The following is a 49,390-nucleotide window of genomic DNA, read 5'->3' as shown; positions in this document are numbered from 1 at the left end:
TGCGCGTCCCTGACCCGCGCGAAGGCCGCGCCGAACAGCTCGGCCAGGGACTCGTCCCACTGGTCGGGGACCACCCCGCGTACGTCGTACGCCTTCACGATCTGCGACAGATCAGCCACCTGATATCCCTTCCCACATCTGCCCCCTGCCTTCAAGTTCCGTGCCTTACAGTTCGTTGGCCACGTACTTGCGCAGCCAGTCCTGGAAGTCGGGCCCCAGATCGTCCCGTTCGCAAGCGAGCCGCACGATCGCCTGTAGGTAAGATCCGCGGTCACCGGTGTCGTAGCGACGGCCGCGGAATACAACACCGTGCACGGGCCCGCCGGCTGCTTCTCCGGAAGCCAACGCTCGTAGAGCATCGGTGAGTTGGATTTCTCCGCCCCGTCCGGCCGGGGTGGTTCGCAGGACGTCGAAGATTTCCGGTGCCAGGACGTAGCGGCCGATTACGGCGAGGTTCGATGGGGCGTTACCCGGATCGGGCTTCTCCACCAGACCCGTAATCCTGCGGACGTCGCCTGCGCCCCCCGAGGCCACAGACGCACAGCCGTAGAGGCCGATGTCCTCGTCGGGAACTTCCATCAGCGCCACTACGCTGCCGCCGTGCCGCTCCTGCACATCGAGCATGGCGGTAAGGAGCGGGTCGCGCGGGTCGATGAGGTCGTCGCCGAGCAGCACCGCGAAGGGTTCGGAACCGATGTGGTCGGCAGCGCACAAAACGGCGTGGCCGAGTCCCAGCGGGTCGCCCTGACGGACGTAGTGCATCCTCGCCAGCGTGTCGGACTCTGTCACCGAGGCCAGGCGTCGGTCGTCGCCCTTGCGTCGGAGCGTGGCTACCAGTTCGTGATTGCGGTCGAAGTGGTCCTCAAGGGCTCGCTTGCTGCGGCCGGTAACCATGAGGATGTCGCCCAGGCCAGCCGCTGCTGCTTCCTCGACGACGTACTGGATGGCGGGCTTGTCGACGACCGGCAGCATCTCCTTGGGCGTCGCCTTGGTGGCAGGAAGGAACCTGGTGCCCAGGCCCGCGGCAGGGATCACGGCCTTGCGTACGCGAGAAGTCATCGGTCTTCCCCGAACTGGTTGCGGTGCAAGACGATCTTGGCGTCCTTGGCCACGTAGTAGTTGTCGACGGCATACGAGATCGTCGCGAAGTCGATGCGACCCCTGCCGTCGAAGTCCCCGAGAGCGATCCGGGCTACGGACTCATCGGCGACTCGCCACTTGCTCCAGACGGCGGCCCGCGCGTCGATGGCCTTGTAGTAGAAGACGCCCTGCCAGGGCCAGGGTCCGCGCAGCGCCACAAGAAACTCGTCGTCACCGTCACCGTCGAAGTCCGCGCACACGATCTGGTGGCCGGGGCCCTCGCCGTTCTCGTTGGGGTCGCCGAACACGTCGAGGACGCTGCGGCTCCAGGACGTGCTTCCGTCCGGTCCCGGCTGCTTGGTGTAGACGGCGACGGTGTTGCCGTGGAACGGCTCGACAGCGGCGACGTAGGCCATCGGGTCGTCTCCGAGGCGACCGGCGTTCAGGTCTCCGCTCCCCCGGAACCCGGTCTGCTCGAACTGGCCGCGCTCGCCCGTGCCGACCAACTCCCGCTGCCACTGGGATCGTTCCTGGTCCCAGTGCAACCAGGTGACCCCTTCGTCAGAGGCAAGCAGCAGGCTGTCGAGGTCGCTGCCGGGGACGAGCCCTTCCTTCTTCTCCGCACCGTGGATCATGCGGAAGTTGCGGTCGTCGATGACCGTCATCGGCCACTCGTCGGCGGCGTGTACGTCGTCGGGCTGGGTGAACATGACGACAGGCAGGACGGCATGGACGTCTTCGACAGCGACGATGGGCAGACCGATGATCTCCAGGCGCTCGCGCTGCGTGAAGTATCCGGCCCGCAGCCGGTGCATGCCGATCGCCCGGCCCACGTAGTGGCGCTTCCAGCGCGAGGGGTCCTTGTCGGGCTGCCCGGGGTTTTCCAGCCAGCTGATCTTTCCGCCCTGGGGGTCGGGGTCGACGATGGTGCCGATGGGCCCGTAAAGCTCGTGGCACACGATGATGTCGGCCACGCCGTTGCCGCTGATGTCCGCGAAGTCGGCACCGACGGGCATGTGGATGCCGTCGGCGGCCAGCCGGCGCTCCCACGTGCCGTCGTTGCGGTACCAGTAGATCTCGCCCAGGCGCAGTCCGTAGCCGAACAGGTCGGTGCGGCCGTCACCGTCGAGATCGGTGGCCTCCAACCAGTAGCCGTCCCTGAGCTGGTCGGTGACGACTTCGGAACCAAAGCGGGGGATGCGCACGGAGGAGCTGTCTGTGGTGCTGGTCATGGCATCAAACTCCAGGTCTCGGTGGAAGGTTGGAACCGTCGACGCTCAGCAGGGGTGGTATTCGAGGGCGAGCCAGACGCAGTCGGTGTCCGCCCAGTACCGATGCCACGGATAGCTCCACGTGGCGGTCGCGTCGTAGCCGCAGAACGGGGCGTGGGTGCTGCCCGGCTCGAGGACCACGTCCTGGTAGCGGGTCTCCGCGTCCTGCGCGTGGAACTTCTGCATCCGGCCGCGACCCGCGACCTGGGTGTGGACTTCCAGGAAGTCGTGCCGGCGGTGGATGTGGCAGTCGGTGCCCGCGGGCGCGTACCAGAGGTTGGCCTGCAGCTTCAGGGGCACGGGTGTACTGGCCTCGCTGGGCGCGCCGAGCAGCTGCGCCGGCAGGGTGACGGTGCCCAACTGGGCGATGGGGGATCGCCATAGTGGGGTTCCTGCGGGGAAGGGTGCACCCTCGCCCGCACCGGCTGCCACTGCCGGGTCGTTCCCTATGCGCAGCCAGTTCTCCCGGGCTCCCAGGTCGGCGATGCGCTCGGTGTTCATCCCGGTGAGGAGAAGCAGCGGAGCAGGGTGGCGCAGGGTCACCCGGTCGAGGAGCGCAGACTGGAGGGGCGCCACCTGGGAGGGGCGCTCGGTATGCAGATCGAGCGGCTCGGCGGATAGGTTGACGACGAGAGTCTCCTCTTGCAGGGGTATCTTGGCGCCGGGGGTGGTGAGTTCGGCGCGCAACCCGCGGGTGGAGAATGCGAGCGGTGTGCCGGTGTCGGTGGAAGTGCCAGCGGCCGGGGTCGCGGAGGGCACGGATGTCGTACGGGTCATGGGTGTCCTTGGTGGCCGTGTGCGGAAGCACCTACAGGCGGTGAGGTGTCGGGGAGAGGAGAGCTCGGCGGTCAGCTGGCGAGTTGGGCCATGTCGTCCCGGAAGGCCGTTGTGACCAGCGCTGAGTCGGGAGCGAAGAGGGATGGGGCCGGGCCGAGTTTGAAGTGGTGTGCCAGGGCGCCCACCGTGCGCTCGGCGGCAAGGCCATCGCCGTACGGGTTGACCGCCCGCGCCATCGCCGAGTACGCGGCGCTGTCGTCCAGGAGTGTGGTGGCGGCGTCGACGATGCCTTCGGTGGTCTTGCCAACGAGGCGGGCCGCGCCGGTCTCGATCGTCTCCACGCGCTCGGTGACGTCTGCGAGCACCAGGGTCGGGGTGCCGAGCGCCGGTCCTTCTTCCTGGGCGCCACTGCTGTCCGAGATGATCATGTCGGCGCGGTCCAGGAGCTTGCAGAAGGACAGATAGGGCAGCGGGTCGGTCACGGTGATGTGCGGGTGACCGTCGATGACAGGCAGGATCGCCTCGCGGACAGCCGGGTTGCGGTGCAGCGGGACGACAATGCGTACGTCGCCGCGGTCGGCGAGCCGCCGCCAGGCGTCGGCTATGTCGCGCAGTTGAGGCCAGGCATCCCTGCGGTGCGCGGAGGCGAGGATGACCTTGCGGCTCTCCTGGCCCAGGTCCGCCAGCTCGGACCGGTCCCAGTCGGCCGCGTACTGGGCGCCCCACCGCAGGGCGTCGATGACCGTGTTTCCCGTCACCACGATGTCGCCCGCAGGGACGCCTTCGCGCAGCAGATTGTCGCGGTTTCCCCAGGTCGGCGCCAGGTGCATATCGGCGACGCGGGCGACGAGCCGGCGATTGCCCTCCTCGGGGAACGGAGAGGAGAGCGTGCCGCTGCGCAGTCCGGCCTCGACGTGCACCAGGGGGATCCGGTGGTGGAACGCCGAGAGGGCGCCGGCGAGCGTCGTCGCGGTGTCACCGTGGACCAGCATGACGTCCGGCCGGTGCTGCGGCACGTAGGAGTCGAGGCCGTCGAGGATGCGCGCGGTGGTGCCGGAAAGAGTCTGGCGTTCCCGCATCACTGCCATGTCGACATCCACGGCCAGGCCGAACGCAGCGAGCGTCTCCTGCAGCATCTCGCGGTGCTGGCCCGTGGAAACCACGATCGGCTCGAACCGCGGGTCCTGTTGCAGAAGCCTGATCACCGGTGCGAATTTGATCGCCTCCGGGCGGGTGCCCATGACAAGGGTGACTCTCTTCAAGACTGAACAGCTCCTTGGGACTTCGCGCATGAGAGGCCGCGCTCCCGCTCCCCCCACCTGAACAGCGTGCGGCGACGCTGTCGCACGCATATGGAACACCGGTACGACACTTCGTCACGCCGTGCGATGACGCGGTCGCCCACCGGATGATCGTGACGGTAGCACTCGATCCCGCATCACGGAAAAGATTGCACATGATCTATGCTCTGGTTGCACTGTGCGGAATCTAGGGCGGGGTTCATCTCGCCCAGAACCGCCATACGGTCACTGCCGATTCGGCGCAGCCGCCGTCATACGGTCGGTGTGACGCCGCCGTCGACAACGATCTCGGCACCGGACACAAAACCTGACAGGTCGGAAGCCAGGTACACCGCGGCCGCCGCAACCTCCTCGGGTCGCCCGAGCCGCCCCGCCGGAATGCCGTTGAGATCCACGTACCGCTTCAGCGCCGCCTCGCGGTCGGTGCCGAACTCCTCGGCCAGCGCATCAGCCAGACCGCCCGGCCGGTCATAGATCGCGGTACGGATGAAGCCGGGTGAGATCACGTTGGAGCGCACTCCGCGCGGGGTGAACTCCCTTGCCAGCGCCTTGGAAAGGCTCAGAATCCCCGCCTTGGTGACGCTGTAGTCGGGCAGCCTCGGGTTGGGCATCCGCGCGGCCTCGGACGCGGTGTGCAGCAGGACCCCGCGTCCCCGCTCCAGCATGTGCGGCAGTACCGCGCGTGCCATCCGGACGTATCCGAGCAGATTGAGGTCCAGGCTGGCCCGCCACGCATCGTCGTCGACGCCGAGGAATCCCTCCGGCCTGACCGCAGCAACCCCAGCGTTGTTGTGCAGAACGTCGATGCGTCCGAAGCGATCCAGTGCCGCCTGCACGAGGAGGCCGGCACCGTCCGGGTCACGCAGGTCCGACTGGACCGGCAGCACTTGGGCACTCCCCAGAGATTCCAGCGCCCCGGGATCCAGATCGCCGCCCACCACCGCTGCGCCCTTGGCTACAAAAGCGTGGGCCGTGGCAAGACCTATGCCGCCGCCGGCACCGGTGATGAGGACGACTTTTCCTTCGAGATTGGATTCCACGATTTTACTCCCTGGTCAGCGTTGCGGTGTGCGAGCCGAGTCTTTCTCGAACACCCCTGTTCTTGTCCAGCGCGGGTTAGAGTCGCACAGCAAATTGCACCGAGCCCATGAGAAGGAGCTTTCCTCCATGCAAATCGATCTGTCGGGTCGCATCGCGCTGGTAACCGGGTCAACCGCCGGGATTGGCCTGGCCATCGCCAAGGGGCTCCACGCGTCTGGGGCAGAGGTGGTACTCAATGGCCGGACCGAGGAGCGCCTCGAAAAGGCGGTGACAGAATTCGACGACACGGCTCGGGTTCGCACGATCGCGGCGAATGTCGGGAGCGCGGAAGGATGCAGCGTCCTGACCGAGGAGATTCCCGAGGTAGACATCCTCGTGAACAACGCGGGCATTTTCGCACCGCAGCCACTCTTCGAGATCGAGGACGGAGAATGGCAGCGGTTCTTCGACGTGAATGTGATGAGCGGAATCCGTCTGTCCCGCCACTACGTGCCCGCGATGGTGCGGCGCGGGTGGGGCCGGACGGTCTTCATCTCCAGTGAGTCTGCCGTGCAGGTGCCGCCGGAGATGGTGCACTACGGCATGACCAAGACAGCACAGCTGACCGTCGCCCGAGGGCTGGCTGAGGCGGTCGGCGGAAGCGGCGTGACGGTGAACAGCATCCTGCCGGGACCGACGCTGAGCGAAGGCGTCGAGAAATTCGTGCAGGAGGTGGTCGGGGACGAAGCTTCCTCGATGGAGGAGGCCAGCCGCCTGTTCATCGAAAAGGAGCGACCCACCTCCCTGCTCGGCCGTCTGGCAAGCTCGGAGGAGGTGGCAAACCTCGCCGTCTACCTCTGTTCTGACCAGGCGTCGGCGACCACGGGCGCGGCGCTGCGAGCGGACGGCGGGGTGCTGCGCGGCGTGCTGTGACGGCACTGGGACCGTGGGCAGTGACGTGCCTGCGGTGTCCAGCGTGAACCGAAAGAAGGAGGGCGGGACTTTCAAGTCCCGCCCTCCTTCTTTCGGCACGAGCTTCCCCGTCGAGAAGGCTAGACCTGTTGCACCACAGGCTTGGCCTCATCCGCCGCGTCCGGAACCGAGGCCGGGGACGGGGCCGAGGTTGTCACACGCTGCTTCTTGCCACCCGACGCCCACCGCCGCATCACCGGACGCTCTACGCATACGAAGAGCAGCCAGCCCACCAGCTGGGAGAAGGCGAAGGCGGCAACGAGTACAGCCAGTGCCACCGGCGTGGCGAACTTCCGCTCGTCCAGCAGGTCATGGACAGCGAGCAGCACGAGATAGTGCACCAAGTAGAACGCGAACGAGACCTCGCCGAGCAGGGATATGAAGCGGCCGCGCAGACCAGTCCGGCGCCCGGAGATGTCGGCCGCCGCGACCGCCGTCACCAGCAGAGCAAGTGGTACGGCGAGGGTCACGTTCAGCCCGAACTGCCAGGGAACCACCAGGGCGAGCGCGTACCCGACGCCGGTCAGAGCCAGTGCGGGCGAGATACCCAGGCCGATCCAGCGGCCCTCCTTGAGGACCCGGGCCATGAGCATGCCCAGGACGAACTCGAAGAGTCGCAACGGCGGGATGTTGTAGGAGAGCCACCACTGCAGCTCGGACAGTGGCCACTCCTCGAGGCGCGGCGTGGCCGGCACCCAAGCCCAGATGATCAGCTGCGTGCCGAGCAGGCCCGCGAAGGTGATGCCGAACCATACCCACAGGCGGTTGCCGTTGATGGCGCGCACCCAGCGCCACAGGAGCGGGAAGAGCAGATAGAAGAGCAGCTCGCTACAGAGCGACCAGCTGGGCTGGTTGACGCTGACGAACGTGTCCAGGTCGGGCACCCAGGAGTGGACCAGGAGGAGGTTCGGCAGCCACACCTCCGGGCCTGCGACGGTCGCCGAGAAGAACAGGAGCGCGATGCCCCAGGTCACCACGTGATTGGGGTAGATCTTCAGCAGGCGGCGTCGGTAGAAGCCGGCCAAGGTGTCGCCCGGCCGCGCCGACCAGGCCAGGACGAATCCGCTGAGGATGAAGAAGAACGACACCCCCGCCCACCCTGCTTTACTGAACAACAGCGCGTACCCATCGGCGAATTCTCTGTCCGCAAACGGGTCCAGCATTTTGGCGAGTGAGGCATGGAAGCAGAAGACGAGCGCTGCAGCAAAGAACCGCAGTCCGGTCAGTGAGGGCAGCTTCTGCCTGTTCCCGCCGAGTTGCCGATCCGGCATGACCATTCCTTTCGAGAATGCCTGCGGGGCGATCGCAACCAACAACTGCCTTCTGCCCCGGAGTTCATCGGCCATGGACGATAGCGGGCGAGCATCGAGGCGGCCATTCAGCACATTCCCGTGTTGCACAATGACGTAAGGAAGGTCACACCTATCTGCATGGCCACGTGCTGTGCAACTGTCTCGATCCGCAGTTGCACAGCACGTGACCGTACTTGCCGACGATTCTTCTTCTACTCTTCTTCCAACGCTCTTAGGAGTTCGGCGAGTTCACCTATGAGCGGAGACTGCTCCAAGGCCTGACAGAGTGTCGCATCGTGGCCCGGCCCCGCCTCTGCCAGAAGCTTGCGCCCGTCCTCGGTCAGCTCGGTGAAAACACCGCGACGATCTGTCGTGCACAGCACTCGGCACAACAGGCCCCGCTCTTCGAGCCGGTTGACCATACGAGTTGCGGCACTGTCGCTGAGAGCGGCCACTCGGGCCAGCTGCTTCATGCGCAGATGCCAGCCGTCCTGCCGGTTCAGCGCCTCAAGGACTGTGTATTCCACAACTGACAGGCCGTGAGGGCGCAGCGCGCCCTCCAGTGCCCTCTCCAGGTCGCAGTGCAGTGCAGCGAGGGTGCGCCAGCCGCGCACCCGGACTTTGGACGAGTCGTCGGAGATGTAGATGGCTGCCTCCTCGGGTCACCTCGGGCAGCAGCACCTCTTGGCGCACCCCCGGATCCCACCCTCTCGAGAGATTCGTACCGCACATATGCATGTGCAAGCTATCGGCTTGTGCACATATAAAGCGGCTGCAACTGTTGTGGGCGCCAGTTACAAGCGTCCACTTGAAGGAGGAGGACTTCCATGCCTCTCGCGTTGCTAGCCCTGGCCATCAGCGCCTTCGGGATCGGCACGACCGAGTTCGTCACGAACGGTCTGCTGCCCGAGGTCGCCGGAGACTTCGACGTCTCCATTCCCACGGCGGGGTTGCTGACGTCGGGTTACGCGCTCGGTGTGGTGGTCGGCGCCCCCGTACTGACCGCTGCCACCACCCGGATTCGCCGCAAGCATCTACTCATCGGCCTGATGGTGCTCTTCATCGCGGGCAACCTCGTGGCCGCGCTCGCGCCGACGTACGGCCTGCTCATGACAGGCCGCGTGCTGTCGGCCCTGTGCCATGGTGCCTTCTTCGGTGTCGGCTCCGTCGTCGCTGCCGGTCTGGTCAGCCCGGACAAGAAGGCGGGCGCCATCTCCCTGATGTTCACCGGTCTGACACTCGCCAACGTCCTCGGTATGCCCATGGGCACAGTGCTCGGCCAGCACTTCGGCTGGCGCTCCGCGTTCTGGGGCGTCGTCGTCCTCGGCCTGGTCGGCCTGGTCGGCATCGCGACCCTGGTGCCCAACGAGCAGGTGGCCGAAGAAAGCAACCTGCGGTCGGAACTCGCAGCCTTCCGTAAGCCGCAGGTCTGGCTGGGGCTGGCCGTCACCGCCATCGGATTCAGCGGCCTCCTGGCTTCCTTCACCTACGTCACGCCGATGATGACGGACGTGGCCGGGTTCTCCTCGTCCAGCATCACGTGGCTGCTCGCGCTGTACGGCCTCGGACTCGTGGCCGGCAACTACTTCGGCGGCAAGGCTGCCGACCGTGCCCTGACTGCCACCATCTTCACCCTGCTGATCGCGCTCGCCGTCGTTCTGCTGCTCTTCACGTTCACGGCACACAACAAGGTGGCCGCCGTCATCACTCTCTTCGTTCTCGGAGGGGTCGGTTTCGGTACCATTCCGCCCCTGCAGACGCGGGTCATGCAGCTAGCCGGCGGCCCTGCGACGCTGGTGTCGGCCGCCAATATCGCGGCCTTCAACCTGGGTGCGGCCGTTGGCGCCTGGCTGGGCGGAGCCGCTATCGACGCGGGCCTCGGCTACACGTCGCCCAACTGGGTGGGCGCCGTGATCACCACGGTCGGCATCTTCCTCGCGGTCGTCTCGGTGGGCATGGAGCGCCGCAACCGACCCAAGAACACGATCATCGCAGCGACCGGCGCCAGTACTGAGTCCGCCCCGGCGCCCGCGTCCCGCACCTGACCCGCAACGCCCTTCTCTGCCTTCCCTCTTCGCGGCCCCGCGCCCGGTCACCATCCGTGGCACGGGGCCGCCGCCGAACCAGCGCAACGACCTTCACTCCTATGACGGCGTCGACGCCCCTACTGAAAAGGAGCACGTGTGCCCCACGTACGTACCGCCCTGTCCACCGGCCCGAGCACCATCGAGTACCTGCGAACCGGTTCGGGCCCGGGAATCGTCCTGGTCCACGGCACCGGCGCCACCCCGGAAGCCAACTACTCCGACTTGATAGCAGAGTTGAAGCCTCAACACACCGTCGTCGCCCCGTTCCTGTCTGGCTCGGGCAGCACCACCGATTCCGGGGCCCCACTGACAGCGGAGGATCTCGCACAACAGGTCCTCGCCGCCGCGGACGACGCCGGGCTCGATGACTTCGCCCTGGTCGGCCACTCCCTCGGCGCTTGCGTGGCCGCCGCCGCGTCCGCCGTTGCCCGCCGCCGCATCCGCTCGCTCGTGCTGCACGCGGGGTGGGCCAAGAGCGATCCGCGGATGGTGCTCCAATTCGGCCTGTGGCAGGAACTCGTAGCAGCCAGCCCTGAGCTCCTTGCCCGTCTCGTCCTGCTGAACGCGTACGACACGGATGGCTCGCCGTTCCAGGATTCCCAGACCCTCGACACCGAGGTAGCGGGCTTCGCCGCTCTGTTCCGGCCCGAAGGCATCGGCCGACAGCTCCACCTGGACCAGCACATTGACATCGAGCACCTGTTGCCCCGAGTCACGGCCCCGACGCTGATCATCTCCGGCGCGAGCGATGTGGTCGTACCCCCTGCCCATCAGGACCGCATGGCGGAACTCATCCCGCATGCCGAACTCATACGAGTGCAGGGAGGGCACGCGTTCCCCTTCGAGTCACCGGACGAGTTCATCGGGCTTGTGGCTGACTTCATCAGCACTCCGTGAGCTGCAGCCGTCCGCGCACATGGAAGATCAGGTCGCATGGACAGTCGGAAGCTGCGACTACCGCCTACCGGACTCCAGTTGGTCAGCGAACTCGTTCAGCGATACCGCGTAGGCACGGGCCGCCGCCGACAGCCGGGGGGCAACATGCCCCGGGACACGGTGCAAGATGCGCTGCCGCTCGGCGGCGAGCAGCAGCTGAGGCTCCAGCGTGCGCAACAGGAATCGGCCCACCTCGGTGAGCCGCAGTGCGGGGTCCTGGCGCAGCGAACGGAGCGTCGCCTCAATGTCGCACGCCTGCGTGGAGCCCTCGTTGCCCGGCCGCTTCACCCGCGCGTCCGCACGCAGCTGAGCGGGGACACCCGTGATGGCAGTCGGCGAGACGTCCATGGTTGCTTGCGAACCCGTTAAGTCTCCGGTTGTCGGCAGCGAAGCACCGGGAGGCGCCGTCGAGGGGCGGCTCGCGGTCGCCGCCGCGACGCCCGACTCCGGCTGTGCGCGTCGCTGCCGCATCGGTACGGGGTCCTCGCCCCGGATCAGCCGTGCACGCACGTCACGGACTGTCCCCGGGGACACGCCCGCCTGTGCCGCGATGGTCCGCAGCGAGGCGTCAGGCTGCTCGCCCAACAGTCGCGCGGCGAGCAGCCTGCCACGCTTGGGGTCGATGGGACGCGCTCGGTCGTCGCGCCCCACACGCACCGCGGCACCGTCGGCGGCAGACAGTCCGTTCTCAAGGTCACGGAGCTCGGCCACGGCGCGGGCAGACAGGCCGGCGACGGCAGCGATGCGGCGGTCCGACCACTGCGGGTGTGTCACGAGGATGTGCTGGGCCGCCGCGCGCCGCTCGGCGAGCGACAGCGGAAGGCCGTGCGCAATATTGGCGTGGACCGCGTAGACGTACCCTTCCTCCTGCCCGCCCTGAAACCAGCGCACGGAGATCTCCCGGTCACCGCGGCATGCAGCGGCCTCCAGGCGGTGCAGGCCGTCGACGACCTCCATCGTGTCGATGCGCACAACGATCGGCGGGAAAGGCTCGTCAATAGCGGCCAGGGTCTCGATGTGCTCTCGGTCCAGGTACTGCCTGGGCGAGTCCGCCCTCCGCAGTGCGCTCACCGCAACCCTGTCGACACGCCTGGTCAGTCCCTGCCCCACCTCGGCAGCGACCGACGATGCGGACCCGCCCCACGGTTCAGTCGCGACCCTCAAACCGGCAGCGCGCACGCTTCCCCCTTGGTCGTCCTTCACTCTCCCGGCCATCCGGTGAAATACCCGAAGTCATGGCGTCACAGAGAGGACGAGAACAACATGTTTCCGGTATGTTGAACTTCACGCCATGTAAAGCTCATCAGATTCCGCATTGCGCCACAACGCTAGCACGTTGATCTTCATGCGGGAATGAGACCCAGTCAAGAAGAGGACTATTCGGCATGATGGAATCCGGCTCGGTGCGACCCCACCGCGTGCAGTCCGTCGCCCGCGCCTTCTCCCTGCTCGAAGCGGTCAGCGCCGCCCCTGACGGCGCCCGGCTCAGTGACGCGGCCGAGTCCGTCGGCCTGTCCCGCAGCACAGCGCACAATCTGCTCGCCACCCTGGAGTCGCTCGGTTATGTCACCCAGCGCTCGTACGCGGGACGGTACGTTCTCACCGAGCGGCTGACTGAACTCGTCCGCGGCTCGGTCGGCAGCGACGACGCCCTGCGCGAGCTCGTCCACCCGCTCCTCGGCAAACTCGCCACCATCAGCGCAGAAACCTGCTACCTGGCCGTCCCGGCACTGCGCGACTACGTCTACATCGACACCGTCGAGTCCCCGCAGCTGCTCAAGCTCGCCGTGCCGATTGGCGGCCATGACCCCTTCTTCGGCACCGCCATCGGTCATGTCCTGCTCGCCTTCCGCCCCGCAACCGCCCAGCGTCTCGCTCACGAGCAGCCGGACGAATGGACCCGCTGGAAGGACACCGTCGCCGAGGTGCACAAACTTGGTTACGCCCTCGACCTGGAGGACTACCAGCCTGGACTGTGCTGCGCGGCCGTCCCGGTGCACCAGAACGGCCGTGTGGTGGCCGCCCTTGGTGTCTCCGGACCCGCGTCCCGACTGCCGGAGGAGCGACTGCGCGAACTCTCCGCCACAGCCTCGCGACTCCTGACCGAAGCGGGCATGGCCTGAGTGGCCGGTCAGAGCGATGCCGAGACCGAAGGCGGCTATGTGAGCGGCTGGAACGACCAGCCAGAGAACCACGTACTCCGCAGCAACGGGGCTCTGCCCCATATGACCGATCGTGAGTGACACGCGGCACGCCTTTGCCTATGGGCCGCTACAGGCCAGCTAGTCACGCCCGCCGCCGTACGAACGCGGTCCCATCCGTCGGGTGCCAGGCCCGTTCCTGCGGGCGATGTCAGTTCGTGAACCCTTCGGCGTGGACACGGACTTGACCGAGATGGGCGGCCCCAGCAGTTCGTAGGCGAGGAGTACGGATGCGTCGATCCGGCCGGGCGACCATGAGGAGTCCGGCTGGAATGTCACCCACTCCTTCACCAAGTCCGGCAGATGGCCGGCCAGGCGGATGCGGTCCTCTCGCAACTGCCCCGCGACCGGTTCGGCGCGCACGATCTTGTTCTGCCGCGCCGAGCGCATCTCGATCAGCGGCGGGATCTTCACGTACGGGTTTCGTGGCGCGTCGTCCACGTACTCGTGCTGCTCGTCGTGTTCGCGACGCAGCTTGTCCCACGCACCCTTGACGGCCAGCTCTGCCTGGTCGCCACCGAAGTTCTTCTCGATGACGATGACCGACGCGTCCGTCTCGGCCGCCAGCGTGCACGCCGCCCGCGACCATGCGTCCGAGGACATCCGCGCCGTACGGTCGTGCGTCCAGTACAAGCGTCGGTCGGTGCCGATGAGTCCGCCGATGATCCCCGCTGTGTCCCGCCCACCCCCAGAGGGGTCGACGGCGACGCCGATGCGCCGCGCGGCCGGCACGTCGGTCAGGTGGGTCTGGGTTCGCATCAACTCCGCGGTGACCAGGGCTCCTTCAACGGGTTGGGGGTTGCCTTGGTAGAGGGCGCCCCAGTCGAACGGGGAGGAGCCCCGCTTCTTCGCGAGCCAGTGGTCGAGCAGTGACTGTTTGTCGCGGGTGGGGATCTTCGGGTGGGAGAGCGGGTCGCCGTCCTGGCGGCCGAGGGGGCCACCGTCGGGGGTCAGGGTGAGGTCGGCGATGGCGGGCATGTGGATGACGTCCCACTCCCCCGGCTCGTCGCGCAGGAGGCGTCCGGCGAGGTCGTCCTCGTGCCAGCGGGTGAGCACGAGCAGGAGCGGGCCGACGGGTGCGAGGCGCGAGTAGAGGTCGGCGCTGTAGGAGTCCGCGACGCGTTTGCGCATCGTTGGGGAGTCGGTCTCCTGCCGGTTCTTGTGCGGGTCGTCGATGATGATCACCGAGGCGGGGTGGCCGGTCAGGGAGCCGCCGATGCCCGCGCAGCGCACGCCGCCGCCGGTAGTAAGGCGCCAGTCGGCGACCGAGGCCCGCTCGGCGTCCAGGGCGAGGCCGAACTCGGCGCCGTGGGCGCGGATGAGCTTGCGGATCGCGCGCCCGCGTTCTTCGGCAAGCTCCGCACCGTAGGAGACGATGATGACGTGGTCTCGAGGATGTCGGGCGAGCCACCAGAACACACCCCACACCGCTGCCGTGGTGCTCTTGCCGACCTGCGGCGGGGTGGTGATCAGGAGCTTGCGGGTCTTGCCGTTGATGAGGCGGCGCATCCCACGGGCGATGACCCGGTTGTGGGGCCGGGGCTCGAACGAGGGCTGAAGCGAGTGTGCGAGCGTGACCGGGTCGGTCAGGCGCGCGAGGAACTGGGCACGCTCGAGGGCTTGGGCGCGGTCACTGCGCATCGTCGTCCTCGTCGTAGCCGATCGTCACCGGCGTCTCCCCTTCGTCGGCCAACATGCCGGCCAGGCGCGCGACTTCGCTGCGGAACTCCTCCTCTGTCGCCGGGACTTGGGTGACCTTCACTGCGGGAGCGTCGTCGGCTCCGGCGATGGTCAGGCGGGTGCCGTCCACGGCAGGGCGCAGGACGCTGTAGAGCCTGATGAGTTCGTTCGTCGTGTACGTGCGTTCCCGCTTGAGGCCTTCGATCAGCTGACGCAGAGCCAGGCCGGTCGCGGCGACATCTACTTGGCGTGCGAGCGGCGTGCGGCCTCCAGGGTCTCGGCTTCCTGGCGGCGCTGGTCGACGTCGTACGCCTTGGCGCGGTCGTGCCAGTGCAGACGGTAGGCGAGCTGCTGCAGGTAGGCGGTGGAGCCGCCCAGCTCGGCGGCGAGGGTGCGGACCTTGCGGTCGCGCATCTTCAGGTAGGACTCGAAGCGCCGGTAGTTCGCGTCGCTCTCGCGCGGCTGCTGCTCCCACAGCTCGTGTGTGGGGTCGAGGGTGAGCGGGGTCTTGTCGGTGGGCATGCGTGTTTTCCCAGGTCAGACGGTGGGTTACGTTAGAGCGCGCGGATGAGTTCGGCGATCCCGGAGACCTTCCCGACCCTGACGATCAGTCAGCCGTACGCCGGGCTGATCATGGCCTCGGTGAAGGACGTGGAGAGCCGGTCGTGGGCGACGAAGTACCGAGGTCCTCTCGCCGTTCACGCGGGCATGCAGCGTCACCGCGACGACCCAGGGGTGCCCGTCACCGCGTCGATGCGTGTGCAGGGCCGTGATGAGGCGCTCGCGCTCGACGAGGTGTACGGGGCGCTGCTCGGGTGGGTCACGCTTGTCGACGTTGTCACCGACCATCCCTCCCAGTGGGCGCAGGAGTCGATGTTCCACTGGGTGCTGGCCGAGCCGCGCCTGTTGGACGAGGCACTGCCGATGCAGGGCAAGCAAGGGCTGTGGCGATATCAGCCGGCCCCCTCACCGGCGTTCTGAGCGGGCGGGGTGTACTCGAAGCTGCGGGTGTTCAGCGCGCGCACGTTGAGCCCCTTGGCGCGCCGGGGATGCCCTGCGTGCCTCTCAGGGCTCGTCGGCGCTCCATGTTGCAGGCCAGGCAGGGGCCTTCACCTTGGGCTGGGGCGGGATCGACGGACCCACGGGGGTGGCGCTTGCAGCTGGTGACGGTCGGCTTCTCATAGAGGGCGCGCACCGCCCCCAGGGCGTTGGTGAGAGTGCGGGTGAGGGCATGGAGCGCAGTCCGGTCCAGGCGTGTTGTACGCGGTTCATGGCGGCGTCTGCGGCTGCCCATTGGCTCGGGGTGGGGCCTTTGTTCTTGGTCATCTGGCTCTCTCTGGCAGGTCGAACAAGGCGGGCTGCTCGGGCACGGGGTGTATTCGGCGCCGTGGCTGCGGTGGGGGCACCGGGATGGGTTCGCCGGGGTGCAGCACGCCGAAGTGGCGTTCCAGTCCGGCGTGGCCGCCTTGGAGGTAGACGGTGCATCCCTTGCGCGGGCAGACCCGGATGGCGCTGACGACAGGGCTGGACACCGGGGCGAGGCTCACGAGGCTCTCCTGCCTTCGAGGCCGCGCGGGCCGTGGCGGCGTGCAGGGGCGGGGAGTTGGCGGTTGAGGGCGAGGCGTCTGCGGTAGACAGCACCGTCCTCGGCGCAGCCGGGGCTGCCGGCGTGCTCGGCTTCCCACACGTCGAGGCGGACCAGTTCGGCGCGGATCGCGTCGGGGTCGTTGGGGAGGTCGTCCGCTGCCGCCCAGTCACCCGTATCTACCTGAGGCTGTGAACGCTCGTCAGCCCCTGTCTGTGGATGGGTATCTGTGCAGGGCATCTGTAGGGACCCGGCGCGCACGCTGTCCGGGAAGTTCGGAAGACCCGGCACGCACGTCATCCGGAACGCGTGCGTGCACGCTGTCCGACCCCTCTGTGTCCGATTCGCCGGTTCCCGGACCGCGTGCGTGCACGTCGTCCGGATGGTGTGCGCGCACTCGCCCCGCTCAGCACAAGGACTTTGAGGCAAGCGGTCACACGCTCGGCGCTCATGCCGGTGAGCAGCGCGATGGTCTCGCGTTCGGGGAAGGCGTTGCTGCCGTCCGGGTCGGCGTACGTGGAGACGACGAGGCCGACCGTGACGCCCGCGCGGCAGCGAGGAGCGAGGAGCGAGGCCCGTTGACCTGCTTGCTGCGGGCGTTGACGAGGTACGGGCCGACCCTGGGATGCGTCGGCCTCCTCCAAGTAGTGGACGCCGTAGTCGAGTTCATCGATGGCGCAGGTGTGTCGGAGCGAGCCCTCAGCCCAGTTCCCGGCAGGTCCTGAAGTGCAGGCCGCCGAAATCGGAGCATAGGGTGACAAAGCATGTAGTACGCGAGCTCTGCGAAGGGTGCCCCATGGACGCGAGGCCGCAGCCCCCCGGCGTCGCCTTCGAACCCACCCGGCCCCTGACCCGCGGACGCAAGGCGGGCATGTTCGTGTTCGGCGCGCTGGTCTGGGTCGCGGCGGGCGCCCTGGCGATCGCCCTGCTCGGGCACAGCTACATCCTGCGCCACCTCCTGGCCGCCGTGGTGATCTCCTGGCTCGGCTTCGGACTCGCCCTGCTCTGGGGGATCGCGATCAGGCGCGGGGAGGAACGCCGTGAGCTTCCTTGACGTACTGCTCGCCTTCCTCGCGTTCTACCCGGTGGTGACCGGTGCCGCGTGGATGGTGGGCGGGGTGCTCTTCCGGATCCTGGAGGAGCGCTCCGCGCTCGCCACCCCGCCCGGCGGCTGGCCGGGGGTCACCGTCCTCGTGCCCGCGTACAACGAGGAACAGGTCATCGCCCGCTGCGTCCAGGCGCTGCGCGGCGTGGACCACCCCGATCTGGAGATCCTGATCCTCAACGACGGCTCCGCCGACCGCACCGTCGACGTGGCTACGACGCGCGGATGGCCACCGAGGACATCGAACTCACCTGGCGGCTCCTGGAGGCCGGACATCTGACCGGCTTCGAACCCCATGCACTGGTCGGCATGCAGGTCCCGCAGACGCTGCGCGGCATCTGGGCCCAGCGCACCCGCTGGGCCCGCGGACAGGGCGAGGTCCTGCGCACCCATGCCCGTACCGTCGCCCACCCGCGCCGTTGGAAGCTGTGGCCGATCGCGGTCGAGGCGCTGCTCTCGTACCTCTGGGTGCTGGCCATGCTGACGGCGACCGTCTGGGGCGTCGTGCACTGGATCACGCAGCCCGGTGACACCAAGCTCCGGTGGTTGATCGCGTGGGGTGTGGGCATCGCGATCGTCGCTGTGCTGCAGATCGCCCTCGCGGTCGTCATCGAACGCCGCCTGGACCCGAGTCTCCCGTACGCCTGTCTGCTGTTGCCGATCTATCCACTGGCGTACTGGACGGTCAACGCGCTGGCCGCGATCACCACGCAGAGCAGCGGCCTGCTGCGCGGCCCGCGGAAGAAGCGCGTCGTCTGGGACCTGCCGCGCAGCGAGGCGTGAAGGGACCCGTGCGTCAGGGTCTCCGACCTCGTACTCGTCGACCACGACGGCAATGTCGTCGAGGGCGACCGTCCGGTGAACCGCGCCGCGTCCTGCATCCACTCCGAGGTGCACAAGGCCCGCCCGGACGCGGTCGCCGCCGCGCACGCACACTCACTGCACCGCAAGGCCTTCGCCGCGCTGCGCCGCCCGCTCGACCCGCTCACCCAGGACGCGTGCGCGTTCTTCGAGGACCAGGGGCTGTACGACGACTTCCGCGGCGTGGTCAACGACACCGAGGAGGGTCGGCGGATCGGTGCCGCGCTCGGCCCGCACAAGGCGGTGGTCCTCGGGTGATCCTCGCCAACCACGGGCTTCTGACGGTAGGTCAGAGCGTGGCCGAGGCGGCCTGGTGGTTCATCACGATGGAGCGCTCCAGCCCGCCGAGCAGCCTGACCTCTTCGACTGACCTCCGGGCGTACGGTAACGGCGCCCTCGGAACCACCGAGGGCGCCGCACGCGTCGCGCCGGGTCCGCCGCCGCGATGTCAGATGCTGACGCCGTGCGAGCGGAGGTAGGCCAGCGGGTCGATGTCCGAGCCGTAGCTCGGGCCGGTGCGGACCTCGAAGTGCAGGTGCGGGCCGGTGGAGTTGCCGGTCGAGCCGGACAGGCCGATCTGCTGGCCGCCGCTGACGGTCTGGCCGGTGGCCACGTCCAGGGAGGTCATGTGGGCGTACTGGGAGTAGTGCCCGTCGGCGTGCTGGATGACGACCTCGTTGCCGTACGAGCCGCTCCAGCCGGCGGAGACGACGGTGCCGTCGCCGATGGCCTTGATGGGCGTACCGGAGGGGACGACGAAGTCGGTGCCGGTGTGGTAACCGCTGGACCACATGCTGCCGGCGGTGCGGTACGCGGTGGAGATGCTGGCCTCGACCGGGGCGGTGAAGCCACCGGCGGCGGGCTCGGCCTCGACCTTGTCCGACTCGGCCTTGGCGGGGGCCTTCTTCTCGGCCTTCTCGGCCTTGGGCGCGGCCTTCGCCTTGGGCGCGGCCTTGGGCGCGGCCTCGGCCTTCGCGCCGCCGACCGTCAGCTTCATGCCAGGCAGGATCAGCGCCGGGTCGCCGCCGACGACCTTGCGGTTGTCCTTGTAGAGCTGCTTCCAGCCGCCGTCCACGTCGAGCTGCTCGGCGATCGCGGAGAGCGAGTCACCGGAGACGACGGAGTACGACTTCGCGGCCTTGGCGGCCGCCTTGGTGGCCTTCTTCTCGGCCTGCGGGGCGGCGGACTTGACGCCCTGGGGGGCCAGGTTGTGGGCGGCGGGGGCGGCCTCGGGGGTGGCGGCGTTCGCTCCGGTCGCGCCGAGCAGCGGCAGCGCGAGCGCGGCCGAGCCGGTTCCGGCGACGGCGAAACCGCGGGTGAGACGCAGGGACTTGGGACGGCGGTGCTTACCCTTCACGGGCATGGCGAATTCCTCTCCGGCGCCTGCGAGGTGAGCTGTCGGGTTCGGGCTGGAGATGCCCGGCCGCGTTTCCGCGACTTCACCCCAAGCCGCTCCGGTGGACCGGATCCGGCGATTTACCGTGGGTCCCCCGCTCCTGCCGTGCACGGGTTGGTGTGCGGGAATCCGAGCGGCGGCAGGATTGGGCGTCCGCCCGGACGTCGGCGACCGTAATGGAGTTGAGAGCCGAGCGACAAGGAATCAATTCCCGGACCATCGCGGAGCGGTGATCCTTTCTCGAAATACCGGTCACACTCCGTGGATAGTCACCCTTCAAAAGTGCCCGCCCATAAGGGAATTGCTCGGCGAAGATCGCCACACACCGTCACGAATATGATCCCGCTCACCACGGAATCGGCCACCGCCCTTTACTCCAGGGCTAGTTACCGCGAACGCACCGAAACCACCTAAACGGACATCAAGGGTGAATGGCCCATCTGCGTCATTGAGGAACGGTGGAGGAGTCCGCCCGAACGAATGATTGCCCGAGGAACCCGTGTCGTATCGTCGAAGACGCGCCCCGCCGACGAACAGCGTCGGCGGCCGAATGGGAGGAGCCCCCGTGACGCAGCAGGTCCCGTCGACAGAGCCCGAGCTCGCCGGAGTACGCAACTTCCGTGACCTGGGCGGGCTGCCGACCGTGGACGGGCGCCGGGTGCGGGCGGGACGCCTCTTCCGCAGCGGTCACCTGGCTCACGCCACCGCGGCCGACGCGGACTTCCTCACCGCCCTCGGCCTGCACACGATCTTCGACTTCCGCAACGCGGCCGACCAGAAGCTGGAGGGCCAGGACGTCGCCCTCCCCGGCGTACGGAACGTGAACCTGCCGCTCAGCGATCCGGCCGACGGCGCCGAGTTCTGGGAGATGGTCCGCGAGGGCGACATCGAGCAGCTGCGCGGCCTGCTCTCCGAGGGCAGGGCCGCGGGCCGGATGATCTCCTCGTACCGCATGATCATCAAGGAGCGCACCGCCGAGCACAGCCGTGTGCTGCACGCCATGGCCGACGACAGTGTCCCGGCCCTGATGCACTGCGCCGCGGGCAAGGACCGCGCGGGCCTCTCCATCGCCGTCACGCTGCTCGCCGTCGGCGTGGAGCGCCCGGCGATCGAGGAGGACTACCTCCAGTCCAACGCCGCCCACCGCCGCTACAAGGTGCACCGCAGCAGCACCTCCGCGGACGCCATGTCCCCCGAGGTGATGGAGCTGCTCAGCCCGCTCTTCGACGCCCGAGCCGAGTACCTGGCGGAGGCGTTCACCACCATCGAGGAGACCTGGGGCACGGTGGACCGCTACCTCGAAGAGGGCCTGAAGGTCACTCCGGAGATACGCGAGCGCCTGCGCGCCAACCTGCTCGACTAGGACGCGACCAGGACAGGGTGGGCGCCGTGTCCCCGAGGTGCAGCCGCGGCCTCCCTTCGAGTACGTACAGCCACTCCTGACCGGGGTGCACGCGCACGATGCGCGCCGGCCAGGAGTGGCTGTACGTCCAGCGGCCCACCTTGGTCTCCGGCGGGCCGCTCACCTGCCCGCGACGGCCTGCTTCACCAGCGTCTTCCCGAAGTCCCACATCAGCCCGCCCCCGCTGTGCGCCTCGTCCATCACGGCCGTGAAGGCGCCGACGAACCGCTCGACCTCCCGCTCCCCCACGACCAGCGGCGGAATCAGTTTGATCACCTCCAAGTGGTCCCCGGAGACCTGCGTGAGAATGCGGTGCTTCTGCAGCAGCGGTACGACCACCATCTGCGCGAAGAGCCCCTTCCGGGCGACCTGCAACGCCGCCCACCGGCCGCGCAGCTTCAGCGAGGACGGCCGCCCGAACTCGATGCCGATCATCAGGCCCCGGCCCCGTACGTCATGCAGCAGCTCGTAGCGGTCCACGAGCGCGGCAAGGCGGGACCTCAGCTGCTCACCGGTGACCCGCGCGTTGGCGACCAGCTGCTCGTCCTCCAGTACGGAGAGCACGGCGAGCCCGGCGGCCATGGCCTGGGCGTTGGAGCCGAAGCTCGCGGAGTGCACGAGGACGCGGTCCATGGACGAGTAGACCTTCTTGAAGATCCAGTCCTTGCCGAGCGTCGCGCCGACGGGCACGTACCCGCCGGAGAGCGCCTTCGCCACGCACACCAGATCCGGCTCGACCCCGTCCTCGTGCTGGTACGCGTAGAAGTCCCCGGTCCGCCCGAGCCCGGTCTGCACCTCGTCCGCGATGAGCAGTGCCTTGTGCCGGTGCAGCAGCTCCTGGGCGGCGCGCAGGAATCCGGGCGGGGACTCGTGCACGCCCTTGCCCTGGATCGGCTCGACGACGAGCCCCGCCACGTCGCCGTGGGCCAGTTCGCGTGCCAGCGCGTCCAGATCGCCGAGCGGGATCGCCGTATCGGGAAGCAGGGGCGCGAACCCGTCCCGGAACCCGGACTCGCCGTTCACCGAGAGCGCGCCCGTGGTCAGGCCGTGGAAGGCGTGTGTGCAGTACAGGATCCTGGGCCTTCCGGTGGCGTACCGGGCGAATTTCAGCGCCGTCTCCACCGCCTCCGTACCGCTGTTGCCGAAGAACACCCGGTCCAGGTGCGGGCTGTGCGCGAGCAGCTTCTCGGCGAGCAGTCCGGGCAGCGGCTGGCAGTCGAAGCGGGTGAGGTCGGCGAGCGAGGCGTCGAGCACGTCGTGCAGCGCCTTGCGTACGACGGGGTGGTGGCGGCCCACGCCCATCACGCCGAACCCGGCGAGCATGTCGAGGTAGTCGTCCCCGTCCGCGTCCCAGAAGTACGCGCCCTCGGCCCGCTCGTAGACCTTGTCGAAGCCGATGGTGTGCAGCATGCGCGGCAGCTGGTGGTTGAGGTGGCGGGCGTGCAGGTCGTAGCGTTCGGCGCCGCGCTCGGCGAGCAGCGCGGCCAGCTCGAAGCCATTCACCGGCCCGTCCGCCAGGGGCTTGTCGGCCATCGAGGGGTCCGTCCTCGGCTGGTCCGTCCTCGGCTGGTCCGTCATCACTGGTTCTCCTTACGGGCGAGGCTCGCGCCGATGCGTCCGGCGATGTCGACCGGGGTGAGCCCGAGGTCGGCCAGGAGCTCGCCGCGCTTGGCATGGGCGAGGAACTGCTCGGGGATGCCGAAGGTACGCGGCGGCAGGTCCACCTCGGCGTCCTGCAGCGCCTGCCCGACGGCCGAACCCACCCCGGACGTACGGGAGTTGTCCTCGACGACGGCCACGAGCCGGTGCCGCGCGGCGAGCCCAGGCAGGGCAGGATCGACGGGCTTGACCCAGCGCGGGTCGACCACCGTGCAGCCGCCGGTGCGAGCGACCGCGTGTACGAGGAACTTCCGGATCTCCTCGGTGAGTTGGTCAAGCTCCGCCGGGTCGAGCTCCGCCACGTCGAGCTCCTCCGGATCGGACTCCTTCAGGTCCTGCGGCCCCCGGATGTTCTCCAGGATCGTCATGCGGTCCCCCTCTCGGACGGCACGTCCAATCCCGGCGACGCGGCCGGCCCTGGGGCCGACCGCGCTGCCGGTGTCAGCCGCGACCGCTGGAGACGGTCTCCCGCATCGCCCGCAGGGACTCCTTGAGGGAGCCCATCGTGGCGAGCACGGCCGTCGGCTCGTATCCGCAGTGCGCCATGCAGTTCGCGCAGCGCGGGTCCTTTCCGCGGCCGTACGCGTCCCAGTCGGTGTCCTCGATGAGCTGCCGGTACGTCGGCACATAGCCGTCGCTCATCAGATAGCAGGGCTTCTGCCAGCCGAAGAGCGAGTAGTTCGGAATGGCCCAGGCCGTACACGGGAAATCGACCTTGCCCTCCAGGAAGTCCAGGAAGAGCGGCGAGTGATTGAGCCGCCAGCGGCCCCGGTTCCCGCCCGCGAACGTCTTCTTGAAGAGTTCCCTGGTCTGCTCGACCCCGAGGAAATGCTCCTGGTCGGGCGCCTTCTCGTAGGCATAGGCGGGCGAGAGCATCATCTCGTCCACCTTCAGGTCGTCGTTGAGGAAATTCAGGACCTCGATGACGGTCTGCGGGGTGTCGGTGTTGAAGAAGGTCGAGTTGGTGGTGACCCGGAAGCCGCGCCGCTTGGCCTCCTTGATCGCCTCGACCGCCTCGTCGAACACGCCTTCCTTGGCGACGGATTCGTCGTGCCGCTCGCGCATCCCGTCGATGTGCACGGCGAACGCGAAGTACGGCGACGGCGTGAAGTCCTCCATCTTCTTGCGCAGCAGCATCGCGTTGGTGCACAGGAAGACATACTTCTTCCGGGCCACCAACTGCCGTACGATCTCGTCGATCTGAGGGTGCATCAGCGGTTCGCCGCCGGCGATGGACACCATCGGCGCTCCGGACTCCAGAACCGCCCCGACGGCCTGCGCCACTGGCATGCGCTGCTTCAGAACCCCCGCCGGGTGCTGGATCTTGCCGCAGCCCTCGCATTTCAGGTTGCATGCGAAAAGCGGTTCGAGCTCGACGATCAGCGGAAACTTGTCCCGCTTGCGGAGCTTCTGTTCAACGAGATACGTAGCCACCTTGATGGACTGCCTCAGCGGCATGGCCATGACTCGCTCACCTCCTGGGGAGCAGCAAAGAACGGTGCCATTCATAGAAAGCCGGAAGGATTCCGCGTAGAACGCGGAAAGCCGATATTCCACCGCGTACCGTGCCGATCCGGACGAGCTCATGCTCTGGAGCGTCCACGACCACCCGTACGGCCGCAACCGGACGGGCTCCGCCCCGCACCGCCGCCCGCAGTGTCGCCGAGGACTCCATGTCGACCGCGATGGCCCCTCCGGCGAGCAGTTCGGCCCGCTCGTGCCCGCGCACCACATGGTCGGAGCCGGTCAGGCCGCCGGTGTGCACGGTCCGCCCGGGTACGGTCCTGACCAGCTCTTTCACCAGGATCCCGGTGCCTTCGCAGGCCGTCGTGCCGTGCGCGTCACGGGTCTCGTCCGCGACCACCAGATCGCCCGGGTGCATACCGGGGGCGAGCCCGGCGCAGAAGCCGGTGGCGAGGACCGCGGCCCCGTCCACGCCCGGCTCACCGAGCGTGCGCGACACCGCACGCTCGGCTGCCTTCGGCCCCATCCCCGTCCGCACCACGGTGACCGGAAGGTCCGCACCGCCGCGCTCCCCCGTCCGCAGCGCGAGGCTCTCGATGCGCAGCGCACAGGCGATGAGCAGCGGCGGTACGTGCTCCGCCGCACCGTGGGCCATCAGGGCGCCCCGTGTCCCGGCCCGTGTCCCGTACCGCCCCCCGGCCCGGGTCCGCCGACGTGCCCGGTGCCGTGGACGTACCGGCCGAGCGCGGTCAGCGGGAAGACCTGCCGGTACAGGTGGTAGTTGATCGAGAAGTCCCACGGGAACCCGGTGCCGGTGAAGTACGGCTCGTCCCAGGTCCCGTCGTCGTTCTGCGTCCGGGCGAGCCAGGCCACGCCGCGCTCGACGGCCTTGGAGCCCCGCTCCTCCGCGGCGAGCAGCGCGAGCAGCGCCCAGGCGGTCTGCGAGGCGGTGGACTCGCCGCTCGCCACCCACTCCGGGTCGACGTACGACCGCAGGTCCTCGCCCCAGCCGCCGTCCTCGTTCTGCACCGACTCCAGCCAGGTGACCGCCCGCCGGATCGCCGGGTGCGCGGCGGGGATCCCGGCCGCGGTCAGGGCGGGCACGACCGAGCCCGTCCCGTACAGGTAGTTGACGCCCCAGCGCCCGAACCAGGCGCCGTTCGCCTCCTGCTCGGCGAGCAGCCACGTGATCCCGCGCCGGGTCCGCGGGTCACTCGCCTTCCCCTCGTACGCGAGCATCTCGACGACGTGGGCGGTGACGTCGGCGGAGGGCGGGTCGATGACCTCTCCGAAGTCGCAGAAGGGCAGCCGGTTGGGGAAGCCGCTGGTGTTGTCGGCGTCGAACGCGGCCCAGGCCCCGTTCTTCGACTGCATGCCAAGGGTCCAGGCCATGCCCCGGCGGATCGCACCGTCGACGCGGGCCGGGTCGGGGTGCCGCACCCGGCGCAGCGCCAGGGCGACCTCGGCCGTGTCGTCGATGTCCGGGTAGTTGTCGTTGTGGAACTCGAACGCCCAGCCGCCGGGGGCGAGTTCGGGCCTGCGCACCGACCAGTCGCCGGGCCGGGCGATCTCCTCGGCGAGCATCCAGTCGGCGGCCTTGACCAGGCGCGGGTCGTCGGCGGGCACACCCGCGTCGGCGAGGGCGATGGCCGCGAGGCAGGTGTCCCAGACGGGCGACTGGCAGGCCTCGATCATCCGCGCCCCGTCCTCGCGCCACACCGCGAACCGGTCGAGCGAGGCGAGCCCTTCGCGGAGCACCGGGTGGTCGAGGTCGTAGCCGAGCAGGTGCAGGGCGATGATCGAGTACACGGCCGGGGGCTGGATGCCGCCCCAGCAGCCGTCGTTCTCCTGCCGCTCGACGATCCAGCGCCCCGCGGAGCGCATCGCCATCCGCCTCAGACCGGGCACGGCGACCTTCTGGTACGCGTGCAGGGCCTGGTCGAGCCGCTGGAAGAGGCCGTCCCAACTCGCCATCGGGGCAGGGGACTTGGGCGGATTCGGTACGCGCGCGTCGGTGTGCAGCTCGTCGAGCGGGAACGGCGCGGGGCGTACCGGCCGCTTCGCGGAGACGATGGTGAGGGGCACGATGGTCTGCCGGGCCCAGCAGCCGAAGTCGTAGATGTTGAGCGGGAACCACTTCGGGAAGTAGATGAGTTCCGGCGGAAGTTCCGGCAGGTCGTCCCACTTCCACCAGCCGAACAGGGCCAGCCAGATGCGGGTGAAGACCCGGGCGCCCGCGATGCCGCCGCGGGCGCGGATCCAGGCGGAGGCCCGCGCCATGTGCGGGGCATCCGGCTCGTCCCCGGCCAGACGCAGGGCGACGTACGCCTCGACGGTGGTGGAGAGTTCGCCGGGACCGCCGTAGAACGTGGCCCAGGTGCCGTCCTCGCGCTGCTCGCCGCGGATGAACAGGGCGGCGGCCCGGGTGGTCTTCTCGTCCCCGATGCCGAGGAACTGACGCAGCAGCAGGTCCTCCGCGTCCATCGTCACGTTCGTCTCGAGGTCGCCCTTCCACCAGCCCTCGCTGTGCTGTCGCGAGAACAGCAGCTGGGTGGCGCGTTCGGTGGCCCGCCGGGCCGCCTCGAACGTGTCGGGACTCCCGGTCTCCGTGGCCGCGGCCGCGCGGGGCCCGAACGCCCCGTTGCTTCCGTCGGTCGTCGCTGTCATGGCTTCCCCTCCGTGCAGATTCGTGGTTCTCGAAGTGCTGCTGTGCTGGGGTCCGCCGTCGGCCGGTGGCTGCCGTGGTGCTGTGGTGCTGTGGTGCTGTGTGGTCAGCGCACCGGCCGGCGACTGCGATTCATATACGGGTGCTGCGGGTGGCGCAGATGGCGATCATCTCTTTCGTACGACGACGAAGTCGGCCAGGGCGACCAGCTGGCGCCTGACCCGCTCCGGCATGTCCACGCTGTCGAGGGCCTCGACAGCGATCGTGTGCTGGCGGCGCGCCTCCTGGGCGGTCCAGTCGCGGCCGCCCGCCTCCTCGATGAGGGCGGCGCGGGCGGCGAACTCCTCCTCCGAGAAGTTCTCGAAGTCGCTGCTCTTGGCGTCCGCGGCGAGCAGCTCACCGAGCCGCTCGGCGGCCTCGCCCTCGGCGCTCAGGGCGGCGACGACGGGCAGCGACTTCTTGCGCTGACGCAGGTCGCTCCAGGTCTGCTTGCCGGTGGCCTCCGGGTCGCCCCAGATGCCGAGCAGGTCGTCCACCGCCTGGAACGCGAGGCCCAGGTGGTAGCCGTAGCGCTCCAGGGCGTCGGCGGTGCGCTCGTCGGCGCCGCCGAGGACCGCGCCGATGGAGACCGCGCAGGCGAGCAGGGCGCCGGTCTTGTTGCCCTCCATCTCCAGGCACTCCTCGACGGTGACCCGCTCGCGGTGCTCGTAACTGATGTCCTGGGCCTGGCCGTCGATCAGCTTCCGGGAGGCGGTGGTGAGCCGGCGCGTGGCGCGGCCCGCCTCGACGGTGTCGAGTTCGAGGAGGATCTCGTTGGCGAGGGCGAAGAGGGCGTCGCCGACGAGGATGGCCTGCGCCGGGCCGTGCACCTTCCACACCGTGTCGCGGTGGCGGCGCTGCTCGTCGCCGTCCATCAGGTCGTCGTGCAGGAGCGAGAAGTTGTGCACGAGCTCCACGGCGACCGCGCCGGGGATGCCCACCTCGGGCGCGGCTCCGGCGGCCTCGGCGGAGAGCAGGGCTAGCGCCGGGCGTACCGCCTTGCCGCCGTCACCGGCGGAGGGCCGGCCCTCGGCGTCGATCCAGCCGAAGTGGTACGCGGCCACGGTGTCCATGGGCGGCGCGAGGCGGTCCACGGCGGCGCGCAGCACGGGCGTGGCCAGGGTGCGTCCGCGGTCGAGCATCCCGCTGACGTCGACGCCATCGACATCATCCGCGACTCCGGCGGCCGAAGGCACAGTCGGCACAGTCTCTCCTCTTGATCCGGTACTGCTACTGCTCATGCCGCCTCCTGAAAGAGATGGTCGTGGGGGCGGCTCAGGGCGGAGAGCGCTGCCCGTGCGGCGGTGGTCCCGCTGCGCACGGCGCCCTCCATGGTCGCGGGCCAGCCGGTGGCCGTCCACGAGCCGGCCAGGTACAGGCCGGGTGCCTCGGTGCGGGCGCCGGGCCTCAGGCGGCCGACGCCGGGGGTGGGGGCGAAGGTCGCGGTGCGCTCCCGGGTGACGAAGAAGTCCCGCACCTGGGCGCCGCGTGCCGCGGGCAGCAGCCGCTCCAGCTCGGGCAGGTAGCGGGCGCGCAGCCGCGCGACGGGCGCGTCGATCTCGTCCTGCGCGGCGGACTGGGACAGGGCGAGGTACTGGCCACCCTCGTACCCGGACGCGTCGGTACGGTCGAAGACCCACTGCACGGGCGAGCCGATCGCGGCGAAGAACGGCTTCTTCAGCACCTTGCGGTCGTACAGCACATGGACGTTGAGGATCGGCGCGGTGCCGATGGAGAGCAGCGCCTCCGGGTCGTCGAGCGCGCCGTCCGGCAGCAGCTCGTAGGCCTCGCGCTGCGGTACGGCGAGCACGACCGTGTCGGCGTCGATGCGCTCGCCTTCGGTGCCGACCCGCCAACCACCGTTCTCCGTACGGGAGATGGCATCGACCTTGGCCCGGGTCTCGACCCGTACGCCCGCCGCGGCGAGGGCCTTGCGGGCGAGGGTGTCGTGGAGCTCGCCGAGCGGGACGTGGGCCCAGCCGATGTCGGCGGCGCCCGGGTCGGTGAGCAGGCCGGTCTTGAAGACCATGGCGGCGAGGCCGAGCGAGGCGTCCCCGGCGGTGGCGTTCAGGGTGGCCACGCCGACCAGGTCCCACAGCGCCTCGACCGCCCGCGGCGACTGCCCGCGCGCGGCGAGCCAGGAGCCGAAGTCCTGTGCGTCCAGGGCGGGGTCGTCGAGGTCGAGCGCCTTCAGGGCGAGCGCGGCGCGGCCCACCTTGGCGCGCTCGGCCAGGGAGAGATGCGGGTACGTGGAGAGGCCGGCGGCGAGGTGCAGGGGCACGGGCAGCGCGGTGCGGCGCAGCCGGCCGAGCCGCATCCGGTCGGCGTCGAGCACCGGGACGTCGAGCCGGTCCTGGAGCGGGGCGAGCGCGGCGCCGCCGATCCGGTCGAGGAACCAGCGGTACGCGGTGCAGCAACGCAGGTACACGTGCTGGCCGTTGTCGACGGTCAGTTCGCCGCGCTTGAAGGAGAACGCGAGGCCGCCGAGGCGGGGCCGGCCTTCGAGGAGGGTGACGCGCAGGCCGCCGTCGGCGAGCGCGAGCGCGGCGGTGACCCCGGCGAGTCCGCCGCCGACGACGACGGCGGACTTGCTCTCGTACCCGCTCATGCGCGCCTCCTCGTGGACCTGCGGGCGATGTGCCGGGCGTCGAGTCCGGACAGGCCGCGCACGGCCACGTACGCCTTCTCGTGTCCGGGCAGCGAGACGCGGCCGCGCAGGACGGCCTCGGGGTCGCGCTCGATGCGGTCGAGGAGGCGGCGGTAGATGCCCGCCATGGCGGCGACGCAGGCGCCGCTGCGGCGGTCGAGCATGGGAAGGAGCCGGTACCCCTCGACGAACAGGGCGCGGGCGCGGCGCACTTCGAAGTGCACGAGCCCGGCGAAGTCGGCGCCGTGCGGCGGCTCGGACGCGCGGAAGGCGTCCGTGCAGCCGAACTTGGCGAGGTCGTCGGCGGGCAGATAGACGCGGCCACCCTCGGCGTCTTCCCGAACGTCCCTGAGGATATTGGTGAGTTGGAGGGCGAGTCCGAGTGTGTCGGCGTACTCCGGGGCGCGTTCGGCCTGTTGTGCGCCCGGCTCGGTGCCGAAGACGCCGAGCGAGAGCCGCCCGATGGCCCCGGCGACGCAGCGGCAGTACGTCTTCAGCTCGTCCCAGGTCTCGTAGGTCTCGCCGCGTACGTCCATGAGGACGCCGTCGATGAGTTCGTCGAGGCCGGCGAGCGGGATCGGGAAGGTCTGCGCGGCGTGGCTGAGGGCGACGGCGACCGGGTCGGTGTCGTCCTCGTCGACGGCGCCGTGCCTGACCCGGTCGAGCAGCTGCCGGGTCTCCTCCAGGCGGGTGTGCTTGACCTCGGGGGCGAGCGTGCCGTCACCGATGTCGTCGACCCGCCGCGAGAACGCGTACAGCGCGGACATGGCGCGCCGCTTGGGCGTCGGCAGCAGTCTGATGCCGTACGCGAAGTTGCGCGCCTGCCCGCCGGTCACCGCCTCGCAGTAGCTGTACGCAGCGATCACCGGCGCGGTCGGCGGCGCGCTGTTGTCCGTGTCCAGTGCGGAACCCATGGGTTCGCTCACCCCTCACCTCGCAGGGTCGCCCCGACCTCGCGCAGCAGCCCGGCCTTCGTGGGCCTGGGCGGTCCGGGGAGTACGTCGTGCCGGGCTGCCTCGACGGCACGCAGTGCGGCGCGGCCGCCGCCGACGAATCCGGCGAGCAGCAGCCTGAGCCGTCCGCGCACGCTGCGCACCAGCGGCGCGCCCTCGTCGAGCAGGGCGCGGGCGCGCTCCGCCTCGAAGGCGACGAGGGCCCGCACCGGCGCGGAGGCGGCGGGTGCGGCGAGGTCGGACTCCCGCACGTCGAAGCGCTTCATGTCCTCGGCGGGCAGATAGATCCGGTCGCGCGCCAGGTCCTCGGCGACGTCCTGGAGGTGCTCGACGATCTGCAGTGCCGTGCACACCGCGTCGGAGCGGCGGAGGCGCTCGGGGCTCGTGGTGCCGGTGACGGCGAGGACGAGCCGGCCGACGGGGTTGGCGGACAGCTCGCAGTAGGCGAGCAGGTCGGCGTAGGTCGCGTACCGGCTGACCAGCTGGTCCTGGCGGTTGGCCTCGATCAGGCCGAGGAACGGCTCGGGCGTGAGGCGGTGCCGGCGGACGGTGGGCTGGAGGCGGCGGAGCAGCGGGTGGCCGGGGCCGCCGGAGCCGCCGAAGACGCGACGCAGGTCGGCCTCGAAGGCGTCGAGGAGGGTGAGCCGGTCCTCGGCGGCCGTGGAGTCGAGGCCGAGGAGGCGGGCGTCGGCGCCGCCGGGGGCGAGGTCGCCGTCACCGATGTCGTCGACGAGCCGGGCGAAGCCGTAGATCGCGACGAGGTCCGTGCGCCAGGCACGGGGCAGAAAGAAAGGAGCCACCGGGAAGTTCTCGTCGGCAGCCTTGTCGAGAGTCGCGCGCTCCGGGAGTGCGGGGCGCGCCGTCCGGCCTCCCGTCACCGTGCGCTGCCCGGTGCGCGGACGGCGGAAGCATTGGGGAGGAGGGGGCTTTCCGTAGCCATTGCCGTCACATCTCCCGTTCTACACTGCCAACCCGAGACAGCTCATTTCGGACACGCCGCCGACCAGTCCAGCTTACGTTGTACGCTGCCGCGCGGTCTTCCGGGGGTGCGCCGCGCCGCAGGTCGGCGAGGACTTGTGGGTCAACGTTCCGCTTTCGTACGGGAGTTGACGGCCAGGGCCCCGCCGGTACCGACCGGAGGGCCCTGGCCTGAACGCGCTACTTGCCGGTGAACTTCTCGTACTCCTTGAGCACCTCGTCCGTGGGGCCGTCCATGCGGAGCTCGCCGCGCTCCAGCCACAGGACCCGGTCGCAGGTGTCGCGGATCGACTTGTTGTTGTGGCTCACCAGGAAGACCGTGCCGGCCTCCTTGCGCAGCTCGCGGATGCGGGCCTCGGAGCGCTTCTGGAACTTTCGGTCGCCGGTGGCCAGGGCCTCGTCGATCATCAGGACGTCGTGGTCCTTGGCGGCGGCGATGGAGAAGCGGAGGCGGGCCGCCATGCCGGACGAGTAGGTGCGCATCGGCAGGGTGATGAAGTCGCCCTTCTCGTTGATGCCCGAGAAGTCGACGATGTCCTGGTAGCGCGCCCGGATCTGCTCGCGGGACATGCCCATCGCGAGCCCGCCGAGTATGACGTTCCGCTCGCCCGTCAGGTCGTTCATCAGGGCCGCGTTCACGCCGAGGAGCGAGGGCTGGCCGTCGGTGTAGACCTTGCCCTTCTCGGCCGGGAGCAGGCCCGCGATGGCGCGCAGGAGCGTGGACTTGCCGGAGCCGTTGGAGCCGATCAGGCCGACGGCCTCGCCGCGGTACGCGGTGAAGGTGACGCCCTTGACGGCGTGCACCTTGCGCACGCCGCGCTCTTCGCCGCCGCGCTTCACGATGCGGCTGAGGGCCGCGGTGGCGCTGCCCTTGCCCTTGGAGCCCGCGTTGACGCGGTACACGATGTGCAGCTCGTCGGCGATGACCGTCGGGACGCGGGGCTGCTGTGCTTCTTCGGGGGTCTGCTCAGCCACGGCCGTACTTCTCCTCTGACTTCCAGAAGTAGATGAACCCGCCGATACCGAGCAGCAGGGCCCAGCCCAGGCCGAGGGCCCAGACGTGCTTGGGCAGGTCGGGCAGCGTTTCCGCGCCCTTGCCGGTGATCAGCGCGTCGCGCATCAGGTCCATGTAGACCGCCGCGGGGTTGGCGAGCAGCGCCTCGGCGATCCAGCCGGGGGCGGTGACCTTCGTGAGCATGTAGTCCAGCGGGAACATCACGCCGGACGCGTACATCCACGTACGCATCACGAACGGCATCAGCTGGGCCAGGTCGGGGGTCTTGCTGCCGGCCCTGGCCATGATCAGCGCGAGACCGGTGTTGAAGACGAACTGCAGCGCGAGCGCGGGCAGGATCAGGAACCAGGACCAGGACGGGTAGTGCCCGAAGCCGATCAGGATGAGCAGCAGCACGATCATCGAGAACAGCAGCTGCTGGAGCTGCTGCAGCGAGAACGAGACGGGCAGCGAGGCGCGCGGGAAGTGCAGCGCCCGCACCAGGCCCAGGTTCCCGGAGATCGAGCGGACGCCGGACATCACCGAGCTCTGCGTGAAGGTGAAGACGAAGACGCCGGTCACGAGGAACGGGACGTAGACATAGATGTCCATGTTCCCCCGGCCGCCGAGCAGCAGGCCGAAGATCAGGAAGTAGACCAGCGCGTTCAGCAGCGGCGTCGCCACCTGCCAGAGCTGGCCCAGCTTGGCCTGGCTGTACTGCGCGGTCAGCTTGGCCTGCGAGAAGGCGAGGATGAAGTGCCGGCGGTCCCACAGCTGTCCGACGTACTCGAACAGGCCGGGGCGTGCCCCGGACTGCGCGAGCCCGTACTTGGCTGCGAGTTCGGCCGGGGCGAGGCCGTCATCGGGCGACGGTGGTGCGCTCACCGCGACTGGACCGTCATGCGTTGTCTCACTCACAAGGGGAAACTTTCGTCTTCAGGATGCGCTGCCGGGATGGGCGCAGCGGAAACCGCGGGCCGGGGTCTGCCGGGCACCCCCTAGGCCCGAATGCTCTCAGACCAGAGCTTGTCAGATGACGGGAGGTCGGCCCAGTCGGGTCAGCCGCCAGACCGTGCGCCACTTCATCGGGCGGCGCGGGCCGCACGGGCTCGTCCAGCCCTCCTTGAAGCCGCCGAGCCACGCCTTGAGCGCGGGCTTCGAGGGCCGCCGCGCGAGTGTGAGCAGCAGCCACACCCCGAGGTACACGGGGACGAGCGGCGCGGGCAGGTTGCGGCGGGCGAGCCAGACGCGGTTGCGGGCGACCATGCGGTGGTAGACCGCGTGCCGGGACGGGGCCGTCGTCGGGTGGTGCAGGACCATGTCGGCCCGGTAGTCGATCAGCCAGCCCGCGTCCAGGGCACGCCAGGCGAGGTCGGTCTCCTCGTGCGCGTAGAAGAAGTCGTCGGGCAGGCCGCCGACCTGCGCGAAGACCGTCGTACGTACGGCGTTGGCGCCGCCGAGGAACGTGGTGACGCGGGAGCTGCGCATCGGGTCGGCGGCGCGCAGGCGCGGCACGTGGCGGCGCTGGGTCTCGCCGGTGTCCGGGTCGGCGATACGGAAGCTGACGATGCCGAGCTCGGGGTCGGTGGCGAACGCCTCACGGCAGAGCTGTGCCGTGTCGGTGCGCGGGAGGAGGCCGTCGTCGTCCAGGAAGAGGAGTACATCGACGGAATAGCCGTCCTCGCCGCCCGGGCCGAAGGCCTCGATGCCGACGTTGCGGCCTCCCGGGATGCCGAGGTTCTCCGGGAGTTCGATGGTCCGTACGCCTTCGGGGACGTCGGGCACCGGGGAGCCGTTGCCGACCACGACGACCTCGACCCGGTCGCCGTCCTGCTTGGCGACGGAGTCGAGGAGGGCGCGGAGCTCCTCGGGGCGGTTGCCCATCGTGATGATGACCGCGCCGACCTTGAGCTGCTGGCCGGTTCGCTGTGCGGGGGCCGTCATTTGAGCCTGCTCGAGACGAGGATGGACACGAGGTGCAGCAGGGTCTGGAGCAGCGCGATGCCGGCGAGGACCGCGACGCCGAGCCGCGAGAAGAACAGGTCGCCCCGGATGCTGTCGATGACCGCGATGGCCAGGATCAGCAGGGACGCCTCCACGCCGAGGATCAGGCGGTGGAACTTCAGCGCGGCGGCGGCCTTGCGGGCCAGGGCCATGCCGGAGGAGCGCGGCTCGGCGGCCGACTCCTGGACGGGGGGCTTGCCGGTCTGGTGGCGGGCCACGCCGACCAGGTCGGTCTCGGCCTTGATCAGGATCGCGCCGAGCGCGGCGAGCGTGCCGAGGAAGGCCCAGAGCCAGTCGATGCGCCCGGAACCCCACAGGTCGGCGGCGCGCAGGCCGAAGCCGACGAGGACCGCGGCGTCGCAGAGGTACGCGGCGACGCGGTCCAGGTAGACGCCCGCCACGGAGTACTGCTTCTTCCAGCGGGCGATCTCGCCGTCGACGCAGTCGAGCAGCAGGTAGAGCTGGACCGCGAGCACGCCGAGCACCGCGCCCGTGATCCCCGGCACCAGGAGGGCCGGGGCCGCGAGGGCGCCCGCGAGGGTCATCACGTAGGTCAGCTGGTTGGGCGTGACCTTGGTGTTCACCAGGTGGCGGTCGATGCGCAGGGAGACCTCGCGCATGTAGAGCCGGCCGGCCCAGTGCTCGCCGCTCCGCCGGTCCTTCACACCCGGGGGGTGAACGACCGGCCGGAGCTCAGCTACCGATGGCTTTTGCATAGTCGGCGTAGGCGTCCCTGATCTGGTCGGCGTTGAGGTCGAGGTGCTCGAGGATGGTGTAGCGGCCCGGCCGGGTCTGCGGAGCGAACTCCACGACCTGCACGAACTCGTCCACGGTGAAGCCGATCTCCTCGGGCGTCACGGGCAGGCCGTGGCGGCGCAGCACGTCGGCCATGTAGCCGGACTCCTCGCGGGCACCGCGCAGGTGCATCGCGAAGGCCGCGCCCAGGCCGCACTGCTCGCCGTGGCTGGCGGCGCGCTTGGGGAAGAGGAGGTCGAAGCCGTGGTTGATCTCGTGGCAGGCGCCGGAGGCGGGCCGGGAGTCGCCGGACACCGACATGGCGATGCCGGTGAGGACCAGGCCCTCGGCCAGGACCTGCAGGAAGCCGTCGTCGCCGACGCCGCCGGGGTGGCGGAGCACGGCCTCGCCGGCCTGGCGGGCCATGGCGGCCGCGAGTCCGTCGATGTCCTCGCCGCGCTCGCGGGCGGCGAGCTCCCAGTCGGCGACCGCGGAGATGTTGGACAGGGCGTCGCCGATGCCGGAGCGCACGAAGCGGACCGGCGCCTCCCGGATGATGTCGAGGTCGATGACGACCGCGATCGGGTTCGGCACCCCGTACGAGCCGCGGCCCGCGTCGTTGTCGAGGGTCGCGACCGGAGAGCACAGGCCGTCGTGCGACAGGTTCGTCGCGACGGCGACCAGCGGCAGGCCGACACGGGCCGCAGCGAACTTGGCGCAGTCGATGATCTTGCCGCCGCCGAGGCCGACGACCGCGTCGTAGCGGCCCGCCTTCTTTATGTCGTCGGCGAGCTTGATCGCGTCGTCCAGGGTGCCGCCGCCGACCTCGAACCACTCGGCGCGGGGCAGCGAGGGTTCGAGGCGGGCGCGCAGGGATGCGCCCGAGCCACCGCTGATCGCGATGGCCAGGCGCCCGGTGGACGACGAGATGCGCTGGTCGGCCAGGACCCCGGCGAGGTCGTTCAGGGCCCCGGCTCGGATGTCGACGACGACCGGCGAGGGGATGAGCCTCGTCAGTACTGGCACGCGATCTCCCGGGCCTTGGCGAGGTCGTCGTGGTTGTCGATCTCGACCCAGGACACGTCGCCGATCGGGGCGACGTCGATCTTGAAGCCGCGGTTCACGAGCTCCTGGTAGCCGTCCTCGTAGTAGAGCTGCGGGTCGCGCTCGTACGTGGCCTTCAGGGCGTCGGCGAGCTCGTCGGCGGCCTCGCCCTCGATGAGGGTGACGCCGATGTACTCACCGGTGGCCTCGGACGGGTCCATCAGCTTGGTGATGCGCTGCATGCCCTTGTCGGGGTCGACGACGACCTTCATCTCCTCGTCGCCCAGGTCCTTGACGGTATCCAGGGCGAGGATGATCTTCTTGCCGTCGCCGCGGGCGGCGAGCAGGGTCTTCTCGACGGAGACCGGGTGCACGGTGTCGCCGTTGGCGAGGATCACCGAGTGCTTGATGGCGTCACGGCCGCACCACAGGGAGTAGGCGTTGTTCCACTTCTCGGCGATGTCGTTCTCGATGAGCGTCAGCTTCAGGCCGTACTTCGCCTCAAGGGCGGCCTTGCGCTCGTACACGACCTCCTTGCGGTAGCCGACGATGATGCCGACCTCCGTGAGGCCGATCTCGGCGAAGTTCTTCAGGGTGAGGTCGAGGACGGAGAGCTCGTTCTCGGTTCCCTCGCCCACCACGGGCACCAGCGCCTTGGGAAGCGTCTCGGTGTAGGGGCGAAGCCGACTGCCGGCGCCGGCGGCCAGGACGAGGCCGATCATGCGGGTTCTCCTTCATCGTGAACGGCGGGTGCGCCTTCGTTGTGGGCGGTCACCCAGAAGCGGATGCTCTCGGCGAGCACCACGAGCGCCACGGCCACGGCGAGAACCGTGAGCGCGACGGTGAAACCTTGAGCGGGCAGCAGTGCGGCGGCGAGTACGACCGCCAGCGTCCTGCCTTCCTGCCCCCCGATCGCGCGCACCAGCCAGTGCGGGGGCGCGCCGGCGTCACCGCGGATGCGGTACACCGTGTCGTAGTGATGGTAGGCGACCGCGGCCACCAGTCCGAAAGCCGCGGGCAAGGCCCCGTTCACGTCAGCGGCGGCCGCGAGCACCAGGATCGTCAGGTACTCGCCGGCCCGGAAGAACGGCGGGACCAGCCAGTCCAGGGCGCCCTTGAGGGGCCGGGCGAGCGCGAGGCCGGAGGTCGCCACGTACACCGCCGCGACGACGATCACCCAGGTGCTGCCGTACGACGTGAGAGCCGCCACAGCGACGAGCAGGGCGGCGCCGGCGAAGGCGACGACCGGTGCGGGCAGGGGGCGCAGGCCGCGGCCGAGCGCGGCGAAGGAGTCGGCGAGCGTGCCGTTGTCGGCGAGGTCCGCGAGGGCCTTCGCGGCGCGGTCGGTGCGGTGGGCCTTGCGGGTCACGGAGCGCAGGACGCGTCCCGCCGTGGTGTAGCAGGCGGCGAAGGCGCAGCCGACGAGCAGGACCCAGAAGGTGATGCGCGGGGTGGTGACGGCGGTGAGCAGGGCGATCAGCGCCCAGCGCTCACCGATGGGCAGCACGATCATGCGGCGCGCCCAGACCGTCCACCCGACGCTGTCGAGCTTGCCCGAAAGGGCCGCGGTGGGGCTGGTGTTGGCGGTGGCGGCGGTGCTCCCGACGTGTGCCTCGTTGAACGAGAAGTCGACCACGTGCCGACAGGTCTGCAGCACCATCGCGCCGAGCGCGAGCGCCCATACGTCGTCACCGCCGCCGCTCGCGTTGGCCGCGCCGAGGGCGAGGCCCGCGTAGTAGGCGTACTCCTTGGCGCGGTCGAAGGTGGCGTCGAGCCAGGCGCCCATCGTCGAGTACTGCAGCGAATAGCGGGCCAGCTGGCCGTCGGTGCAGTCGAGGACGAAGGACAGGATCAGCAGGATGCCGGCGGCGACGAAGCCGGGGCGCGTGCCGGTGGCGGCGCAGCCCGCCGCGATCAGGGCGGTGGCGAGTGAGGCGGTGGTGACCTGGTTCGGGGTCAGCCCGCGCCGGGCGCACCAGCGGGCGATGTACTTGGAGTACGGGCTGATGCAGTACGTGGTGAAGAAGCCGTCGCGGGACTTCACCGCCGTACGCAGCCGGATCGCCTCGTCGTCCACGGCGGCGACGGCCTGGCGGGCCTCGTTGCGGGCCTGCGGGTCGTGCGGGACGGTCGCGACGAGGGCGCCGAGTTCCGGGTGGTGCACGGGTACGTCGTCCGCGGCGAGCTCCGCGGCCGCGCGGTCGGCCAGGACGTCGGTGCGCAGGGCCGTGTCACCGGCCGGGGCCTGCGCGGCGGTACGGACGGCGCGGGCGAGGGCGGGGCGGGCGGACGGCTGCGCGGTGACGGCGCCGGGGACGGCGCTCGCCGGGAAGCGCGGGTCGGTGAGGCCGAGGCGCAGGGCGTGCACGTGGCCCACGAAGCCGGGGTCGACGAGCGCGACCCGCTCGCCCGCCGGGACCTCGGTGAGCAGGGCCTCGACGTCCGCTGCTCGCGAGGCGACCCGCACGTCGAAGCCGAGGCCTTGGAGGTCGCCCTCAAGCGACGAGCCAGGGACCGGCTGACCGGTGAGGATGGCGGTCGACAGACGAACTCACTCCTTGAGGTCGGCGCGCGCGGGCGCCGGGCAGCGTGCAAGGCGCCTCCGGCCGAGGGGCGGCCGGGCGGCACGTCGGCGAAGGCTATCGGATGATGGGAAGCGGTAATTCACCGCCCGTTTACGGCCCGATAAGCGCGGTCTGCAAGGCACGTCCAAGGGCCTGACCGCGTCGGTCATCATCATCGAACGGGGTGCCGCACGACAAACTCCCGATGGGGCACGCCCTCGGCGACCAGCATCCCAGATGATCTTGTCAGTTCTCTGACCAGGAGTCATTTCCGCAGGTCAGGGCACATGACAACGGTGTTCAGTGCCGTGTTGCCCCATACCCCACCCCCGTAGTTGACTGGCTGTCGCCGCCGGGGAACCGGCACGGAGAGAACGACCACGAGCACGTCCGCCGAGACGAGGGGGACCCCATGGGGGCCGGGCACGACCACGGACATGGACACGGCCACGCCGAGCCGCTGACCGGCACGGCCGCGGCCGCGTACAAGGGACGGCTGCGCATCGCGCTGAGCATCACGCTGTTCGTGATGGTGGTGCAGATCGTCGGCGGCATCGCGGCCAACTCGCTCGCCCTCGTCGCTGACGCCGCGCACATGGCGACGGACGCGCTCGGGCTCGCGATGGCGCTGCTCGCGATCCACTTCGCCAACCGCCCCGCGTCCGGCAACCGCACGTTCGGCTACGCCCGCGCGGAGATACTCGCGGCGCTCGCCAACTGCCTGCTGCTGCTCGGCGTGGGCAGCTTCGTCCTCGTCGAGGCGGTGCAGCGGTTCATCGAGCCCTCGCCGACGCACGGCTCGCTCGCGATCATCTACGGCGTGATCGGCCTGGTCGCCAACATGATCTCGCTCACGCTGCTGCTGCGCGGCCAGCGCGAGAGCCTCAACGTCCGCGGCGCCTTCCTTGAGGTCCTCGCGGACGCGCTCGGCTCCGCCACCGTGATCGTCGCCGCCACCCTGATCGTGCTGACCGGCTGGCAGGCCTGGGACCCGATCGCCTCGATCGTGATCGGCCTGATGATCGTTCCTCGTACGGTGAAGCTGCTGCGCGAGACGGTCAACGTGCTCCTGGAATCCGCGCCCAAGGGCGTCGACATGGCCGAAGTGCGGGCGCACATATTGGAGCTGCCCGATGTGCAGGACGTGCACGATCTGCACGCCTGGACGATCACCTCGGGGATGCCGGTGCTCTCCGCTCACGTGGTGGTCGACCACGACGTCCTCGACTCGGTGGGGCACGAGAAGCTCCTGCACGAGCTGCAGGGCTGCATCGGGGACCACTTCGACGTCGAGCACTGCACCTTCCAGCTGGAGCCGAGCGGGCACGAGGCGCACGAGAAGGTCTGCCACTGACACACATGCACGCACTCCCCTCGCCCGCCTCACTCGCCCTCACTCGCCCTCACTGATGGTGATACGCTGGCCATCGATCTTGGAGGTGGGTTGATGACTGTCGCGTTCCGCGCTGCCGTGCGCAGCGACATGGTCGTCCCCGTTCTCCGGGCTCGCGGCTGACCGGCGAGATTGCCGCCCGCGAACCCACCCCACTCAAAGGGTTCTCACGTTGTCCGACAGCAACTCCGACAGCAACTCCGACAACAGCTGCGTCAACGACGCCTCCATCGAGGCCGCCTCCTACGAGGCCTTCTTCGCCCTGCACCGCGGACTCCCCCGGCAGGGCCCCGGCTCCGACGCCACCACCCGGCACCTCCTCTCCCTCGTCGGCCCGCTGCCCGAGCGGCCGCGCGTCCTCGACCTGGGCTGCGGCCCGGGCCGTGCCGCGCTGCTGCTCGCCGCGGAGGCCGGCGCCGAGGTGACCGCCGTCGATCTGCACCGCCCGTTCCTCGACGAGCTCGACGCGGCCGCGGCCGCACGCGGGCTCGGCGACCGCGTCACCACCGTCCAGGCCGACATGGGCGAGCTGCCGCTGCCCGACGGCGCGTACGACATGGTGTGGGCGGAGAGTTCGGCGTACAGCATCGGTTTCGACACCGCGCTGCGCTCCTGGCGCCGGCTGCTCGCGCCCGGGGGCGCACTGGTGCTCACCGAATGCGAGTGGACCACCGATGCGCCGTCCCGCGAGGCCCGCGCCTTCTGGGACCGGCACTACGCGCTGCGCACGGGCGCGGCGAACCGCTGGGCCGCGGCGGCCGCCGGGTACTCCGTGCTCGGCGTCCACCACCAGCCCGAGTCCGACTGGGACGCGTACTACGGCCCGCTCGGCGAGCGGGCCGACGCCGACCCACGGGAGCCCGGCATGGCCGAGGCGCTCGCCGCCACCCGCGAGGAGATCCGGATGCGGGCGGAGCACGGCGGCGAGTACGGCTACACCGGCTATGTCCTCAAGGACTCGCGCTGGCGCGTGCGCCCCGAGACGGCGGCGGACGTAGCGGCCGTGCACGCGGTCAACGCGGCGGCGTTCCCCACCGAGGACGAGGCCCGACTCGTCGACGCCCTGCGCGCCGACCCGGACGCCTGGATCGACGGGCTCTCGTACGTGGCCGAGGAGCCGGACGGCCGGATCGCCGCGTACGCCCTGCTGACCCGCTGCCGGGTCGGTGGCAGGGCGGCGCTGTGCCTGGCGCCGGTCGCCACCGAGCCGGAGTTCCAAGGGCAGGGCGCGGGTTCGGCCGTGATCGCGGCCGTGCTCGACGCGGCTCGGGCGCGCGGTGAGGAGCGGCTCGTGGTGGTGCTCGGGCACCCCGGGTACTACCCGAGGTTCGGCTTCTCGCGCGCTTCCGATCTCGGGGTCCGGGTGGCCTTCGACGTGCCGGACGAGGCGCTGATGGCGCTCGCCCTCGACGCCTCGGAGCGCGAGCTGCCGAGCGGCACGGTCGCCTATCCGGCGGCGTTCGGGGTCTGAGCCGCTGAATCCGAGGTTCCGTCCCCGGCGCGCAGGTCGCGCGCCGGGGGCGGGACATGACATGCGGTGCCGAGAAGTGTCGGGATGCGCCGTATGCGTACGGCAGACTTGTGGGGTCGAAGACCGAATCGAAGGATGGTTATGCCGATCACACAAGGCGCCGCGGCGAACACCACGAACGGCTCCGCCGCAGAGATCCTGCTCGAACTCGTCGACGAGGACGGCAACACGATCGGCACCGCGGAGAAGCTCGCCGCCCACCAGGCCCCCGGTCAGCTGCACCGGGCGTTCTCGGTGTTCCTCTTCGACGAGCGCGGCCGGCTCCTGATCCAGCGCCGCGCTCTCGGCAAGTACCACTCCCCCGGCGTGTGGTCCAACACGTGCTGCGGGCACCCGTACCCGGGTGAGTCGCCGTTCGCGGCGGCCGCGCGGCGTACGTACGAGGAGCTGGGGGTCTCGCCCTCGCTGCTCGCGGAGGCGGGCACGGTGCGCTACAACCACCCGGACCCGGAATCGGGCCTGGTGGAGCAGGAGTTCAACCATCTGTTCGTCGGCATGGTGCAGGCGCAGCTGCGGCCGGATCCGGAGGAGATCGCGGAGACGGCCTTCGTGACGGCGGACGAGCTGGCCGTGCGCCACGACCAAGTGCCGTTCTCCGCCTGGTTCATGACGGTGCTTCAGGCGGCACGTCCGGCGATCGAGGAGCTGACGGGTCCGGCGGCCAACTGGTAGCACGGCCGGACCCGGCGCGCGGGCCTCGCACCTGTACGGGTGCGGGGCCCGTTTCGCTATGCAGGGGCCCTTTCGCTCGACGGGGGCGGAGTCCGTTTCGCTATACGGGGGCGGAGTCCGTTTCGCTATACGGGGGCGGAGTCCGTTTCGCTATACGGGGGCGGAGTCCGTTTCGCTATACGGGAGCGGGGCCCGGCTTGAGGGGCAGCGCGGCCCAGATGATCTTGCCGCCGGTCGCGGTGTGCTCGGCGTCGCAGGCGCCGCCGGCCTCCTTGGTGATCTCCCGGACGAGCAGCAGGCCGCGCCCGCCGGTCTGGCTCTCCTCGGCGACCAGGGCGGTGGGCCGGTAGGGGTGGTTGTCCTCCACCGCGACGCGGACCCACTCGGCGCCGACGGCGACCTCGACCGCGATCATCGGCGAGAGCAGGGCCGCGTGCCGTACGGAGTTGGTGACCAGCTCCGAGACGATCAGGAGGAGCCCGTGGACGACGTCGTCGGACGCGGGCACCCCCTGGCGGGCGAGAAGGTCGCGCACCGCGCGGCGGGCCTGCGGTACCGAGGCGTCGACCGCGGGTGCGGTGAACCGCCAGACTCCTTCGTACGGCAACGGTCCGGCCGACGATGTCGGGTCGACTGCCGCGCTGCCGTGGTCGCCCATCGTCCGGTCCCTGCCCTCACGCTCGATTGTCGCCACACATCGAGTTTGGTAAGGAACATCCCCTTACCACCGAAGTGATCAGAACTGGTCACCTAACGATGGCTTCTGATCGCAGACGCGCGCCGGGGTCACTTGGGCGACTGGTCTTGCTCATCTTGTTCTGTCTTCAAGCTCCCCTTGCTCAAGGAGTCACCCGAATCCCCGCCGACCTCCGCGTTACCCGGGGTCACCGAGTCCGTCACGTACCGGACGAGCCGACGTCCGCCGAGGCCGAGGGCGATCAGGCCGAGCCCGTCGAAGAGCAGCGCGAGCGAGAAGAACGTACCGATGACGTACAGGCTGCTGCCGGGCCACTCGGCGAGCACCAGGACACCGAGGAGCAGGCCGAACGCGCCCTGCACGAGGGTCAGGCCGAAGTGCGGGCCGCGCACGACGACGCTGCCCACGAGGCGGAACACCCCGCCCGCGAGGAAGAGCAGCGCGGCGAACATGGTCAGGGCCTCGGCGGTGCCCTCCGGGTGGCGCAGGACGACCACACCGGCCGCGATGTAGAGCGCCGCGACCACCACGCCCAGCCAGAACACGCTGGTGCCGCGCAGCTGGACCGACTGGAGCAGTCCGACGAGACCGCCGATGAGCAGCAGCCAGCCGAAGAGGAACATCGAGGTGAGCGTGGCGACACCGACGTAGATCAGTCCGACGAGGCCGCCGATCACCAGGACCGCGCCGAGCAGGGCGAGGACGACGAAGCCGCGCCTGAGCTTCCTGCCGTCCTCGTCGGGGGTCGTGACCTTGGGGGTGGTGGCCTTGGTCTGCTTGGCCATCGAGCGCCTCCTGGAGCCGGGCCCCCGCCACTGTCCGCGCCTCTGTCCGCGCCTGCCGCCCCCTTGCCGATCGTACGTTCGCACCGTGCGGATAGCATCCGGCGCATGGCGCACTCCGAGCTCACCGGGCCGCGGCTGCGGCACGCGGTCGCCGACTCCGTCGCGACCGTCGTCATCGACCACCCCGCCAAGCGCAACGCGATGACCACCGACATGTGGCGTGCGCTGCCGCCGCTGCTCGACCGGCTCGCGGCCGACCCTCGGGTGCGTGTCCTGGTGCTGACCGGCGCGGGCCCCACCTTCTGCGCCGGTGCGGACATCTCGGGTCTGCGGGCCTCGGCGGCCGAGGCGCAGGAGCTCGCCGTGGCCGCCGAGGAGGCGCTCGCGTCCTTCCCGAAACCGACCCTCGCGGCGGTACGGGGCTACTGCGTGGGCGGCGGCTGCCAGCTGGCGGGCGCGTGCGATCTGCGGTTCGCCGAGGAGGGCTCGTCGTTCGGGATCACCCCGGCGAAGCTGGGCATCGTGTACCCGGCCTCGTCGACCCGGCGCCTGGTGGACCTGGTCGGCCCGGCGAGCGCCAAGTACCTGTTGTTCTCAGGGGAGTTGATCGACTCCGCGCGGGCGCTGCGCACCGGGCTCGTGGACGAGGTGCACGCGCCGGGCGAACTGGACAAGCGGGTCGGCGAGTTCGCGCGGGTCCTCGCCTCGCGCTCGCTGCTCACGCAGGCGGCGGCGAAGGAGTTCGCGGCGGGCCGCGCGGACCGGGCCGGGCACTGGACCGAGCAGGCGCGCGGCAGCGGCGACACCGCCGAGGGTGTCGCCGCCTTCCTGGAGCGCCGGGCGCCCCGCTTCACCTGGAGCCCGGCCGCCGATCAGGCCTGAGCGGCCGCCCCGGCACGGAACCTCTCGACCAGCTCGGCCGGGGCCTTCTCCGGTGAGCCCGCGTCGTACGGGGGGCGCGGGTCGTACTCGATCATCAGCTGGATGCCCTGCGCGTACGGATCACCGGCGATCTCCCCGGCCAGGGCCAGGCCCATGTCGATGCCGGAGGAGACTCCGGCGGCCGTGACGTACTTGCCGTCGAACACCACGCGCTCGCCGGTCGGTTCGGCGCCGAGGCCCGCCAGCGCGTCCAGGGCCAGCCAGTGCGAAGTGGCGCGGCGGCCCTTCAGGAACCCGGCCGCGCCGAGCAGCAGCGAGCCCGTACAGACGGACGTCGTCCAGGTGCTGTGCGCGTCGGCCGTCCGCAGCCATTCGACGACCGCCGGGTTCGCCATCTGCGGCTCGACGTTCTCGGACGGTCCGCCCGGTACGACGACGATGTCGGGCCGCTGTACCTCGGCGAGGGTCTTCGCCGGGGTGACGGTCAGGGTGCCGTTGTCGTCGGTGACGGGCCCGGCGTGCTCGGCGACGAACAGGGCGTCGGCGTCCGGGAGCGGATTCAGGGTCTGGTACGGGCCGATGGCGTCGAGTGCGGTGAAGCCTTCGTAGAGCAGGATCGCGATCTGCATGGCGGCTGGGGGTTCCTTTCGGTTCGGGGTCACTGCGGGTGGCGGGTGTGGGCGCGCAGTTCGGCGACCAGGCCGGCCGGGGCCTTCTGCGGCGAGCCCGCGTCGTACGGGGGCTGCGGGTCGTACTCGATCAGCAGTTGGACGCGTCGGGCCGATTCGTCGCCCGCGATCTCCCCGGCCAGGGCCAGGCCCATGTCGATGCCGGAGGAGACACCGGCTGCGGTGACGTACTTGCCGTCGAACACCACGCGCTCGCCGGTCGGTTCGGCGCCGAGGTCGTCGAGTGCCTTCAGGGCGAGCCAGTGCGAGGTGGCGCGGCGGCCGTCGAGGAGTCCGGCCCTGGCGAGGAGGAGGGAGCCCGTGCAGACGGACGTCGTCCAGGTGGTGTGCGCGTCGGCGGCGCGCAGCCAGTCGAGGAGCACCGGGTTGTCCATCTGCGGGGTCTGGCCGGGGCCGCCCGGCACCACGACGACATCCGGGCGCGGGACGTCGGCGAAGGTGCGGTCGGCGGTGAGCGCGAGGCTGCCGGTGTCGGTGCGGTACGGGCCGGTGTGCTCGGCGACGAAGACGGTCTCGGCGTCGGGGACGCGGCTGAGCACCTCGTACGGGCCGACCGCGTCGAGTGCGGTGAGCCGGTCGAAGAGGACTACGGCGATCTGCATCAAGGGCCTTTCCGGGGTGGGGAGTTGGGGGCGGCTCGCGGTGTCAGCGGGTCGTGCGGAAGCGGCGGCGGTACTCGGAAGGGCCCGTGCCCAGGTGCTTGACGAAGGCGCGGCGCATCGCCTCGGGCGTGCCGTAACCGCAGCAGCGGGAGACCTCCTCGACGCCGTCGGCGGTGTCCTCCAGGAGCCGCCGGGCGTGTTCGAGGCGGACCCGCTCCACGTACCGGCCGGGGGTCGTGCCCGTCTCCGCGTGGAAGGCCCGCGCGAAGTGCCGGGGCGAGAGCCGGGCGCGCTCGGCGAGCGCCTCCACGGAAAGGTCGGACGCGGGGTGCTCGGTGATCCACTGCTGCACCTCGCGCAGCGGTGCGCGCTGTGCGGTCTGCGCGGCCAACTGGGCGCTGAACTGGGCCTGGTTGCCGGGTCTGCGCAGAAACACCACGAGGTGCCGGGCGACGGTCAGGGCGATGTCGCGGCCGAGGTCCTCCTCGACGAGGGCGAGCGCCAGGTCGATGCCCGCGGTGACGCCCGCGGAGGTGGCGACATGGCCGTCGCGTACGTAGATCCGGTCCGCGTCGACCCGCACCTCGGGGTGGTCGCGGGCCAGCTTCTCGCAGAACATCCAGTGCGTGGTGGCCCGCCTGCCGTCGAGCAGTCCGGCCTCGGCGAGCAGCAGGGCGCCGGTGCAGACGGACACCAGCCGCTGTGCGCGCGGGGCGATGTCCCGTACGGCGTCGGTCAGGCGGGGGTCCGAGGAGCGCGTGCCGTGCCCGCCCGGCACGAGCAGGGTGTGCGGGGCGGGCCCGTCGGCGAGAGCACCGTCCGGTACGAGGGTGAGCCCGCTGGACGTACGGACCAGGGTGCCGTCGAGGGAGGCGGTGCGGACGCGGTAGCCGGGGGTCCCGGCCGCGTGGGTCGCGCCCGTGAAGACCTCTACGGGGCCCGTCACGTCGAGGCTCTGGACCTCGTCGAAGAGGACGACGAGCACGTCCCTGGCCGCTCGGCCGCGCCCGGTGCGCTGGGGCTTCATGCGGTCGATTCTTCTGCCGGGCCCGGATGGCCGCAATGACGAACACCCCACCTTTCCTGCCATCGGGGCCCTGCCCTTCACGCCGTACCAACCAGTCGGTAGCGTGCGGGTCATGACCACTCTGCCCGCGCGCGCCGGACGCCGCTGTCACAACGTCGTGAACCCGCTGCACTCCACCGTCTACTTCTCCCCCGACTTCACCGCGGAGCTCGGCGCGCTCGGCGTCGAGGACCGCAGTACCGCCTACTTCGCCGGTCGCGCCGCCGCCTTCGGCCGGGTCGGCCCCGGCGCCGTCGCCGCGTCGTTCTACAACTTCAAGTACGACCTGGTCGCCAAGGCACTGCCCGCCGTCTGGGACACCGCGTCGCCCGAGGACGTGCTCGCCGCGCGCCTCCGCTCCGTCGACTCCACGCTGCGGCGGCTGCTCGGCGACGAGGCGCTGGCCTCGGACGCCATGGCGGAGGCGGCCCGGCTCGCGCTGCGCGCCACCGAGGCCTGCACCCGGCACGCACGCCCGCTGTACGCCGCGCACGCCGACCTGCCCGTGCCGCAGGAGCCGCACCTCGCCTACTGGCACGCGGCGACGCTGCTGCGCGAGCACCGCGGCGACGGCCATCTCGCCGCGCTCCTGGACGCCGGGCTCGACCCGGTCGAGGCACTGGTCAGCCACACCGCGACCGGCAAGGGCATGGCACCCAAGTGGATCCTCGCCACCCGCGGCTGGACCCAGGACGACTGGGACGCGGCCGCGCACCGGCTGCGCGAACGCGGACTGCTCGGCGCGGACGGGGAGTTGACGGAGGCGGGCGTCGCCCTGCGCGCCGGGATCGAGGACGCCACCGACCGCCTCGACGCCGCCCCGTACGAGCACCTGGGCGCCGAAGGCGTGGAGCGCCTGACCGAGCTCGCGACCGGGTTCGTCGGGACGGCCCTCGCGGCGGGCGCGTTCCCGGCGGACCTGCTCGGCAAGAGCTGAGGCTCGCCCCCGTGCGGAGCCCCGGCCCTCCTGGTACGACGCGCCGGGCGCACCGGGTCTGACCGGCGGCGGGAGCCCCGCGCGGGGCGTGCACGGGCGCACCCGATCCCGGAGTGTCACTGCCACCTGCCACAATGCCAGTTCAAGCTCAGCGAGAAGGCGGTAGGGGAATCGTGACCACAGGGGCGACACCGACACCCGTCGCAGGGTCCGTCGAAGGCAGGATCGCCGAGGAGCTCGGCGTACGGGAACGGCAGGTGAAGGCCGCCGTCGAGCTGCTCGACGGCGGTTCGACGGTGCCGTTCATCGCCCGGTACCGCAAGGAAGCCACCGAGATGCTCGACGATGCGCAGCTGCGCACGTTGGAGGAGCGGCTGCGCTACCTGCGGGAGCTGGAGGACCGGCGCTCGGCGATCCTCGACTCGGTGCGGGAACAGGGCAAGTTGACCGAGGAGCTTGAAGCGCAGATCCGGGGCGCCGAGACCAAGGCGCGCCTGGAGGACATCTATCTGCCCTTCAAGCCCAAGCGTCGTACGAAGGCGCAGATCGCGCGTGAGGCGGGCCTCGAACCGCTGGCGGACGGGCTGCTCGGCGACCCGTCCGTGGAGCCGCTCGCGGCGGCCGCCGCGTTCGTGGACGCCGAGAAGGGCGTCGCCGAACCGCAGGCCGCCCTGGACGGCGCGCGGGCCATCCTCACCGAGCGCTTCGGCGAGGACGCCGACCTCATCGGCGAGCTGCGCGAGCGGATGTGGACGCGCGGGCGCCTCGCGGCGAAGGTCCGCGAGGGCAAGGAGACCGAGGGCGCCAAGTTCGCCGACTACTTCGACTTCGCGGAGCCGTTCACCGAGCTTCCCTCGCACCGCGTCCTCGCGATGCTGCGCGGCGAGAAGGAAGAGGTCCTCGACCTCGTCCTGGAGCCCGAGGAGCCCGCCGACTCCGCGGCCACCGGGTCCGCCTCCACACCCCCGTCCTCGTACGAGCCGATCGTGGCGCACCGCTTCGGCATCGCCGACCGTGGCCGGCCGGGTGACAAGTGGCTGCTCGACACGGTGCGTTGGGCCTGGCGGACGCGGATCCTCGTGCACCTCGGGATCGACCTGCGGCTGCGGCTGCGCACGGCAGCCGAGGACGAGGCGGTCAAGGTGTTCGCGGCGAATCTGCGGGACCTGCTGCTCGCCGCGCCCGCGGGCACGCGCGCGACGCTCGGCCTTGACCCCGGTTTCCGTACGGGTGTGAAGGTCGCCGTGGTCGACGCCACCGGCAAGGTCGTCGCCACGGACACGGTCTACCCGCACGTCCCGGCCAACAAGTGGGACGCGGCGCTCGGCAAGCTGGCCGAGCTGGCCGCGCGGCACTCCGTCGACCTGATCGCGATCGGCAACGGCACGGCGTCCCGCGAGACGGACAAGCTCGCCGGTGAACTC

Annotated in this window: 49 protein-coding genes, 3 pseudogenes and 1 riboswitch (1 of these 53 only partly in view); of the genes and pseudogenes, 16 read left to right on the top strand and 36 right to left on the bottom strand. The window is 70.1% G+C overall.

The window, feature by feature from the left end; all coding sequences use genetic code 11:
- Positions 1-165 precede the first annotated feature (165 nt).
- The 5 genes from galU to QIT00_RS19595 all read right to left on the bottom strand — a co-directional run bounded on the left by galU (position 166) and on the right by QIT00_RS19595 (position 5,469).
- Complete coding sequence (gene galU, locus QIT00_RS19615) at positions 166-1,059, bottom strand: UTP--glucose-1-phosphate uridylyltransferase GalU (protein ID WP_282536600.1); 894 nt, start codon at positions 1,057-1,059, stop codon at positions 166-168.
- On the bottom strand, positions 1,056-2,312 hold the full coding sequence (locus QIT00_RS19610; protein WP_282536599.1) for an FG-GAP repeat domain-containing protein: 1,257 nt from the start codon (positions 2,310-2,312) through the stop codon (positions 1,056-1,058). The genes galU and QIT00_RS19610 overlap by 4 nt, the downstream gene beginning before the upstream one ends.
- A gap of 45 nt (positions 2,313-2,357) precedes the next feature.
- Entirely contained in the window at positions 2,358-3,128 is a 771-nt protein-coding gene (locus tag QIT00_RS19605) for a hypothetical protein (RefSeq protein ID WP_282536598.1), read from the bottom strand.
- A 71-nt stretch (positions 3,129-3,199) separates the two neighbouring features.
- Positions 3,200-4,390, bottom strand: a complete 1,191-nt coding sequence (wecB, locus tag QIT00_RS19600; RefSeq protein WP_282536597.1) for a non-hydrolyzing UDP-N-acetylglucosamine 2-epimerase — start codon at positions 4,388-4,390, stop codon at positions 3,200-3,202.
- Between the two features lie 290 nt (positions 4,391-4,680).
- Complete coding sequence (locus QIT00_RS19595; RefSeq protein WP_282536596.1) at positions 4,681-5,469, bottom strand: SDR family NAD(P)-dependent oxidoreductase; 789 nt, start codon at positions 5,467-5,469, stop codon at positions 4,681-4,683.
- Positions 5,470-5,596: 127 nt separating this feature from the next.
- Here QIT00_RS19595 and QIT00_RS19590 point away from each other — a divergent pair, with 127 nt between their 5' ends.
- Positions 5,597-6,382: an SDR family NAD(P)-dependent oxidoreductase gene (locus QIT00_RS19590; protein ID WP_282536595.1), complete on the top strand. Its 786-nt coding sequence runs from the start codon at positions 5,597-5,599 to the stop codon at positions 6,380-6,382.
- Positions 6,383-6,501: 119 nt separating this feature from the next.
- Here the strand turns inward: QIT00_RS19590 and QIT00_RS19585 are convergent, their stop codons facing one another.
- Positions 6,502-7,692: an acyltransferase family protein gene (locus QIT00_RS19585; protein ID WP_282536594.1), complete on the bottom strand. Its 1,191-nt coding sequence runs from the start codon at positions 7,690-7,692 to the stop codon at positions 6,502-6,504.
- Positions 7,693-7,925: 233 nt separating this feature from the next.
- Positions 7,926-8,327, bottom strand: a complete 402-nt coding sequence (locus tag QIT00_RS19580; RefSeq protein ID WP_349017191.1) for a MarR family winged helix-turn-helix transcriptional regulator — start codon at positions 8,325-8,327, stop codon at positions 7,926-7,928.
- Between the two features lie 213 nt (positions 8,328-8,540).
- Here QIT00_RS19580 and QIT00_RS19575 point away from each other — a divergent pair, with 213 nt between their 5' ends.
- Together QIT00_RS19575 and QIT00_RS19570 are read left to right on the top strand one after the other, a co-directional pair.
- Complete coding sequence (locus tag QIT00_RS19575; RefSeq protein ID WP_282536593.1) at positions 8,541-9,758, top strand: MFS transporter; 1,218 nt, start codon at positions 8,541-8,543, stop codon at positions 9,756-9,758.
- A gap of 138 nt (positions 9,759-9,896) precedes the next feature.
- On the top strand, positions 9,897-10,697 hold the full coding sequence (locus tag QIT00_RS19570) for an alpha/beta fold hydrolase (protein ID WP_282536592.1): 801 nt from the start codon (positions 9,897-9,899) through the stop codon (positions 10,695-10,697).
- Positions 10,698-10,754: 57 nt separating this feature from the next.
- Here QIT00_RS19570 and QIT00_RS19565 read toward each other — a convergent pair whose 3' ends face one another.
- Positions 10,755-11,807, bottom strand: coding sequence for a ParB/RepB/Spo0J family partition protein (locus QIT00_RS19565; RefSeq protein ID WP_282536591.1), 1,053 nt, complete (start codon positions 11,805-11,807; stop codon positions 10,755-10,757).
- A 314-nt stretch (positions 11,808-12,121) separates the two neighbouring features.
- Here QIT00_RS19565 and QIT00_RS19560 point away from each other — a divergent pair, with 314 nt between their 5' ends.
- Entirely contained in the window at positions 12,122-12,859 is a 738-nt protein-coding gene (locus QIT00_RS19560) for an IclR family transcriptional regulator (RefSeq protein ID WP_282536590.1), read from the top strand.
- Between the two features lie 159 nt (positions 12,860-13,018).
- Here the strand turns inward: QIT00_RS19560 and QIT00_RS19555 are convergent, their stop codons facing one another.
- The 3 genes from QIT00_RS19555 to QIT00_RS19545 form a co-directional block, all read right to left on the bottom strand.
- On the bottom strand, positions 13,019-14,578 hold the full coding sequence (locus tag QIT00_RS19555) for a terminase large subunit domain-containing protein (protein ID WP_282536589.1): 1,560 nt from the start codon (positions 14,576-14,578) through the stop codon (positions 13,019-13,021).
- A complete protein-coding gene (locus QIT00_RS19550; RefSeq protein WP_282536588.1) occupies positions 14,568-14,747 on the bottom strand; it encodes a hypothetical protein in 180 nt (59 codons plus the stop codon). The genes QIT00_RS19555 and QIT00_RS19550 overlap by 11 nt, the downstream gene beginning before the upstream one ends.
- A 110-nt stretch (positions 14,748-14,857) precedes the next feature.
- Positions 14,858-15,139, bottom strand: a complete 282-nt coding sequence (locus tag QIT00_RS19545; protein WP_282536587.1) for a hypothetical protein — start codon at positions 15,137-15,139, stop codon at positions 14,858-14,860.
- Positions 15,140-15,184: 45 nt separating this feature from the next.
- On the opposite strand from QIT00_RS19545, the gene QIT00_RS19540 reads away from it, so the two are divergent.
- The gene (locus QIT00_RS19540) at positions 15,185-15,598 is read left to right on the top strand and encodes an ASCH domain-containing protein (protein WP_282536586.1); all 414 of its coding nucleotides are present in this window, start codon (positions 15,185-15,187) and stop codon (positions 15,596-15,598) included.
- A 341-nt stretch (positions 15,599-15,939) separates the two neighbouring features.
- Here the strand turns inward: QIT00_RS19540 and QIT00_RS19535 are convergent, their stop codons facing one another.
- On the bottom strand, positions 15,940-16,164 hold the full coding sequence (locus QIT00_RS19535; protein WP_282536585.1) for a hypothetical protein: 225 nt from the start codon (positions 16,162-16,164) through the stop codon (positions 15,940-15,942).
- A complete protein-coding gene (locus QIT00_RS19530; protein WP_282536584.1) occupies positions 16,161-16,442 on the bottom strand; it encodes a hypothetical protein in 282 nt (93 codons plus the stop codon). The genes QIT00_RS19535 and QIT00_RS19530 overlap by 4 nt, the downstream gene beginning before the upstream one ends.
- A 556-nt stretch (positions 16,443-16,998) precedes the next feature.
- Here QIT00_RS19530 and QIT00_RS19525 point away from each other — a divergent pair.
- The 4 genes and pseudogenes from QIT00_RS19525 to QIT00_RS19510 form a co-directional block, all read left to right on the top strand.
- Entirely contained in the window at positions 16,999-17,256 is a 258-nt protein-coding gene (locus QIT00_RS19525; RefSeq protein WP_282536583.1) for a hypothetical protein, read from the top strand.
- On the top strand, positions 17,243-17,587 hold the full coding sequence (locus QIT00_RS19520; protein WP_282536582.1) for a glycosyltransferase: 345 nt from the start codon (positions 17,243-17,245) through the stop codon (positions 17,585-17,587). Before QIT00_RS19525 ends, QIT00_RS19520 begins: the two co-directional genes overlap by 14 nt.
- Entirely contained in the window at positions 17,533-18,090 is a 558-nt protein-coding gene (locus QIT00_RS19515; RefSeq protein WP_282536581.1) for a glycosyltransferase, read from the top strand. The genes QIT00_RS19520 and QIT00_RS19515 overlap by 55 nt, the downstream gene beginning before the upstream one ends.
- A 12-nt stretch (positions 18,091-18,102) precedes the next feature.
- Positions 18,103-18,506: pseudogene (locus QIT00_RS19510) on the top strand (class II aldolase/adducin family protein); the annotation flags it as partial.
- Between the two features lie 110 nt (positions 18,507-18,616).
- Here the strand turns inward: QIT00_RS19510 and QIT00_RS19505 are convergent.
- Positions 18,617-19,531 (bottom strand): M23 family metallopeptidase, encoded by a 915-nt coding sequence (locus QIT00_RS19505; protein WP_282536580.1) that lies wholly within the window; start codon positions 19,529-19,531, stop codon positions 18,617-18,619.
- A 4-nt stretch (positions 19,532-19,535) separates the two neighbouring features.
- A riboswitch (cyclic di-AMP (ydaO/yuaA leader) is annotated at positions 19,536-19,694 on the bottom strand.
- A gap of 435 nt (positions 19,695-20,129) precedes the next feature.
- Between QIT00_RS19505 and QIT00_RS19500 the strand changes: the two genes are divergently transcribed.
- The gene (locus QIT00_RS19500; RefSeq protein ID WP_282536579.1) at positions 20,130-20,927 is read left to right on the top strand and encodes a tyrosine-protein phosphatase; all 798 of its coding nucleotides are present in this window, start codon (positions 20,130-20,132) and stop codon (positions 20,925-20,927) included.
- 10 nt (positions 20,928-20,937) lie between these two features.
- On the opposite strand, the pseudogene QIT00_RS19495 reads toward QIT00_RS19500, so the two are convergent.
- The 17 genes and pseudogenes from QIT00_RS19495 to QIT00_RS19415 all read right to left on the bottom strand — a co-directional run.
- Positions 20,938-21,030 (bottom strand): annotated as a pseudogene (locus QIT00_RS19495) (XRE family transcriptional regulator); the annotation flags it as partial.
- Positions 21,031-21,086: 56 nt separating this feature from the next.
- Complete coding sequence (locus QIT00_RS19490; RefSeq protein ID WP_282536610.1) at positions 21,087-22,499, bottom strand: aspartate aminotransferase family protein; 1,413 nt, start codon at positions 22,497-22,499, stop codon at positions 21,087-21,089.
- Between the two features lie 44 nt (positions 22,500-22,543).
- Positions 22,544-22,855, bottom strand: a pseudogene (locus tag QIT00_RS19485) (transketolase C-terminal domain-containing protein); the annotation flags it as partial.
- Between the two features lie 211 nt (positions 22,856-23,066).
- Positions 23,067-24,089 (bottom strand): adenosyl-hopene transferase HpnH, encoded by a 1,023-nt coding sequence (gene hpnH / locus QIT00_RS19480; protein WP_282536578.1) that lies wholly within the window; start codon positions 24,087-24,089, stop codon positions 23,067-23,069.
- Between the two features lie 7 nt (positions 24,090-24,096).
- Positions 24,097-24,744 carry a phosphorylase family protein gene (locus tag QIT00_RS19475; RefSeq protein ID WP_282536577.1) on the bottom strand — a complete coding sequence of 216 codons (648 nt, stop codon included), beginning with the start codon at positions 24,742-24,744 and terminating at the stop codon, positions 24,097-24,099.
- Positions 24,744-26,756 carry a squalene--hopene cyclase gene (gene shc / locus QIT00_RS19470; protein ID WP_282536576.1) on the bottom strand — a complete coding sequence of 671 codons (2,013 nt, stop codon included), beginning with the start codon at positions 26,754-26,756 and terminating at the stop codon, positions 24,744-24,746. The genes QIT00_RS19475 and shc overlap by 1 nt, the downstream gene beginning before the upstream one ends.
- A 165-nt stretch (positions 26,757-26,921) precedes the next feature.
- A complete protein-coding gene (locus tag QIT00_RS19465) occupies positions 26,922-28,034 on the bottom strand; it encodes a polyprenyl synthetase family protein (RefSeq protein ID WP_282536575.1) in 1,113 nt (370 codons plus the stop codon).
- Entirely contained in the window at positions 28,031-29,401 is a 1,371-nt protein-coding gene (gene hpnE, locus QIT00_RS19460; RefSeq protein WP_282536574.1) for a hydroxysqualene dehydroxylase HpnE, read from the bottom strand. The genes QIT00_RS19465 and hpnE overlap by 4 nt, the downstream gene beginning before the upstream one ends.
- Positions 29,398-30,354 carry a presqualene diphosphate synthase HpnD gene (gene hpnD, locus QIT00_RS19455; protein ID WP_282536573.1) on the bottom strand — a complete coding sequence of 319 codons (957 nt, stop codon included), beginning with the start codon at positions 30,352-30,354 and terminating at the stop codon, positions 29,398-29,400. The genes hpnE and hpnD overlap by 4 nt, the downstream gene beginning before the upstream one ends.
- Before the next feature lie 8 nt (positions 30,355-30,362).
- Entirely contained in the window at positions 30,363-31,271 is a 909-nt protein-coding gene (gene hpnC, locus QIT00_RS19450; RefSeq protein WP_282536572.1) for a squalene synthase HpnC, read from the bottom strand.
- Between the two features lie 280 nt (positions 31,272-31,551).
- The gene (locus QIT00_RS19445; RefSeq protein WP_282536571.1) at positions 31,552-32,346 is read right to left on the bottom strand and encodes an ABC transporter ATP-binding protein; all 795 of its coding nucleotides are present in this window, start codon (positions 32,344-32,346) and stop codon (positions 31,552-31,554) included.
- A complete protein-coding gene (locus QIT00_RS19440; protein WP_282536570.1) occupies positions 32,339-33,283 on the bottom strand; it encodes an ABC transporter permease in 945 nt (314 codons plus the stop codon). Before QIT00_RS19440 ends, QIT00_RS19445 begins: the two co-directional genes overlap by 8 nt.
- Before the next feature lie 111 nt (positions 33,284-33,394).
- Positions 33,395-34,309 carry a glycosyltransferase family 2 protein gene (locus tag QIT00_RS19435; protein ID WP_282536569.1) on the bottom strand — a complete coding sequence of 305 codons (915 nt, stop codon included), beginning with the start codon at positions 34,307-34,309 and terminating at the stop codon, positions 33,395-33,397.
- Positions 34,306-35,085, bottom strand: a complete 780-nt coding sequence (locus QIT00_RS19430; RefSeq protein WP_282536568.1) for a CDP-alcohol phosphatidyltransferase family protein — start codon at positions 35,083-35,085, stop codon at positions 34,306-34,308. The genes QIT00_RS19435 and QIT00_RS19430 overlap by 4 nt, the downstream gene beginning before the upstream one ends.
- Positions 35,063-36,130 (bottom strand): iron-containing alcohol dehydrogenase family protein, encoded by a 1,068-nt coding sequence (locus QIT00_RS19425; RefSeq protein ID WP_282536567.1) that lies wholly within the window; start codon positions 36,128-36,130, stop codon positions 35,063-35,065. Before QIT00_RS19425 ends, QIT00_RS19430 begins: the two co-directional genes overlap by 23 nt.
- Positions 36,118-36,870, bottom strand: a complete 753-nt coding sequence (locus QIT00_RS19420; RefSeq protein ID WP_282536566.1) for a phosphocholine cytidylyltransferase family protein — start codon at positions 36,868-36,870, stop codon at positions 36,118-36,120. Before QIT00_RS19420 ends, QIT00_RS19425 begins: the two co-directional genes overlap by 13 nt.
- A complete protein-coding gene (locus QIT00_RS19415) occupies positions 36,867-38,693 on the bottom strand; it encodes a DUF5941 domain-containing protein (RefSeq protein ID WP_282536609.1) in 1,827 nt (608 codons plus the stop codon). Before QIT00_RS19415 ends, QIT00_RS19420 begins: the two co-directional genes overlap by 4 nt.
- Before the next feature lie 431 nt (positions 38,694-39,124).
- On the opposite strand from QIT00_RS19415, the gene QIT00_RS19410 reads away from it, so the two are divergent.
- The 3 genes from QIT00_RS19410 (at position 39,125) to idi (ending at position 42,308) form a co-directional block, all read left to right on the top strand.
- Positions 39,125-40,066, top strand: a complete 942-nt coding sequence (locus QIT00_RS19410; protein ID WP_282536565.1) for a cation diffusion facilitator family transporter — start codon at positions 39,125-39,127, stop codon at positions 40,064-40,066.
- A gap of 268 nt (positions 40,067-40,334) precedes the next feature.
- Entirely contained in the window at positions 40,335-41,576 is a 1,242-nt protein-coding gene (locus QIT00_RS19405) for a bifunctional class I SAM-dependent methyltransferase/N-acetyltransferase (protein WP_282536608.1), read from the top strand.
- A 141-nt stretch (positions 41,577-41,717) separates the two neighbouring features.
- On the top strand, positions 41,718-42,308 hold the full coding sequence (idi, locus tag QIT00_RS19400; RefSeq protein ID WP_282536564.1) for an isopentenyl-diphosphate Delta-isomerase: 591 nt from the start codon (positions 41,718-41,720) through the stop codon (positions 42,306-42,308).
- A gap of 175 nt (positions 42,309-42,483) precedes the next feature.
- Here idi and QIT00_RS19395 read toward each other — a convergent pair whose 3' ends face one another.
- Positions 42,484-43,002 (bottom strand): ATP-binding protein, encoded by a 519-nt coding sequence (locus tag QIT00_RS19395; RefSeq protein ID WP_408909805.1) that lies wholly within the window; start codon positions 43,000-43,002, stop codon positions 42,484-42,486.
- 92 nt (positions 43,003-43,094) lie between these two features.
- On the bottom strand, positions 43,095-43,790 hold the full coding sequence (locus QIT00_RS19390) for an HdeD family acid-resistance protein (protein ID WP_282536563.1): 696 nt from the start codon (positions 43,788-43,790) through the stop codon (positions 43,095-43,097).
- A 105-nt stretch (positions 43,791-43,895) separates the two neighbouring features.
- Here QIT00_RS19390 and QIT00_RS19385 point away from each other — a divergent pair, with 105 nt between their 5' ends.
- Entirely contained in the window at positions 43,896-44,672 is a 777-nt protein-coding gene (locus tag QIT00_RS19385) for an enoyl-CoA hydratase/isomerase family protein (RefSeq protein ID WP_282536562.1), read from the top strand.
- Here QIT00_RS19385 and QIT00_RS19380 read toward each other — a convergent pair.
- From QIT00_RS19380 to QIT00_RS19370, 3 genes are read right to left on the bottom strand one after another with little or no spacing between them, the layout of a single operon-like run.
- Positions 44,663-45,301 carry a DJ-1/PfpI family protein gene (locus QIT00_RS19380; protein WP_282536561.1) on the bottom strand — a complete coding sequence of 213 codons (639 nt, stop codon included), beginning with the start codon at positions 45,299-45,301 and terminating at the stop codon, positions 44,663-44,665. The two genes, QIT00_RS19385 and QIT00_RS19380, sit on opposite strands and share 10 nt — an antisense overlap.
- A 29-nt stretch (positions 45,302-45,330) precedes the next feature.
- Positions 45,331-45,963, bottom strand: coding sequence for a DJ-1/PfpI family protein (locus QIT00_RS19375; protein WP_282536560.1), 633 nt, complete (start codon positions 45,961-45,963; stop codon positions 45,331-45,333).
- 43 nt (positions 45,964-46,006) lie between these two features.
- A complete protein-coding gene (locus QIT00_RS19370; protein ID WP_282536559.1) occupies positions 46,007-46,990 on the bottom strand; it encodes a GlxA family transcriptional regulator in 984 nt (327 codons plus the stop codon).
- A 112-nt stretch (positions 46,991-47,102) separates the two neighbouring features.
- Here QIT00_RS19370 and QIT00_RS19365 point away from each other — a divergent pair, with 112 nt between their 5' ends.
- Complete coding sequence (locus tag QIT00_RS19365) at positions 47,103-47,966, top strand: SCO6745 family protein (RefSeq protein ID WP_282536558.1); 864 nt, start codon at positions 47,103-47,105, stop codon at positions 47,964-47,966.
- A 173-nt stretch (positions 47,967-48,139) separates the two neighbouring features.
- On the top strand, positions 48,140-49,390 hold the 5' portion of the coding sequence (locus QIT00_RS19360; RefSeq protein ID WP_408909804.1) for a Tex family protein. It continues 1,206 nt past the right edge of the window; 1,251 of the gene's 2,457 nt are visible here — the first part of the coding sequence; the start codon lies at positions 48,140-48,142; its stop codon lies beyond the right edge, outside the window.

The organism is Streptomyces luteolus, from assembly GCF_029968015.1.
Lineage (GTDB): Bacteria > Actinomycetota > Actinomycetes > Streptomycetales > Streptomycetaceae > Streptomyces > Streptomyces luteolus.
Note: the sequence above shows the minus strand (reverse complement) of the source record. Positions and strands in the feature narration are given on the sequence as shown.

Coding starts and splice junctions, on each gene's coding strand:
- galU (WP_282536600.1), bottom strand. CDS start 1,059: ATGACTTCTCGCGTACGCAAGGCCGTGATCCCTGCCGCGGGCCTGGGC.
- QIT00_RS19610 (WP_282536599.1), bottom strand. CDS start 2,312: ATGACCAGCACCACAGACAGCTCCTCCGTGCGCATCCCCCGCTTTGGT.
- QIT00_RS19605 (WP_282536598.1), bottom strand. CDS start 3,128: ATGACCCGTACGACATCCGTGCCCTCCGCGACCCCGGCCGCTGGCACT.
- QIT00_RS19590 (WP_282536595.1), top strand. CDS start 5,597: ATGCAAATCGATCTGTCGGGTCGCATCGCGCTGGTAACCGGGTCAACC.
- QIT00_RS19585 (WP_282536594.1), bottom strand. CDS start 7,692: ATGCCGGATCGGCAACTCGGCGGGAACAGGCAGAAGCTGCCCTCACTG.
- QIT00_RS19575 (WP_282536593.1), top strand. CDS start 8,541: ATGCCTCTCGCGTTGCTAGCCCTGGCCATCAGCGCCTTCGGGATCGGC.
- QIT00_RS19560 (WP_282536590.1), top strand. CDS start 12,122: ATGATGGAATCCGGCTCGGTGCGACCCCACCGCGTGCAGTCCGTCGCC.
- QIT00_RS19555 (WP_282536589.1), bottom strand. CDS start 14,578: ATGCGCAGTGACCGCGCCCAAGCCCTCGAGCGTGCCCAGTTCCTCGCG.
- QIT00_RS19545 (WP_282536587.1), bottom strand. CDS start 15,139: ATGCCCACCGACAAGACCCCGCTCACCCTCGACCCCACACACGAGCTG.
- QIT00_RS19540 (WP_282536586.1), top strand. CDS start 15,185: ATGAGTTCGGCGATCCCGGAGACCTTCCCGACCCTGACGATCAGTCAG.
- QIT00_RS19530 (WP_282536584.1), bottom strand. CDS start 16,442: ATGCCCTGCACAGATACCCATCCACAGACAGGGGCTGACGAGCGTTCA.
- QIT00_RS19525 (WP_282536583.1), top strand. CDS start 16,999: ATGGACGCGAGGCCGCAGCCCCCCGGCGTCGCCTTCGAACCCACCCGG.
- QIT00_RS19515 (WP_282536581.1), top strand. CDS start 17,533: ATGGCCACCGAGGACATCGAACTCACCTGGCGGCTCCTGGAGGCCGGA.
- QIT00_RS19505 (WP_282536580.1), bottom strand. CDS start 19,531: ATGCCCGTGAAGGGTAAGCACCGCCGTCCCAAGTCCCTGCGTCTCACC.
- QIT00_RS19490 (WP_282536610.1), bottom strand. CDS start 22,499: ATGGCCGACAAGCCCCTGGCGGACGGGCCGGTGAATGGCTTCGAGCTG.
- hpnH (WP_282536578.1), bottom strand. CDS start 24,089: ATGGCCATGCCGCTGAGGCAGTCCATCAAGGTGGCTACGTATCTCGTT.
- QIT00_RS19475 (WP_282536577.1), bottom strand. CDS start 24,744: ATGGCCCACGGTGCGGCGGAGCACGTACCGCCGCTGCTCATCGCCTGT.
- shc (WP_282536576.1), bottom strand. CDS start 26,756: ATGACAGCGACGACCGACGGAAGCAACGGGGCGTTCGGGCCCCGCGCG.
- QIT00_RS19465 (WP_282536575.1), bottom strand. CDS start 28,034: ATGAGCAGTAGCAGTACCGGATCAAGAGGAGAGACTGTGCCGACTGTG.
- hpnE (WP_282536574.1), bottom strand. CDS start 29,401: ATGAGCGGGTACGAGAGCAAGTCCGCCGTCGTCGTCGGCGGCGGACTC.
- hpnD (WP_282536573.1), bottom strand. CDS start 30,354: ATGGGTTCCGCACTGGACACGGACAACAGCGCGCCGCCGACCGCGCCG.
- QIT00_RS19435 (WP_282536569.1), bottom strand. CDS start 34,309: ATGACGGCCCCCGCACAGCGAACCGGCCAGCAGCTCAAGGTCGGCGCG.
- QIT00_RS19430 (WP_282536568.1), bottom strand. CDS start 35,085: ATGCAAAAGCCATCGGTAGCTGAGCTCCGGCCGGTCGTTCACCCCCCG.
- QIT00_RS19420 (WP_282536566.1), bottom strand. CDS start 36,870: ATGATCGGCCTCGTCCTGGCCGCCGGCGCCGGCAGTCGGCTTCGCCCC.
- QIT00_RS19410 (WP_282536565.1), top strand. CDS start 39,125: ATGGGGGCCGGGCACGACCACGGACATGGACACGGCCACGCCGAGCCG.
- idi (WP_282536564.1), top strand. CDS start 41,718: ATGCCGATCACACAAGGCGCCGCGGCGAACACCACGAACGGCTCCGCC.
- QIT00_RS19390 (WP_282536563.1), bottom strand. CDS start 43,790: ATGGCCAAGCAGACCAAGGCCACCACCCCCAAGGTCACGACCCCCGAC.
- QIT00_RS19385 (WP_282536562.1), top strand. CDS start 43,896: ATGGCGCACTCCGAGCTCACCGGGCCGCGGCTGCGGCACGCGGTCGCC.
- QIT00_RS19380 (WP_282536561.1), bottom strand. CDS start 45,301: ATGCAGATCGCGATCCTGCTCTACGAAGGCTTCACCGCACTCGACGCC.
- QIT00_RS19375 (WP_282536560.1), bottom strand. CDS start 45,963: ATGCAGATCGCCGTAGTCCTCTTCGACCGGCTCACCGCACTCGACGCG.
- QIT00_RS19370 (WP_282536559.1), bottom strand. CDS start 46,990: ATGAAGCCCCAGCGCACCGGGCGCGGCCGAGCGGCCAGGGACGTGCTC.
- QIT00_RS19365 (WP_282536558.1), top strand. CDS start 47,103: ATGACCACTCTGCCCGCGCGCGCCGGACGCCGCTGTCACAACGTCGTG.